General features: G+C 37.5%; 38 protein-coding genes and 1 pseudogene (1 of these 39 running past the window's edge). 24 read left to right on the top strand and 15 right to left on the bottom strand.

All coding sequences use genetic code 11. The annotated features are described in order from the left end of the window. Positions 1-104 carry the 3' portion of a DUF4920 domain-containing protein gene (locus CWB72_RS16715; RefSeq protein ID WP_138633739.1) on the top strand. It extends 367 nt beyond the left edge of the window, so only the last 104 of its 471 coding nucleotides appear in the window; its start codon lies beyond the left edge, outside the window; its stop codon occupies positions 102-104. Further along, complete coding sequence (locus CWB72_RS16710) at positions 94-666, top strand: PepSY-associated TM helix domain-containing protein (protein ID WP_289508454.1); 573 nt, start codon at positions 94-96, stop codon at positions 664-666. Before CWB72_RS16715 ends, CWB72_RS16710 begins: the two co-directional genes overlap by 11 nt. Before the next feature lie 45 nt (positions 667-711). Here the strand turns inward: CWB72_RS16710 and CWB72_RS16705 are convergent, their stop codons facing one another. The 4 genes from CWB72_RS16705 to CWB72_RS16690 form a co-directional block, all read right to left on the bottom strand. After that, on the bottom strand, positions 712-1188 hold the full coding sequence (locus tag CWB72_RS16705; protein ID WP_138633736.1) for a hypothetical protein: 477 nt from the start codon (positions 1186-1188) through the stop codon (positions 712-714). A gap of 219 nt (positions 1189-1407) precedes the next feature. Then, entirely contained in the window at positions 1408-2166 is a 759-nt protein-coding gene (locus CWB72_RS16700; protein WP_138633733.1) for a hypothetical protein, read from the bottom strand. Between the two features lie 118 nt (positions 2167-2284). Beyond that, entirely contained in the window at positions 2285-2620 is a 336-nt protein-coding gene (locus CWB72_RS16695; protein ID WP_138633730.1) for a gamma-glutamylcyclotransferase family protein, read from the bottom strand. Positions 2621-2704: 84 nt separating this feature from the next. Then, complete coding sequence (locus CWB72_RS16690) at positions 2705-4846, bottom strand: DUF6351 family protein (protein ID WP_138633727.1); 2142 nt, start codon at positions 4844-4846, stop codon at positions 2705-2707. Positions 4847-5001: 155 nt separating this feature from the next. Here CWB72_RS16690 and CWB72_RS16685 point away from each other — a divergent pair, with 155 nt between their 5' ends. The 6 genes from CWB72_RS16685 (at position 5002) to CWB72_RS16660 (ending at position 12173) form a co-directional block, all read left to right on the top strand. Further along, positions 5002-5385 carry a hypothetical protein gene (locus CWB72_RS16685; RefSeq protein WP_138633724.1) on the top strand — a complete coding sequence of 128 codons (384 nt, stop codon included), beginning with the start codon at positions 5002-5004 and terminating at the stop codon, positions 5383-5385. A 31-nt stretch (positions 5386-5416) separates the two neighbouring features. Then, on the top strand, positions 5417-5800 hold the full coding sequence (locus tag CWB72_RS16680) for a hypothetical protein (RefSeq protein WP_138633721.1): 384 nt from the start codon (positions 5417-5419) through the stop codon (positions 5798-5800). Between the two features lie 90 nt (positions 5801-5890). Continuing rightward, positions 5891-6376 (top strand): DUF411 domain-containing protein, encoded by a 486-nt coding sequence (locus CWB72_RS16675; protein WP_138633718.1) that lies wholly within the window; start codon positions 5891-5893, stop codon positions 6374-6376. Next, positions 6376-8139 (top strand): efflux RND transporter periplasmic adaptor subunit, encoded by a 1764-nt coding sequence (locus tag CWB72_RS16670; RefSeq protein WP_138633715.1) that lies wholly within the window; start codon positions 6376-6378, stop codon positions 8137-8139. Before CWB72_RS16675 ends, CWB72_RS16670 begins: the two co-directional genes overlap by 1 nt. A gap of 15 nt (positions 8140-8154) precedes the next feature. Further along, positions 8155-11295, top strand: coding sequence for an efflux RND transporter permease subunit (locus tag CWB72_RS16665; protein WP_138633713.1), 3141 nt, complete (start codon positions 8155-8157; stop codon positions 11293-11295). 254 nt (positions 11296-11549) lie between these two features. After that, positions 11550-12173, top strand: a complete 624-nt coding sequence (locus CWB72_RS16660; protein ID WP_130255335.1) for a LysE family translocator — start codon at positions 11550-11552, stop codon at positions 12171-12173. Positions 12174-12228: 55 nt separating this feature from the next. Here the strand turns inward: CWB72_RS16660 and CWB72_RS16655 are convergent, their stop codons facing one another. From CWB72_RS16655 to CWB72_RS16635, 5 genes and pseudogenes are all read right to left on the bottom strand, one after another. Next, positions 12229-13761, bottom strand: coding sequence for a response regulator (locus CWB72_RS16655; RefSeq protein ID WP_138633710.1), 1533 nt, complete (start codon positions 13759-13761; stop codon positions 12229-12231). Beyond that, the gene (locus CWB72_RS16650) at positions 13748-15454 is read right to left on the bottom strand and encodes an ATP-binding protein (protein ID WP_171037347.1); all 1707 of its coding nucleotides are present in this window, start codon (positions 15452-15454) and stop codon (positions 13748-13750) included. The genes CWB72_RS16655 and CWB72_RS16650 overlap by 14 nt, the downstream gene beginning before the upstream one ends. A gap of 529 nt (positions 15455-15983) precedes the next feature. After that, positions 15984-16892: pseudogene (locus CWB72_RS16645) on the bottom strand (IS30 family transposase). A 398-nt stretch (positions 16893-17290) separates the two neighbouring features. Then, positions 17291-19273, bottom strand: a complete 1983-nt coding sequence (locus tag CWB72_RS16640; RefSeq protein WP_138633704.1) for a sensor histidine kinase — start codon at positions 19271-19273, stop codon at positions 17291-17293. A 110-nt stretch (positions 19274-19383) separates the two neighbouring features. Next, positions 19384-20277, bottom strand: a complete 894-nt coding sequence (locus tag CWB72_RS16635) for a LysR substrate-binding domain-containing protein (RefSeq protein ID WP_138566306.1) — start codon at positions 20275-20277, stop codon at positions 19384-19386. Between the two features lie 157 nt (positions 20278-20434). Here CWB72_RS16635 and CWB72_RS16630 point away from each other — a divergent pair, with 157 nt between their 5' ends. The 6 genes from CWB72_RS16630 (at position 20435) to CWB72_RS16605 (ending at position 28759) form a co-directional block, all read left to right on the top strand. Further along, the gene (locus CWB72_RS16630; protein WP_138633700.1) at positions 20435-20917 is read left to right on the top strand and encodes a DoxX family protein; all 483 of its coding nucleotides are present in this window, start codon (positions 20435-20437) and stop codon (positions 20915-20917) included. A gap of 112 nt (positions 20918-21029) precedes the next feature. After that, entirely contained in the window at positions 21030-21977 is a 948-nt protein-coding gene (locus tag CWB72_RS16625; RefSeq protein ID WP_138633698.1) for a glutathione S-transferase family protein, read from the top strand. A gap of 99 nt (positions 21978-22076) precedes the next feature. Next, positions 22077-24569, top strand: coding sequence for a cation:proton antiporter domain-containing protein (locus CWB72_RS16620; protein ID WP_138633695.1), 2493 nt, complete (start codon positions 22077-22079; stop codon positions 24567-24569). Between the two features lie 193 nt (positions 24570-24762). Further along, on the top strand, positions 24763-26649 hold the full coding sequence (locus tag CWB72_RS16615; protein WP_138633692.1) for a M6 family metalloprotease domain-containing protein: 1887 nt from the start codon (positions 24763-24765) through the stop codon (positions 26647-26649). 290 nt (positions 26650-26939) lie between these two features. Beyond that, complete coding sequence (locus CWB72_RS16610) at positions 26940-27557, top strand: class I SAM-dependent methyltransferase (RefSeq protein ID WP_138633689.1); 618 nt, start codon at positions 26940-26942, stop codon at positions 27555-27557. An 80-nt stretch (positions 27558-27637) separates the two neighbouring features. Beyond that, the gene (locus CWB72_RS16605; protein WP_138633687.1) at positions 27638-28759 is read left to right on the top strand and encodes a cysteine desulfurase family protein; all 1122 of its coding nucleotides are present in this window, start codon (positions 27638-27640) and stop codon (positions 28757-28759) included. A 10-nt stretch (positions 28760-28769) separates the two neighbouring features. Here CWB72_RS16605 and CWB72_RS16600 read toward each other — a convergent pair whose 3' ends face one another. From CWB72_RS16600 to CWB72_RS16590, 3 genes are read right to left on the bottom strand one after another with little or no spacing between them, the layout of a single operon-like run. After that, entirely contained in the window at positions 28770-29666 is an 897-nt protein-coding gene (locus tag CWB72_RS16600; protein WP_138633684.1) for a phosphoadenosine phosphosulfate reductase family protein, read from the bottom strand. Continuing rightward, positions 29659-33066, bottom strand: coding sequence for a hypothetical protein (locus CWB72_RS16595; RefSeq protein ID WP_138633681.1), 3408 nt, complete (start codon positions 33064-33066; stop codon positions 29659-29661). The genes CWB72_RS16600 and CWB72_RS16595 overlap by 8 nt, the downstream gene beginning before the upstream one ends. Position 33067: 1 nt before the next feature. Continuing rightward, the gene (locus CWB72_RS16590; RefSeq protein ID WP_138633678.1) at positions 33068-34012 is read right to left on the bottom strand and encodes a DUF4007 family protein; all 945 of its coding nucleotides are present in this window, start codon (positions 34010-34012) and stop codon (positions 33068-33070) included. Positions 34013-34285: 273 nt separating this feature from the next. Here CWB72_RS16590 and CWB72_RS16585 point away from each other — a divergent pair, with 273 nt between their 5' ends. From CWB72_RS16585 to CWB72_RS16575, 3 genes are read left to right on the top strand one after another with little or no spacing between them, the layout of a single operon-like run. Further along, positions 34286-36097, top strand: a complete 1812-nt coding sequence (locus CWB72_RS16585; protein ID WP_138633675.1) for a hypothetical protein — start codon at positions 34286-34288, stop codon at positions 36095-36097. After that, positions 36090-37622 carry a hypothetical protein gene (locus tag CWB72_RS16580; RefSeq protein ID WP_138633672.1) on the top strand — a complete coding sequence of 511 codons (1533 nt, stop codon included), beginning with the start codon at positions 36090-36092 and terminating at the stop codon, positions 37620-37622. Before CWB72_RS16585 ends, CWB72_RS16580 begins: the two co-directional genes overlap by 8 nt. After that, entirely contained in the window at positions 37619-42985 is a 5367-nt protein-coding gene (locus CWB72_RS16575) for an FtsK/SpoIIIE domain-containing protein (protein WP_138633669.1), read from the top strand. Before CWB72_RS16580 ends, CWB72_RS16575 begins: the two co-directional genes overlap by 4 nt. Here CWB72_RS16575 and CWB72_RS16570 read toward each other — a convergent pair. Beyond that, complete coding sequence (locus tag CWB72_RS16570; protein ID WP_138633666.1) at positions 42948-44984, bottom strand: DNA phosphorothioation-associated putative methyltransferase; 2037 nt, start codon at positions 44982-44984, stop codon at positions 42948-42950. The two genes, CWB72_RS16575 and CWB72_RS16570, sit on opposite strands and share 38 nt — an antisense overlap. Positions 44985-45113: 129 nt before the next feature. Continuing rightward, positions 45114-45458 (bottom strand): DUF6997 domain-containing protein, encoded by a 345-nt coding sequence (locus CWB72_RS20925; RefSeq protein ID WP_252371579.1) that lies wholly within the window; start codon positions 45456-45458, stop codon positions 45114-45116. A gap of 782 nt (positions 45459-46240) precedes the next feature. Between CWB72_RS20925 and CWB72_RS16560 the strand changes: the two genes are divergently transcribed. Next, positions 46241-48364, top strand: a complete 2124-nt coding sequence (locus CWB72_RS16560) for a winged helix-turn-helix domain-containing protein (RefSeq protein ID WP_138633663.1) — start codon at positions 46241-46243, stop codon at positions 48362-48364. 50 nt (positions 48365-48414) lie between these two features. On the opposite strand, the gene CWB72_RS16555 is transcribed toward CWB72_RS16560, so the two are convergent. Beyond that, positions 48415-50610, bottom strand: a complete 2196-nt coding sequence (locus CWB72_RS16555) for a carbohydrate binding family 9 domain-containing protein (RefSeq protein WP_171037346.1) — start codon at positions 50608-50610, stop codon at positions 48415-48417. Positions 50611-50899: 289 nt separating this feature from the next. Here CWB72_RS16555 and CWB72_RS16550 point away from each other — a divergent pair, with 289 nt between their 5' ends. The 6 genes from CWB72_RS16550 (at position 50900) to CWB72_RS20645 (ending at position 57521) form a co-directional block, all read left to right on the top strand. After that, positions 50900-52150, top strand: coding sequence for a hypothetical protein (locus CWB72_RS16550; protein ID WP_138633657.1), 1251 nt, complete (start codon positions 50900-50902; stop codon positions 52148-52150). 312 nt (positions 52151-52462) lie between these two features. After that, positions 52463-52753: an iron transporter gene (locus CWB72_RS16545; protein WP_138633654.1), complete on the top strand. Its 291-nt coding sequence runs from the start codon at positions 52463-52465 to the stop codon at positions 52751-52753. Next, on the top strand, positions 52750-54330 hold the full coding sequence (locus CWB72_RS16540) for a PepSY-associated TM helix domain-containing protein (protein WP_138633651.1): 1581 nt from the start codon (positions 52750-52752) through the stop codon (positions 54328-54330). Before CWB72_RS16545 ends, CWB72_RS16540 begins: the two co-directional genes overlap by 4 nt. Before the next feature lie 2 nt (positions 54331-54332). Then, positions 54333-54716 (top strand): DUF3325 family protein, encoded by a 384-nt coding sequence (locus CWB72_RS16535; protein WP_171037345.1) that lies wholly within the window; start codon positions 54333-54335, stop codon positions 54714-54716. Positions 54717-55005: 289 nt separating this feature from the next. Continuing rightward, on the top strand, positions 55006-57177 hold the full coding sequence (locus tag CWB72_RS16530; protein WP_171037344.1) for a winged helix-turn-helix domain-containing protein: 2172 nt from the start codon (positions 55006-55008) through the stop codon (positions 57175-57177). A 176-nt stretch (positions 57178-57353) separates the two neighbouring features. Continuing rightward, positions 57354-57521, top strand: coding sequence for a hypothetical protein (locus CWB72_RS20645; protein ID WP_171037343.1), 168 nt, complete (start codon positions 57354-57356; stop codon positions 57519-57521). Positions 57522-57671: the final 150 nt, after the last annotated feature.

Raw genomic sequence — 57671 nt, 5'->3', positions numbered from 1 at the left:
AGCAAGCCATTGCTAAGAATGAAGTGTTTGACCCTGCCTCTGTCACTGAGCCGTTAGTTATATATCAATTAGTACCTACTGGGGTTTCGATCCTTGATCAATAAGTTGAGAAACATTAATTGGTATCGTTTCAATAGAAGCCTACATCGAGATGTAGGCTATTTTTGTATCGGTATGGTTTTAGTTTTTGCTGTATCTGGTATTGCGGTGAATCATAAAGATGACTGGAATCCAAACTATCAAGTAACACATAAATTGATCCAAGCTCCCGTTACTAAGTGGCATGAAACGAGTGATGAGATTTTACTTTCGCAAATATTTAACTATATCGATGAAGGGTTAGAGGTAAAAGCAACGTATTGGGCCTCACCGACTGAGTTTAAAGTGTTTTTGAAAAGTGATGGTAACATCACCCTTAACCTTGATAATCACCAACTTATTTTTGAACATATTGAAGCTCGCCCGGTTTTTCAAGCTATAAATAGATTGCATTTAAATGAAACTCATAAAGCATGGATAGTTTTTTCGGATTTATTTGCTGGCTTGCTTATTTTTCTAGCAATAAGCGCATTGTTTATGGTCAAAGGAAAATATAGTCCGTGGGGGAGAAGAGCGATATTAGTCACTCTAGGTTTTATAATTCCTATGGGCTTTATTTATTGGTGAAAAAAGCCCCACTAAAATAGCGGGGCTGAAAAATAGCCTAGTAATCTAAAAACCTGAGAGCATCACTGACATAAGTTTTGCCCCCTGCTTTTTAGCACTAATGAGCCAAGGGGAAATAGGGTTCATTTTACTGCTTTTGACTGCTTGGCTTTTAATTAATGCATTAAACTCAGCTGAGTTTTTTATCGAGCCATGCAAGCCAAGTAAATTAAGCTGCATTAAATATTTGTCTGTATCACCTTCACCTAGCAGTTTTAAAGTGGCATTTTTGCTTTCTAAATCTGCTTTAGTTAAAGTTGTTTCTGCGCTAAAACTTTCCGACCTTGCATCTGTTTTAGTTGCAGATAATGAAATCACGTCACCGATCTGTGCATCGTACGGTAATACACAATTAAAGGTTATGCCGTCTTGTGCATAATTTAACTTTAATGTGTCGTATTGACAGGTATGTTGCACATTGTTGTTGTCTAAATCGTTCATTGTACGGGGCGTGAATCCGAGCAATAACGGTGAGTGGTTCATAACTTTAAATAGGTTGCTGTATAAGATGGTGGATATTATGGGGGATTTTTATTACAGGAATATGACTAACTGGTCGCTTGAAGTGTATTTACTCTAACCTTATGATTTTAAGAAGCTTTAAAATTTATAAAGCTTCTTAAGAGAATTGTATTTGTTCTAATTTAAAGCAGTGAGGTTAATTTATTTAACGGTCTTATAACTTAAAATAAAATAATTTCGCTATCTCAAGGTTACTATGATGTCTTTTAAACGACGTTGTTGAGATGCTCTACTCTTGCTGCCGGTTGCGTAATTGCTGTCTACATTTCCTAACCTGAATCGTTCAATAAGTAAATCAACAGTACAATCTTGGCGGGTATTTAAATTCTCATCTTTAAACATATCTAGGGCGTCTAAATCGATAGTTAGCTTTCCATCATCAGTAATATTGTCAAATGATTCATTATTAAACTGAGTCGCGCCGTCTTTTAATTTGCATGCTGAGCTGAGTTTGACATCTAATTTATCGCCGCTGTTAAAGTTAGACCACTCAATAACAAGCTGCTCTTCTTTAGAAAAAGATTGGTTAGTTTGCGGTGCAAGAATTTCAAAAGGTGCTGGCAAGGTGAGGGTGTTTGTCAGTGTAATATTGTCTTCTGAACGAACGAACTTCACAGTATATTCGGTATTCTCATTAAATTGTTCAAATACAGCTCGATAATCAACATCAAATACCTCAGTATGTTTTTCTAAGGTTTTGGTATCGTTCGCAACTGTGGCCTCAAGTGTATCTGAACTTGATAAACTAATATTATTGCCAAACTCTCCTGATAAATTCAGTTCAGCGATAACTCGACTGTCTTCTCCACCTGATGTTACGTAAATATTTGACCAAATCGCTTGGGTTTTTACATTATCGGATTCAGTTGTTTCAGAAGAACAACCACTTAGTGCTGAAAGTGCAAATGGTAATATGAAATAGCATAAACGGCGCATCATCTTTTCCCTTATAGCGTCATTACTGAAGAAACTTTGTTGAGAATTTAAATATTCTAAGTGTTTTATAATAGTGTCATTTTTTCAGCACGAATAGTTTAAAAATGTAAGAGTATGTAGATTATTCTGCCGCAGCATAAATCCAGCATTTTTTACCTGATGCAAGAGTCGCTTCAACACGTCGGTAGTCATCTACCTCATAGTTATCTGCATGCTTTAACTCTTCGCTTGTAAGCAAAAATGCGCTGCCCTCGACTTGATCATTTACATCCCCTGTTGAGATAAGTATTGGGTGGTATTCTTTACCGCTGCTTTTAATAACTGCTTCATCAGTGATTTTAACTTGCCCAAGGGTATAGCCTAATAAAGTCTCTTTTTGCCCTTTTAACAGCCTACCGAAGGTGTCTAATTGGACTTTATCTTGCTGTAAGGTGCCATAAGAAAATAACAAATGCATAGGTCTTAAACTTATAAAAATAAAAGGTAGTTCTGATTTTACAGAACTACCTCTTTATTGGAATACAGCGTATTAATATTAAACTTAAATATCACTCGGTCTCCCCATATCACCCTGTTCGTAATCACAAACGCCATGAGGAAAAACAGACTTCAATTGCTCGTTCAATTGAGCAATTCGATGAGAACCATACATGCCTTTTTCGATTGCTGTTTCAACATCAATTAAATAGCACTTAAAAATATCGCCAGCCCAAGGACCGCCTGATTCAATCCGGCTGGTACTGAACATCGGAAAACGTGACTGGCAAGCGCCGTCTGACTTTTGATTCCACTTTCCGTCAAACACGTCTTCGCCTTTTGCATAGGTACTGCCATCGGCCTCGAAGCAGGTATCGCCTAACTCTAGTGGCTTTGCATCAAAAACACTGAGGTCAGGGTTTTGTTTTAGATTTAAAAGCCACTTATCTATCATGGTAAACGCGGCTTGTGTTGGGTCGTGATCTTTATGGGCGACCCAAATAATGTGATTTTTATGATTGCCATTGGCTTTATCTATTCGTAATCGGCTATAAAAAGAGGCTGACATATGATGCATGTCTAACTCATTCTCAAGGTAATGTCTGGCATCAATGATTGGCAGGTCAACTTTGCCAATAAATACTTGGCCTGAACGATAAGCTGCCTCAATGGCTTCAAGACTAGCAGTATGGCGCTGGGCAGGGCCGTGGTTTGCTTCATAAATGTTTTCACTACCCCAAAGGGAGAGCCAAAGTGGTTTGTGAGGACCTAGCGGTGTAATGATATGCTCTACTTGCATGGTGGGCTGTGACTTCCAAGCCCCAATGTTGTAGTTAATATCAAAAAACTCCTCGATACTTATCTTATTCTCAAGAAGTGCATTTAACCCATATTGCACCCCCACGTTGTCCCAAGTTGAACGGCCAAAACCTTGCTTGTCTGTACCAAGCACATGCTTCATATCTTGCCAATAACTCCAATTATTTTGATCAACCACAGAGTCTGCGAATAAAGGTCTAAGAAAGCCCTGTTTAGGGTTGTTGATATATGCTGATAGCCCAAAGTAACCGTTTATACATTCGCTGTTACCGTCGGGGAAGCTAGGCACAAAACCGGCCATAAGTTGATTTAGAGGTTGCAAAAAACCTGCCAGTTGCGGAAAGTCATTTATGGCATTCATGCCTTCAATTAAGCGGCGTCTGTCCCAGTCTCGCCATGCCTTTCTATCATCGGCTCTAAAGGTGAAATAGTTGTTTAACAGGTCGCAATCCAGTGCATAGGTGGTTTGGCTGATCATATCCGGATAACTATAAAGGGGCAGCAAGCCGTCTAAAATGCCAGTGCTATTTTGAGCGATCAGATACTGCGCAAGGCCGCCACCTGAGCCGCCTACACCGACTGTATAAAGTGGCTCACCATATAAACTGGTGAATTGCTTTTTAACTCTCCTAGCAGTGTCTTCTGCTAGTAGCATGTTGTAGGTATAGCTAGTTTTATTGCCGCTAGAGCTGATAATGGCATAACCATCAAGTAATTGGTCTACTTGGCGCTGCATGACTTTATGGGTTTTTTGTCGTCCTTGTCGAAAGCCAATGCCTGAGCCGCCATTAAATTGATACACCAGTCGATTGTTCCATTGCGACTTTGCTAATCTGTCTCCCACTTCTTCAGGCTTGATAGGCATGACAATAGTATAAATAAAGCGATTAATTGTGCCTTGCTCAGCTCTAAATAGCGCTCCTTGATAGTTTTTGGCCTGTTCAATGGTGAGTTTTTCGGGCTGTTTATCGGCATTGATGGCAAAGTATTGTAAGTGCGATTTAACACCACAATCTTTGCTGAAACCTAAAAGTTCACCGCTTTCACTTGTCACTGGCACACCAAGACCCTCTTGATTATCGATCTCAGGCTGGCCAACCTTTGAATCAACTGACATACAAAAGAAAGGATATTGGTTCGGCCCTGAATATAAATTGGTTGCTGGTCCGATTCCGTCAAGCGGAATTGGAAAGGGGTAAGTCTCTTCAGGGCGTTGGTGTTCAGAAATATGGGGGTAAAAATCGATTAAATAGTTATCTTCTGCAGGTGCAATTGTTTTCACCTGTCTAGCAAGGAATGGATCTGGCGGGGTGAGTTGCTGCCATGCAATAAAGCCAATAATTGCGCTTAAGAGCCCACCAATAATTCCCAAAGTTAGTTTACTCATAACATCACCTTTGGATTATGGCGTTCAATATAAGTTTAGAAATAACTAAAGGAGTGCGTTGTTATTTGTTTGTTAATTAATCGGTTTTTATATTTAACGGCTTTTTGCTAGTATCTGAATTTAGAATTTTACTGTTACGAAAAGGAAGTGAGGGCATGAAGCTATTAATTAGTTCTTTCAAACAATTAATTGAAAAAATGAAACAATTTTCCTGGTACAGCTTGGCTATGATGATTGTTTTTGTATTTGCAGGGCCAGAAATATTCGTGGCAATGGAATTAACTTTGATGGTCGAAGTAATGGGCGCATCAACTTTCTGTATGTTCTATTTGAGCGCCATTAAAGCCTACTTCGAACCTTACTTAAAGAAGTTAAAACCTTATTTTGAACGCTTTGCTAGATTTGAAGGACAAAGTTTTTTTGTTTTGGAATATAAGCAAATGCCAAGTATGCTGGTGCATGCTGTGCCAGCAAATACTTTTCTGCTAGGCTTTCTTAGTATGATCACAGCTTTTGCCATACTGACAAAAATTGTTTAGCATTGGCACCAGTTAGTTCAATTGAGTTGTTATGTTTAAATTTATCGTTTCAATCATGCTGTTTTTAAGTTTAGTCGTTTCGCCATATGGGCAAATGACCGCTTTTGCTGCCCATGAATGCGATATGACTTTGATGACTCAAGACGGCATGATGCACCATTCAATGGAACAAGACAGAATGTCGAAAGTCGAAACAATGTCTTCAATGGCTTCGCCAACAAGTGATATTTCATCAATGGATTGCTGCGAGGTTGAATGTGTTTGCCCGATTAATGCCTGTCATGCTTTTACTTATGTACCTCAGTCAGTTCAGACGCTTGGCTTTTTCTCTAGTTTTGAAAAAATTCAAAATGCGCCGTTAACGCCACCAACTGCAACAATTTCAAATCTCTATCGCCCGCCGATTTTTGCCTAACCTAGGGTAACTGCGCCTAAAATTTGGCGTGTGTGTCCGATTAATCACCTATTTATTGTTTTGTTTTTATTGTGATTAGGAGCGCAGGCGATGCGAGTTTTTTCAAAGTTAATTTTTTCACTCACGTTATTTTTAAGTACTTTTTCAAACAACAGTTTTGCACAAGACAAGGCTATAGAGTTACTGGTTGCTAAAACCCCGACTTGTGGTTGTTGTACCTTATGGTTAGATCATCTCACCTCCCAAAATATTAAGGTCGAAGGCAAAAACTTTTCGCCCCCGCAAATGAGCGAAATAAAAAGCCAATACGGCATTGAAGCGCGATATCGCTCGTGTCATACCGCAGTGCATGCCGATGGGTTTGCCTTCGAAGGTCATGTACCTGCGAAATTCATTAAGCAGTTTTTGCAATCTCCCCCTGAAAACGCCATTGGGTTAAGTGTACCTGCTATGCCACTAGGCTCACCTGGGATGGAAATTGATGAAAGGTTTCAAGCCTATAAAGTGCTGTTGTTAAAAAAAGATGGCAGCTACGAAATATTCGCTGAAGTAAACAGTTACGAGGAGCAATTCTGATGTCGAAATTTATTACCAATGCAGTATTGCTCAGTTTAGGTATGGCAGTTGGCGGTGCGGGTATGTACTTTTATTCGCAATCAAATGCAGAACACAACAGTCATGCTGAACAGAGTGACGAAAAAAAACCGCTGTATTGGGTTGCGCCAATGGACTCGAACTACCGTCGAGATAAACCCGGTAAGTCTCCAATGGGCATGGATCTAATTCCTGTATACGACGAGTCTAATAGCGAAGATGAGCACGGTCCGGGTGCTATTAAAATCTCTCCAGAAGTGATAAACAACTTAGGAGTTCGAACTGCGCAAGTCACACTTAAAGACATGACGCCAACAATTAATACCGTGGGTTATATACAGTATGACGAAGACAACCTCGTACATATTCACCCGCGGGTATCTGGTTGGGTTGAGCAATTATTCGTGAAAACCACAGGGCAAAAAGTCAAAAAAGGCCAAGAGCTCTATACTTTATATTCCCCTGAACTTGTGAATGCACAACAAGAATTTTTAATCGCTTTGCGCGGCACAGAGTTTGGTTTGATTGACGCAGCCAAGGCTCGATTGAGAGCGCTTCATATTGACGATATTTTTATCGAGCAGCTACAGCGTGATAAAAAAGTGAGCCAAAATGTGACTTTTTATGCTCCGCAAAATGGTGTGGTTGCCAACTTAAAAATTCGCGAAGGTTATTATGTACAACCGGGTACAACCATGATGAGTATAGGCGATTTGAGCAATGTCTGGGTTGAAGCCGAAGTCTTTGAGCGTGATGCAGCGTCTGTAATGGTTGGCTTGCCTGTACACATGACCTTAGACTATCAACCAGCCCGAGCTTGGCATGGTGAAGTTGATTACATATATCCAACGCTAGATGAAAAAAATCGTACGCTACGTGTACGTCTTCGTTTTGAAAACAAAGATGGTGCGCTCAAGCCAAACATGTATGCGCAATTGCAAATAAGCGGTAAAACAAAACAAGATAGCATTCTTACGCCAATCGAGTCAGTTATAAGAACGGGCAAACAAAATCGCGTGGTCTTAGCGTTGGGTGATGGGCAATTTAAGTCTATTGCCGTGCAAATTGGCCAAGTCTATCAAGATCAAATTGAAGTATTAGAAGGTCTCAATGAAGGCGATACCGTCGTCACATCGGCGCAATTCTTGATTGACTCTGAATCGAGTAAATCCTCTGACTTTAAACGTATGGAATTTGCCGCAGAGCCAACTTCTGTATGGGCTGAAGGGGTGGTTACCGCAAAGTCAGATTCAGAGCAAAGTGTAACAATCGACCATGCGCCAGTTGAAGCATGGCAATGGCCACAAATGGTGATGGATTTTGGTGTGCTCAACCAAGCGGACTTTGATGCGCTAGAAGTAGGCCACAGTCTACATTTTGAGATCACCAAACAAGATGATGGTAGTTATCCGGTTTCAGCCATTCATATTATGGGCAAAGTTGAAGTTGCGGCATCAGATACACAAGCCACAGTAAATGGTGTCATTAATGCCATTGATTCTGACGCTCGCGTTATCAATATCAGTCGTGAAGCCATTGAAAAGTGGGGCAGAGGACCTGCTACCATGGACTTTGGGTTTATCGATGAACTGGATATTTCAATGCTCAAAGTGGGTGATAATATCGAATTTACTTTTGATACCGCCCAAGACTTTAAAGTCATCGCCATCAAAAAAATAGTCGATAAAAATGTCATGCAAGAGAGTGGTATGCAAATGCATGAACATGAACACACACATCATTAATAGCGAGGAGGCAATATGATCGCAGCAATTATTCGCTGGTCTATCAGCAACCGTTTCTTCGTGGTGTTGATGAGTTTAATTTTAGTTGGCGCAGGGTTGTTTTCGTTGAAGAACACCCCTGTTGATGCCATTCCCGATTTATCTGATGTACAGGTGATCGTAAAAACCAGTTACCCCGGTCAATCACCGCAAGTGGTGCAAGATCAGGTGACATTCCCACTGACTACCGCCATGTTATCGGTGCCAGGTGCACAAACGGTACGAGGTTACTCCTTCTTTGGCGACTCTTACGTTTATATCATTTTTGACGATAAGACTGATTTGTACTGGGCGCGCTCACGGGTGTTAGAGTACTTAAGTCAAGTTGCACCAAGCTTACCCAGTAGTGCAAAACCTCAATTAGGTCCTGATGCCACTGGCGTAGGTTGGGTGTATTTGTACGCATTGGTTGATAAAACTGGCAAACATGACATTAGCCAACTGCGCAGTATTCAAGATTGGTTCTTGAAATACGAATTGCAATCTGTAGCAGGTGTCTCTGAAGTCGCCGCAGTTGGCGGCATGGTGAAGCAGTACCAAGTACAAGTCGACCCAGATAAGCTGCGCGCCTATGGTATTCCATTGAATCATGTGCAAACAGCATTACAGCGTGGCAACCAAGAAACAGGTGCATCGGTGCTTGAAATGGCCGAAGCGGAATATATGGTTACCGCAACGGGTTATATCCAAAGTGTGCAAGATATCCTGCAAATTCCACTAGGTGTGAACGAAAAGGGCGTGGCACTCACCATTGCCGATGTGGCCGTGGTCAACCTCGGTCCGCAAATGCGCCGCGGTGTTGCAGAACTCAACGGTGAAGGCGAAGTTGTGGGTGGCGTTGTGGTTATGCGCTTTGGAGAAAACGCCAAAACCACCATTGAGGGCGTGAAAGCAAAGTTAGAATCGCTAAAAGCGGGCTTGCCTGAGGGCGTTGAAATTGTCACTGTGTATGATCGCTCTGCTTTAATCGACAGAGCAGTCGATAATCTATGGGGTAAACTCACCGAAGAACTGATAGTTGTTGCTCTGATTTGCGCAGCTTTCTTATTCCACTTACGTTCTTCAATAGTGGCAGTGATAAGCTTACCTATGGGTATTCTAGTCGCCTTTATCGTTATGTATTTTCAAGGGATTAATGCCAACATCATGTCGTTAGGCGGCATTGCGATTGCCATCGGTGCGATGACAGATGGTGCCATCGTGATGATTGAAAATATGCACAAGCACATGGAGAAGACTCCACTGACAGATGAAAATCGTTGGCAAGTGGTTGGCAAAGCCGCCAGTGAAGTAGGGCCTGCGCTATTCTTTAGCTTGCTGATTATTACCGTTAGCTTTTTACCTGTATTCATTCTTGAAGCCCAAGAAGGGCGTATGTTCGCGCCGCTTGTGTTTACCAAAACCTATGCCATGGCTGCGTCTGCTGGTTTAGCGATCACCTTAGTGCCTGTGTTAATGGGTTATTTTATTCGCGGTAAGGTATTACCTGAGCGTAAAAACCCGCTGAATAGATTACTGATTACGATCTATATGCCAGTTCTGAAAGGCGTTTTACGTTTTCCAAAAACCACAATCTTAGCGGCGATTGCAGTTACAGTAGTTGGCTTTTATCCACTAGATAAGATCGGCAGCGAGTTTATTCCACCTTTAGATGAAGGTGATTTAATGTATATGCCAACGACATATCCGGGCATTTCGATTGGTAAAGCCAGAGAGCTGTTGCAGCAAACTGACAAGCTTATTCGAACTATTCCTGAGGTTGAGAACGTATTTGGTAAAGTGGGCCGTGCTGAAACCGCCACCGATCCTGCGCCGCTTACAATGATCGAAACCTTTATTCAGTTAAAACCCAAATCACAGTGGCGTGATGGCGTGACCACTGAGAGTTTGAAAAAAGAGCTGGATGCATTGGTGAAATTACCCGGTGTGACTAATGCCTGGGTTATGCCAATTAAAACGCGTATCGATATGCTTGCAACGGGTATTAAAACGCCTGTAGGCATAAAAATCGCTGGACCAGATCTCGATGTTATTCAAAATATTGGTCAACAACTCGAAACACTTTTACCTAAGCTTGAAGGTACAGCGTCTGTTTATTCAGAACGCGTTGCTGGTGGTCGTTATATCAAGGTTGATATCAATCGAATTAAAGCGGCCCGTTATGGTTTGAATATCGCCGATGTACAGCACGTAGTTGCAACGGCCATTGGCGGGATGAATGTAACCCAAACCGTTGAAGGGCAAGAGCGCTACCCAGTGAATTTACGATATCCGCAAGACTATCGAAACTCACCAGAGCAGTTAGCTCGAATGCCGATGGTCACACCTACAGGCCAGCGTATTGCGTTGGGTGATGTGGCGCATGTTTATGTCGAAAATGGTCCGCCGGGTATCAAGAGTGAAAACGCACGTTTAAATGGTTGGACTTATATTGATATTGAAGATATTGATGTCGGCAATTATGTTGAAAATGCCAAAGCATTACTTACCAAAGAGCTTGAGCTACCTGCTGGCTATTCAATTAATTGGGCCGGGCAGTATGAGTACATGGAGCGTGCCAAAGAGAAGTTGAGCTATGTTGTGCCGTTAACGCTGGCGATTATTGTTATTTTACTTTATCTCAACTTCAGGCGTTTGAGTGAAGTCGTTGTGATCATCGCAACTTTGCCAATGGCGATGATCGGCGGATTATGGCTCATGTATCTGGAAGGTTTTAATTTTTCGGTTGCTGTTGGCGTTGGTTTTATCGCACTGGCCGGCGTTGCAGTGGAAATTGGCGTGATCATGTTGGTGTATTTGAATCAAGCACTGCAAGATTTAAAAGACCAACATCAAAGCAAAGGCACAACCATTGAAAAAGCAGATTATCTAGAAGCCATTTTGCATGGTGCAGGCTTACGTGTTCGGCCTGTGATGATGACAGTCGCAACCATTATTATTGGTCTGTTACCGATTTTATATGGTGATGGTACGGGCTCAGAAGTGATGAGTCGTATTGCAGCGCCTATGGTCGGCGGTATGTCGAGCGCTGTGCTGCTTACTTTGATTGTTTTACCTGCAGTTTATTGCTTAATGAAAGCGGGTGAGGTCAAAAAGTTTAATGAAAAACTAAAATAGTTAGGTACTTCTATGGAGACATTTGAGACTCTCTGGCTCTAAACCAGAGAGTTTGAAATGATATACAACGATACGCTTTTTAACCATTCTACTGGCTATCGTAACTAAAAACGTGAAGTTTGACTTATAAGAACATGATATAAAATGATTTTACAGAGTGTAAACTATACACAATTGAGTGATTTTCATATTTTCTTGCTAGTGAATATTTGTGTCGTTACACTGTTTCGAAATTATTAATTGAGATATAGGTAGTGGAATTAACAACATGGTTTAGCCTTGCGATAATTTGTATTATTGGCGCTATGTCACCTGGCCCTAGTTTAGCGGTCGTTCTTCGTCACTCTTTGTACAATAGCGCTGGTCATGGCATCATTGCCAGTGTTGCCCACGGGGTTGGTGTGGGGTTATACGCCGCTCTTTCATTAGCTGGCTTAGCAAGTTTAATCACACACTTTCCTATTGTATTTCAAACCTTAGTGTATGCAGGTGCTGCCTACCTAGCTTATATGGGCTGTAAAATTCTAACCAGTCAATCCTCTGGATTCGATGTCTCAAGAGCAAATACAACAAGCTACAAACAAGCTGCGCAAGACGGATTTGCAATTGCATTTTTGAATCCTAAGCTTGCGATCTTTTTCATTGCGCTTTTTTCGCAGTTCATTGAACCAGGCTCTATGACATTGTTTGTTGCAATATTAATGTGTGGCACAGTATTGAGCATAGACACACTTTGGTATTTTTTTGTTTCAGTGGTCAGTGCAAAAGCAAGTGAAAAGTTTGATTTAACAAAGAGACAAGCGGTCATTGATAAGTTACTGGGTGTAGCCTTCTTGTTATTGGCAACAAGAGTTTTGTACCAACAATTTATGGATTAAAAAAACCGAGCATTCATTTTATGAATGTTCGGCTTTATTGTTTAACAGTTAGTGCTTAATCAGGATATGCATCCATGATCTTTATTACTTCATCCATATTTTGTACAAATGCGTCAACCAAATTAGGGTCGAAATGTTGGCCTTTTTCTTCTTCAAGTAATCGTAAAACTTCTTGAGAGTCCCAAGCTTCTTTATAACAACGCGAATGAGACAAAGCATCAAACACATCAACTAACGCTACTATACGTCCATAAATATGAATTTCATCGCCTTTCAAACCATTTGGGTAACCTTCGCCATTGAACTTTTCATGATGTTCTCCAGCTACAATAGCTGCTGCTTTTAGAGTAGAGCGTTTTGAACGAGCGAAAATGTCATGACCAATGTTTACATGGGTTTTCATCACCTCAAATTCTTCTTCGGTCAGCTTACCAGGCTTTAACAATACTGAATCAGGTATGGCAACTTTACCTACATCATGCATAGGTGAAGCCATATATAACTCTTGTGCTTCTTCTTCCGATAAGCCAATCCATAAAGCTAATGAACGCGATAAATGAGCAACCCTACGAACATGGTTTGCAGCTTCTTTAGATCGACTCTCTACCACCTCTCCTAAGGTTTCAATAATTTCAGACTGTGTTTCGAAAACTTCTTTATCAAGCTCTAAATTATCAAAAGCAACTGAGATATTATTCGAAAAAAGCTCGAGTAACTTTTTATCTAATTCATCTACTTGATTAATACCCTCTAAGTAAATGAGGTTTTCTCCTGCATTAATTGTCTCGAAATAGCCGACAAAGCAATCATTCTCAATGACACTTTTACGGTTAATACAAGCATTCTCAATCATTGCTTGAATATTTTCAGGGGGTTCTACAAGGTTGCCTTCTTTAGGGCAATAATTACCAGTGCCTGCAAGAAATTGAAGTTCGCCGTCGATTTTTCTTACAGCAAAGTTGTTTTTATTTTCTGCTATTGATTTATCTGCATGAAGCAGTGCTGCTATTTGTACTAGTAAGCCACTTGCAAATTCTTGAATAGAGCGAATACGAAATAAACTGGCTGTTGAATTAATAACTCTTTCGAGACCTTCGCGATGATTTTCAAGTTTCTTTCGAGCAAGTTCTATATCTTGAATGTCTCTAAACCCACGTAATCCGGTATATACAACGGTAAAAAGTTTATCACTACTCAAGCTGGTTTTGTCTTTGTAATCATTTATATCATAGTTGGTGATTACCGCTCTTTCTGGTGCTTGGCCGGGTTGACCCGTTCTAAGGATTATTCTGATGAAGTGGTTATTTAATTCCTTGCGGATAAACTCAGCAACTTTTAAACCTGCATCATCGGTTTCCATGACCACATCAAGCAAAACTAATGCTATATCGTTATGTTCAGTGAGTACCTTTCGTGCTTCGTCTCCATTATAAGCACTAATAAATTCAAGGCCGCGCTCATCAAATTCAAACCTGTTCAAAGTTAGTTTAGTAACAGCATGAACATCAGGTTCATCGTCGACGATTAATACCTTCCATGCAGCTTTACGTGCTTCCTTAGGCTTAGAAGATTTTTTAAATAAGCCCATTTTCGTCACCTTCTAATTTTGATTGAATATCAATAGGCACATTAATGACAAATTTAGTGCCTTCATTTATTTGGCTCTCAACAGAAATGGTTCCGAACATTTTTTGTTGTACAATATTGAAAACCACATTCATGCCTAATCCAGAGCCTCCATTGGCGCGATTAGTGGTGTAAAAAGGTTCAAAAATTTTGTCTATTGACTCCGTGGACATTCCCTTTCCGTCATCAATAAACTCAAAAATTAACCTGCTATCTTTAGTATAGAAGTTTAATTCTACTTTTCCTTCCGATTGGACATCATATGCATGTATAAGTGTATTTTGTATGAAATTGGTGAAAATCTGTGCCCAAGAGCCGGGGTAATTATTAATGATGAGAGGATCAGACTGAGTATTAACCACAAATACTACCTTGCTTTGTTTTAACTTGTTTTTAAGGCTCATCATTGTTTCATTGAGGTATTGAATAATATCAAATTGCCTTATCTGCTCAGCTGACTGATCGACAGCAACGAGTTTGAAGCTCCTTATTAAATCTGCAGCACGCTGAAGACTGTTTTGTATGGTGGTTGATAACTCTTGCGATTCATTAATAAAGCGAGTGAAGTCACTTTCTTCTAACTCTCCTTCTTCAAATAACCTAGCGATTTCTTGAACAGTTGTTTGAAAGTGAGAAATACCGGTTAGACTTAACCCAACAGGTGTATTGATTTCATGCGCAACGCCTGCGACAAGTCGCCCTAAAGCGGCCATTTTTTCAGATTCAATTAACTGAGACTGTGCGATTTGCAACTCATTTAGAGATTTCTCTAGTTCTTTTTCAGATTCAATCAACTTAGACTGAGCATTTTGTAAATTACCTAGAGAGCACTCTAATTCTTTCTCTGATTTTTGCCTGACATCTATCTCATTTTCAAGTTTAGAGTGTTGTTCATTAAGTTGAGCAATCGTTTTATTAAGTTCATCGGTTTTTTCTTCAATGGTATATTCAAGACTCTTATTTGCTGCATCTAAACTACTGATGGTCTCAGATGTTTTACTAATCATTGCGTTCAGTGCTTTTTGAAGAGTACCTAGCTCATCTTCATAGTTTCTAGCAACAGTTATTGTTGAACTGCCTAAATCACTTGGATTAATTTTACTAATTTGCGTCGTTAATTTTTTAAGAGGGGTGCTTAATAGTAATTTAAAAGCAACTGAGATAAGTATAAAGACAGCAGCTATATTAATTGCTGCATTAACTAACAGTAAAAATAGGCTCTGTTGGACATTATTGATTATGAAATCTTTGTTCGAATAAAAGGTGATGGTACCAATTTCGGTTGTCGTATTTTTTGATGTGTTAAGAAGCGGAAACGAATGTGAAATAAAATTATCTTCTTGACCGGTATCATTTGATATTGTGCCAACACTTACAATATTATCGGTTTGACCTGATGTAATGACGACCCCTGATATATGTGGGAGTCCTAAAATACTTTTGGCAGAAATTTTGAGTTGATCATAATCTTCATTTAAAAGATCAAAAGCGAGTTTATGCTTGAAGTTGTTTTCAGAAGCCTCAACTACTCTGTAAACCTCATTTTGTGCATGAAGATATTCAATATAAACATGAACAGCGGTTACTAGAATCGCCAGTATGAAGTAAACCGTTAATACTATAGCGAGTAACTTAATTGATAAAGATCTAACCAATTTTAACTCCCAATAATCACATAAAAGCATATTTGTATTTATTAAATTTAGTCTTGATCAGGAAGGTGGGCAAGTTTTGTTCAAGTTAATAAGTAAAAAGTGATTTTGTATTCTTTGATCTAATGTACCATTCAACCAGAAAGTGCAATTACAGATATTTTTGGTAATTAATCTTACGTTTTCATATATTAATTAGCTGAAAAAATAGGTCATAGTGTAATACTATCTTTTACAGACTGCTCGAAGAGGCGCGCCATGCATAATGAGTGTCGGTGCAGTTAGCCTAAATTTAGCACTACATGAAACCACTCCATTGGTTCAATAAAATAAATGTTTGTATTCGGTTGTTAATGTTTAAGTAAATTATTGAGCATCTACTTAACCTAAATATTGCTATCAATCCTTAACGTCATAATAACTAGATTTTATTTCATTACCAAAGTGCCTAGAATGATTAGTGCAGTTCAGTGTTATAAATGTTTAGATTAATGTAGGCCCGAATTCAACTTCGAAGTGCGACACACCAACATCAAGCGGCCATGGCTAATTCTTTAAAAATAACTGCCGGCTGCTTGAACCCTAAACACTTCCTTGGACGGTTATTTATCCTTGATTGAGCAAACTGAATATACTCATCCGTTACCTGCCTTAAGTCTGACCCTTTCTTCACGTATTGCCTTAACAGACCATTCGCGTTTTCGTTTGCACCTCGCTCCCAAAAACTGTATGGGTGGGCAAAATATATGTCAGCATTAAGTGCTGCTCCAATCTGCTCATGACCAGCGAATTCTCTACCATTATCTGCTGTGATTGTGTGTACACAGTCTTTAAATGGCAAAAGCATCTCTATTGTCGCCTTAGTCACTGCATCAGCCGATTTAGACGACACTTTCTTCGCTAAATAGAAGCGGCTTTTTCGCTCTAAAATAGTCACAATCGCACCTGTACCAGGTTTACCTAATACAGTATCGATTTCCCAATCCCCGAATCGCTCTTGGCTATCAACAATTGATGGGCGTTCATCAATGGATACCGCATTTTTTATTGTTGGCACCTTCTTTTTTTGGCCTTTGCGATATCGTTTGTGTCCTTGCCTCAAGTGACGATAGTGTTGAACGCCTTGACGTTTATCTCGAGCAACATAACGATAAATCCATTCATGACTAACGCAAGCTCCTACACTTGTAAGGACATTGGATATTTGCTCAGGGCTTCAGTCGATACTAAGCAGCACGCGAACAAACGTAATACGCTCACTAGGTATTCGATATTTGCGAGCGGCTTTGCGCCTGCGAACCGAAAAAGCATGAGCATTATGAGGGCAATAACCCCCATGGGTTTGATTTCTTTTTAACTCACGATACACCGTTGCACGATGGCATTTCACTTTTTTGGCAATTTCAGAGATCGAAATACCCAGTTCCAAAAGGGTAGAAATTTGCTATCTTCTCCCCTCGGTCAACTGCTGATAACTCATAGTAGTACTGCTTGTTTCTTTGGCGAGAAGAGCGTACCACTTTCGGCAGTTGGCTTCCTCTTCTACACCTTTCTATGAGTGTCGCACTTATTATCTGAAATCAGGTATAACTATGATATTAGATAAAAATAATGAATTGATTAGAAGTTGAAGGCGCGAATAAAGCAACATATTGTTAGTTTTCTTCTATATTTTTAATCTAAATGGCCACTGTCCTCGTTATCGTAAAGTAATCAATTTAAACTTTTTGGCATATGGGTTATCTTCAAAATCAATAGAGTTGAACTGGTGGTTAAAACTGTTCGTGACAGCTTAACTAGATTAAAACGTTTAATGAGCTTTTATCTCCGCTATAACCATTACAGATAGTCATCTAAGTCTATGTCAATCTCTTCGCAGTCTGAACGATATTTGGGTAACGCAATATCGAGTCGAGTATATCTATTCTCTTCGCTAATAATTTTTATCGTACCATTTAGCGACTGGGTAATGATTAAATACACGATGTGCATTCCCAAACCAACTTTGCCTCTGATTCTTCCCGTTGTGTAAAACGGCTCGAATACTTGGTTAATTTCGTCTCTGCATATACCTACTCCATTGTCTGAGATCGACAAATGAAGCTTGTCGTTGTCGCTATTTATTTTGATAATAACCTTTTTATCTTCTTGTTTTGTAAGGCCATGCTCTATCGCGTTCTCAATAATATTGCTAAGCGCTTGAGTTAGTAAATTAACGTCGGTATCTATCTCACACTCATTACCATGAACTTCAAACTCCACTTCTTGGTTTAACTCAGAGATAGGTAAGTAGGCAAATTCTATCAACGATTTTATTTCTACCCCTTTTTGCGGACTAACATTGAGAGAACTATTAACTTGTTTAAATGTCTCGATCAGATTAACAACTTTATCTAAGTTCTTATCAATTAAGGTTTCGGCCTCTTTACAAGACAGAATAAACTCTTTTAAGTCATCTTCTTCTAACGCCTCTTGTTCAAATAGTAGGTCTAGCTTTTCAAGAGAAGCTTTCGATAAACTATAACTCGAAATAACAATACCTAGTGGGGTATTAATTTCATGGGCAATACCAGAGATCATTCTATTCAGCGAGCCGACTTTCTCAGCTTCGATGAGTTTGTTCTGATTCTCAGAAATAATTTTAGCCATTTCGTTAAAAGTTCTAGCTAAATCACCAAATTCATCCTTTGAAAGATCTGCAATACGGGTGTCTAAGTTCCCTTTAGCCAACTCCATAGCCTTAATGGAATAGTTATTTAAGGTTTCTCTGAGTTGTAAGTAAGTCCCATAAACAAAATAGATAACAATAAGGTAAAGTAATAAGCTAACAATTACTAAAGCGGCTAATTTGAGCTTTTGTTTGAGACTTCGATTTTTTAATCGAGTTTCAACATATTCTAGAATTTGTGCATCAAATTGACGCATTTTATCTATTTCTTTTGAGTAAAAATCTAAATATTTACGCCAAGTGGGAAGGTCATCTGGCTCATCTAAAATCTGCTCATAAGTATAATTTAAAAGACTTTTAGAGCTATTTAATATTTCATTTAAGGCATTTATTACATCGCTGTCTTCATCTAAGTAAAAAGAAATGTGGCTAGACGCATAATTTTTTAAGGCAATATTATCTTCAGCTTGAGCTGCTAATTTTTCTAATGTGTGATAAGTATAACTGTCTACAGTTGGCATGCTGAGAGCGTATGCACCTGCGGCGCGTAAAAATCCGATATTGTTATAAATTTCAGGCGTTTCATTAACAAAATTATTGATTAGATAAAAATTAATGGGGTCGTCGTCGTGAATAAGTGCACTTTCAAAAGAAATGATTTTTGCCAAAAGTTGCAGTTCAATTACAACCTTATCAAAATGTAAAAACTGAGATTCAATACCACCTCGCATTATTGCCTTGCTCTCGTTTAGCTGCTGCCACTGATTTTTAACATTTTCAATTTGTGATTTAACGTTTGTAGTGATTGATAATTGTTTAGATAAATTACTAGATAATAACTCTACTTCTTTTGTAATTTTTTGTTTTTCTTCTGAAATAAACTTACTTAATTGAGCATCTAAGTTTACTTCTTGTAGTACAGCATGATCTCGATAATCTTGTATTTGATAGATAGTGGTAATAAGAGATTCGAGTGATTTGACACCAAATATCTCATTTTGAGTTTTTTGGATACTTTTAGTTGTATCAATTAACAATACAAGTAAAAGAAAAAGTAAAGGCAGAGACAACATTCCAATAATGGCTATAAACTTACGAGCAAATGACATCTGCTTACTGACGTTAATTGCAATCTCAAAAAAGCGTTTATTCAAAATAAAGAAATTTCAAGTCATTGATTATTTATAAAGCATAGGCGAGTTCTTGTTAGTTACAAACAGGTTTTTGCAGATTTGTAATTTACTTATCATATTTACTGGGCAAGTTAATTGAATTCATTTTCTATACATGCTGTCAGTGCTTTCAATGCCTTACCTTTGTTTATTACCTTCCAAGCAATATTGAGCTGCTGTGGTTCGACCTGTTTTATTAGCTTAAGTTGCTTTAAAGAGCCTGCTTCTATCTGTGCTCTAATCTGCTCAGATGGTAAAAAACCAACACCCATACCGACTTCGATGGCACAAATCTTTTGTTGTAAATTACTAACATATATATGCTTTGAGCCTTCGATGATATTCGATGATTTTGCAATGGCATTGCGGCTTGAGTCGTGTACAACCACTGTTTTGTACTTAAGAATATCAGACTCTGCTAACTTTCGTTTTAGTGTATGCAGAGGGTGATTTGGCGCAGCCACGAAGCAGCTGTGATACTGGGTTAGAGCTTTTGCTCTTATTCCTTGTTGTGATGGTATGGGATCTGATGCTCCGATCACCAAATCCACTTCGTCTTCTATTAAGGCTTCCCACGTACCGTTTAACACTTCTTCTTTAAAGTCGAGTTCGATGTTTTCGTGCTCAGCTAAAAATGCATGGCAGGCTTTGAAAATTTTACGCTCGTCCACAATGGTATCAATAGCGATACGTATTTTGGGCTCCCAGCCGTGGGCGATGGTTTGCGTCTGCTCTGTCAATTTGCCAACGGCAAGTAAAACTTTACGGCCTTCTTCAAGAAGATGCAGGCCTGCGGGAGTTAATACTGAGCGTCTACCTTGGCGCACAAATAAAGTCACCCCTAGTTGTTCTTCGAGCTTTTGCACAATATACGAAATCGCTGATGGAACTTTATTAAGTTGCTCAGCGGCACTGGCAAAACTACCACGTTGGTCAATGGCGTCGAGTACTAGTAAAGCTTCTAATGTAAGCGGAGAGTGCTGCATATCACTTAAAAATATATTCAAATTTATTGTTCAAATATTTTGAACTAACTTGTCAAATTCTGCCAGTTATTTGTTTACTAATGCTTACCTATAATGGACTCACTTCTTCAGAGAAACACTGAAAAACACAATTAACTAAATTTGAGAGAGCAGCAAAATGAACACATCAACTTTATTAAACGTATTAAAAACTGACGACCAACTATCAGCTTTACCACTTCGTGTAGTCGCAGGTATTTTATTTATTGCCCACGGCGCACAAAAGTTATTTGCATGGTTTGGTGGCTATGGTCTTGAAGGCACTGGGCAGTGGATGGAGTCAATTGGTTTAGCACCAGGTTATCTAATGGCACTCATGGCCGGAAGCGCAGAGTTCTTCGGCGGGATCTTTTTATTAATCGGCTTACTCACAAGACCAACTGCTGTTGCACTTGCTTTCACTATGCTGGTGGCCATTTTTGCAGTGCATTTCCAAAACGGTTTATTTATGTCGAACAATGGGTATGAATTTGCGTTGTCACTGTTTGCTATCAGCGTTGCATTAGTATTCCAAGGTGGTGGCAAGTTTTCGCTAGACCGTACTTTAACGTCTAAGTTAATTAGCCAAAGTAACGCACAGCTTCAAACTGCCAGTAACTAAAATCGAAATATAAGTTCGAAAGTTTTTAAAGCGAAGAAATTAAAGTAAAGAAGTCACAGCTCATACGTGACTTCTTTACAGCAAAATATTTATAGCATTGAGAGGACTTATTATGGGTTTATTACAAAACGGCAAATGGGTTGATAAGTGGTATGACACCAAAGAGAGCAAAGGTGCATTTAAACGCCAAGACAGTAAATTTAGAAACACGATTAGCACAGACAGTGATAACCCTTATCAACCTGAAGCTGGCCGTTATCACCTTTATGTTTCTTTAGCGTGTCCTTGGGCGCACCGCACATTGATTTTTAGAGTGCTAAAAGGGCTTGAGTCTTTAATTGATGTCACAGTTGTTCAAGCTCAAATGCTAGAAAATGGCTGGGAGTTTGATGATGAAAAAGACCCGCTTTATGGCTTTAAATATGCTTATGAGCTGTATTTAAAATCAGATCCAAGTTATGAAGGCCGCGTGACGGTTCCAATTCTTTGGGATAAAAAGACCCAGACCATAGTCAACAACGAATCCGCTGAGATCATTCGTATTTTTAATACAGCGTTTAATGAACTAACTGGCAACACAGACGACTACAGCCCAGAAGCTTTGCTACCTGAAATTGACCAGATGAACGCACGTATTTACGACACCATCAATAACGGTGTTTATAAAGCGGGTTTTGCAACGACACAAGAAGCGTATAACACAGCGTATGATGCATTGTTTGAAAGTTTAGATTGGCTAGAAGACCATCTAAGCAAAAATCGTTATTTAGTTGGCGAGCAAATTACCGAAGCCGATTGGCGTTTATTCACGACGCTAATACGTTTTGATGCCGTGTATTTTGGTCATTTCAAATGTAATCGTACTCAGCTTAAGGACTTTGAAAACATCAGTAATTATGTTCGTGAGTTGTATCAGGTGCCGGGCGTGAGTAACACCGTTGATATTAAATACACCAAAGAGCATTACTATGCGAGTCACAAGACCATTAATCCAACTGGTGTGATCCCAAATGGTCCTGAGTTAGACTATAACGCGCCGCACAATAGGAATGAACAGTAAAAATTAACCCTTATAACTAAGCTTTACTAGTTCTATATATTAGGCTATTTGCTGATATTTAACTATGCTCAACTAAACGTCATTGCTAGGACATTATGTATGAGCTTTGCTGTTGGTCTTCAGGTTTTATTGTTCGTTATTCTTGCTCTGATCACAGGAGCAATTGTTCGCCATGGACTGAAAGGCACGCAAATACCATATACGGTCGCATTGTTGATGTTGGGCATTGGGTTTGGTTTATTGCATCGAGCAGATTTATTTACTGATAATTTAAGCGTCATTGGCAGTAGTTTAAGTTTAATTTCAGAAATTGATGCCCATTTATTTTTATTCTTATTCTTACCAACACTGATTTTTGAAAGTGCCTTTGCTATGGAAGTGCATTTGTTTAGGCGTATGTTTACTCAAATTGCAACTCTTGCTGTACCTGGTTTAATGTTAGCAATTTGGCTAACTGCAGAATTAATCAATGTCTTAGTGCCTTCCCATTGGGGATGGACATGGGCGATTTGCCTTATGTTTGGGGCTTTAATTAGCGCCACTGATCCCGTAGCGGTTGTCGCTTTACTAAAAGAAGTGAGCTCAAGAAAGCGACTTGAAACATTAATTGAAGGTGAGTCATTATTAAATGATGGTACAGCAATTGTTTTCTTTTCGTTGTTTTATGCTTGGGTTATTGCAAGTGCGAGCTCTGGCTCCGTTGCAACCTTAGCCCCCCCCTGGGAAGTTGTATTACAATTTTTAATCGTGGTTTTGGTGGGTCTAGTGATTGGCCTGATTGTGGGTTGGCTTTGTGTCTTATGGATAGACAGAGTGTTTAATGATCCCATGATTGAGATATCAATAACAATCGCGGCGGCATACTCTGTCTTTTTTATTGCTGAAACTTTTCATGTATCTGGTGTAGTTGCAGTAGTGACTCTTGCGATTATTTTTGCAAGTGTTGGACGAACACGGATCAGCCCTGAAGTGGCTGACTTTCTTCACCACTTTTGGGAAATGATGGCTTATATGGCCAATACAATCATTTTCCTTTTAGTAGGTATTTTAGTCGCTATTCGAGTCCCATTGAATGACCTAGACGCTTGGCAGGCTCTATTTCTTCTCTATTTAGGCATTTTAATCATTCGCGCATTTTCTATCACAGTATTTATGCCTGTGCTTAAGAGAATTGGTATCGGTATCAATTTTCAAAAATCAGCGGTGCTTTGTTGGGGGGGATTAAGAGGTGCGGTGTCTTTGGCATTAGCGCTCACAGTTGCTGCGAGTGATGTTTTGCCAAAAGAGCTCGGAGACAGAGTACTATTTCTCACTGCTGGTATTGTAGTTTTAACCATAGTTATTAATGGTGGAACAATGGGCGCACTGTTAAAACTTTTAGGTTTGAATAGTCTTCCTCCAGCAAAACAAGCGACGGTTGATAAAGCAAAAAATAAAGTGAATTCAGCATTGCATGACTTATTACCAGACATGATGAGTAATGAGTTCTTAAAAGGTGCAGACTGGACGAGTGTCAAGCAATCGGCACAAATTAAAGCTCTTAACGAAGTTGAAGAGTCAAATGAAGTTTCTCAAGAAGAATTAAACACGGCTTATAAACGCCGTTTGCTTGAAACAGAAAGAAAGCATTATTGGACTCAGTTTGAACAAGGTGTGCTAGGTAAACAAGCGACAAACCGCTTGGTTGAAGCCGTCGAAAGAGCACTCGATGGAGAGCCTAAAATAGGGGATAGAGAAAAACTTTTTAGTGTTTGGCAATTACCTGCGTGGCTTGAACCATTTAGGGCCTATAGTTGGTCGAATAAGTTGTTGTTAAAACTATATTTTAGTAAGTTAGCTTTGGGTTACGATATTGCAAGAGGGTTTATTCAAGCGCAAGAAACGTTAGAAAGTCACATTGATACTTTAGCTCATTCACCAGAAGCCGCAGCAGAAGTTCGCTCTGCGGTGCAGGCTAATAAACAACTCACTATTGAGCGAATTCAAGATCTTTATACAAGTTTTCCTGAAATTATCCAGGCCTTACAATCACAATCAGCAACACGTTTATTACTTAATCGAGAAAGAGCAATTATCAAAGAGCAATTAAAGCAAGCTGTGCTAGATAAACCTGAAGCGCAAAGATTGCTTGATGATGTTGAGCATAGAATGGCTGCATTACAAAAAATATCGATATTTAATAAATCTAGAGAGCAGAAATTAAAGGCAGAAATTTCATGGCTAAAAGACTTAAAAAGCCAAACAAGAGAAAAAATTTCAGCTTTAACTGAGATCAGTGTTTACGAGGCAGGACAGGTGATTTGTGCCGAAAATCAGCAAATTAATAAAATTGGCGTTGTCAGCCGAGGCAGCATTACAGAAAAATTTAAACAAACTGAAAATGGCCACACAAACAAAGTTCATATTAGTAAAGGGCCTGGAGAAACCATTGGTGTGCTTGCATTATTAGCGAATCAAAATGCCATAGAATATGTGAGTGAAACACCCGTGGAGATTATGTGGCTGCCTAGTGAAAAGTTAAAAGCGTTGATGGCAGAAGATCCGAAGCTAACACGGGAAATGTGTAAACTCTTAGCAAGTTATTCAAGTTAACATTTTGTTAATTATAATAATCAAAATTAAATAACACGCGAAATGATTTCGCTGCTGACGTGTTTAACTTAGTAGCACCGACTTTATGTCGGGTAATCTTCTCAATTCCTTTCACAAAAATTTGCCAAATGTAAATTTTTGGTTAATAGTTTATTTGTCCGTTTTGGGGACAAATAAACTGAAAGGAATAATCATGAACTTAAAACACACCGCACTAGCAACCTTGCTATGCAGCTCTGCCGCATTTGCAGCGATTCCATATAAGAACGAGCGATACCAGTTCACTCAACCTAGTGGTGAAGTGATAACGCTAACACTTAATGGTAATAGTTATTATGCTGAGCAAAGAACAGCAGATGGTCGCCTCGTTGTTTTTGACAATGCACTTAAAGGCATGGCGTATGCCAAATTAAATGACGAGGGCAGCAAACTAATCTCAACTGGCATCTTAGTCAGCAGTAAGAGTCAACAGGGTATTCAAAATGTGCAGTTGCGAGTTAAGCAAGCAGGGCTAAGTACCGAAGCGAAACAACGCTTAGTTGAAGCACAACAGCAGCGCATGTTAGGCGAGCATGATACACATACTCACTCAGTGCAATCACGCATGCAAACCACACAGATAGATGCGCAAATATCAGGGCAGGTGAAAGGCCTTACTATTATCATCGACTTTCCTGATGAACGTGGCACTATCAGTAAAGCCCAAATAGAGCGTTTTCTAAATGATGCCAATTACACCGAGTTTGGCAACGCACAATCTGTACGAGGCTACTTCACAAAAGTGTCGGGTGGCAAGCTTGATTACACCAATACAGTTACCCAGTACTACACGGCAAAAAAGAACAAAGCCTACTATGCCGACTCAAGCTTGAGCTCAACCGTTCGCTCTCAAGAACTGATAAAAGAAGCACTAGATTGGCTTGAATACCAGCAGGGTTTTGACTTCTCAACACTGACTACCAACAGCAGTAAGCAAATTCGCGGCTTAAACATTTTCTATGCAGGTAATTCAGACAGCAGTTGGTCAAAAGGCTTATGGCCACACATGGCACGTCTCAGTCCAAGGTTCTGTGCCGACGGTGTGTGTACCGACCGCTACCAAATCACCGACATGCGCAGTAGTTTATCAATTGGTACCTTTGTGCATGAATCTGGTCACTTAATCACGAATTGGCCAGATCTATACGATTACGATGGCAGCTCAGAAGGCTCAGTCGCCAGCTTTGGTGTAATGGGATATGGCGCAATAGGGCAAACTAATCGTTTTAAACCAACCCCACCTGTAGCGCACTTTAGAGCAATCGCAGGCTGGGACACTGTCACCGAGTTAAACCCTGCAATCAATGCAAATGCACCAAAAGGCACACTGAGTCACATTTCAGGTTCTAATGCATCGTATAAATGGACTAACCCGAGCAACCAAAACGAAGCATTTTATATAGAGGCCATTCATCAGAGTGGACAAAACTCAGAGCAACCAGATCAAGGGTTAGCAATTTGGCATGTCGATAGCTCGGGTAATAATTCAAATGAGTGGAAGCCCTATATTCAAATGGAGCACGCAGATGGTAATCGCGATCCCGAATACAAACGCAATCGTGGTGATGGCTCTGATTTGTTTGATTATGCAGGAGAGTTTTCAAACACCTTGCCTAATGCACTAACCTCACGAGGCACTAATTCACTTTGGTGGAATGGCAGTGACTCGGGCTTAAACATTTCAAACATTAGTGCTGCAGCGCAAACCATCAGTTTTAAAGTAAACGAGCAAATAATAGAGCCGCCAGCAGGGACTGTTTACACAGGCTATTTAGCTGATAAACAACAAGCTGTTGAGCCAAACGGTAGTTGGTTTTATTTCGATGGGGGCAACATAAGCTTAAAATTAACCGGCCCAACCTCTGCAGACTTTGATCTAAAAATTGAGCGTTGGCAAGGTGGTCGTTGGCAACAAGTAGGCTTGTCTGAGTCGCCGACTTCAACAGAGTCTATCAATTATCAAGCATCGTCTGGCTATTATCGATATATTGTCTATTCATATTCTGGTGCCGGTGACTATCGTTTAGAAGAGATAAGGTAACCTTAACAAGTATTGGTGCTACTGACTTCGGTAGCACCGACTCAAGGTCGGGTAAAAAATAACTCGACAACATCCACTATATTTGGGGTTATCTGCTTATATTAAAAGCAATTTAAAATAATCAGACCAAACATGAATAACTTATTGATTCTTATCACTACTCATCTACAAAAATTTAAGCTAAATTAGCAATCAACTAAGTTACAAAGAAACTTGGCGAGCAGCTATATTAAAACTGCACAGGCGTGAAACCCAACGTCACTTCTCTCACATTGGTAAAGAATAAACACATGACACAACAAACGCTAGACTACTACGCTCAGAACGCCAGCGCATTCGCCAACAGCACGCTTCATATAGATATGAGCGATTTTTACAATGCCTTCTTACCACACTTACCATCAGCCGAAGGTTGCCCGAATGGGTTAAAACCGCATATTTTAGACGCCGGCTGTGGCTCAGGCCGAGATGCACTTTATTTCAAAAATTTAGGATATAAAGTAACGGCTATTGACGCTTGTGCAGAATTAGCCGAAATTGCTAGTTTTCACCTAGAGCAACCTGTTTACGTTAAAACCTTTCGCCAAATTAACGACCAAAACCAATATGACGGAATTTGGTGTTGTGCAAGCTTACTTCATGTTGTTCACCGTGAACTGCCAGACCGTTTCACCAAATTAGCCAATGCCTTAAAATCAAACGGTGTACTTTACGTTAGTTTTAAATACGGTGAGGGTGAGCGAGATATAAATGATAGGCACTACACAAACTTAACCGAAGAAAGCCTAAAAGCATTGATAGACGCAGAGCCACAGTTAACGCTTGAAAAAACATGGCAAAGTGAAGATCAAAGGCCAGAGAGAAAAGGCGAGATTTGGTTGAATGGGTTGATTAGAAAGGTGTATTAGTTAAATCTCAAATTGTTATTTTCAACCTTTAAAATAACAATTTGTGATAAAGTTAATCCTTTCTAAAAAAGGGAATAACTATGATTTATCTTGATACTGCAGCCTCTTATCCATTACTACCTGAAGTCAAAGAAACTCTCATTAAAGAATTTGAAAATCATTATGCAAATTCCGCTGCAAGCCACTACTTAGGCGAAGAAGTTAATAAAAGCATTAATCGAGTCCGCGAAATGTTGGCTGACGAAATTGGTGCTTTCCCTAGTGAAATAGTATTTACAAGTGGGGCAACAGAATCTAATAACCTTGCTATTAAAGGTGCTTTATTATCAAAAGACCCCAAATTAAAATCTAAAAAGCATATAGTTACTTCTGCGATAGAGCACAAATGTAATTTAGCTATTTGTAATTACATGGAAAGTTTAGGTTTTGAAGTGACATACTTAATGCCTAATAAAAATGGTTTAATTACGGCTGAATCTGTTAAAGGTGCTTTGAGAGTTGATACAGCGCTTGTTTCTATAATGCATGCTAATAATGAATTAGGCACTTTAAACCCTATTAAAGAAATAGGGCAAGTTTGCTTTGAAAATGACGTTTTATTTCATTGTGATGCAGCACAAAGTCTATGCAAAACAGAGATTGATGTAGATAATTTTAATGTCGATTTTATGTCTTTTTCGGCACATAAAATTGCTGGCCCTAAAGGCATTGGTGCTTTGTATATTAGGGACTTAAGAGAACGAGAAATTGAACCTGTTATTCATGGCGCAGGGCAAGAGCAAGGAGTACGTGGTGGAACAGTTGCTTCACCATTAATTGCAGCATTCGGAACGGCAATAGAGTTATTTCCTTTAAGATATAAAGAGTTTAGCAAAACAAAGGCATTAGAATTCTTTAAAGAATCTTTACAAGCTACGGGCATCACTTATTCTGAGAATGGTCATGGAGAAAAACTAAGCCACTGTTGCTCTTTTACTTTTCATGATGTAAAAGTCACTAAGTTAATCAGAGAAAATGATGAAAAGATTGCTTTTGCTCAGGGCTCAGCATGCAGCTCTAAGGAAATTCAAGCATCGCACGTCTTAACAGCGTTGGGCTTTTCGAGAGAAGAAGCCGAAAAGACTTTTAGGATCAGTTTTCCTCTAGATATTAGCCATGAACAAATTTCGTTTGTAGTTAACGCTATAAAAAAAGCGACATAAGTCGCTTTTTTTATTTATAACAAGTTACACAAGCCCCACCACCTTCGGCTTCATCGTAAATATTGTCTAATTCACCGAATTCACAATACCCTTCGATATCACCTAATAGTGCATTTCTGCGTTTTTTCTTTTGAAAGCGTGCGACTTTTTTTTCATGATTTTCAATTATTCGCTTTTGAACTTCTGGATCTTCTAAAGTCTCTAGAGGCGTACCTTGGCCCATCCAGTAAAAACGTTCTCCAACGGTTGTATTTGTATCATCACCTTTTTCAAAAGCTTTGGCTTCTTCAAATAAATCGGGGTGCTTCTGCATCAATTTCACCCACTCGATTTTACGTTGGTAAAAGCAGAAGGTACAACCTGAGCGAGAACGCCATTTGTAATATTCAGGCAGCTCTAAACCATTTCGCTGCAATATATTTTCAATGTCACTGCGCACAATGCCATGTTCACGAAACGGAAAAACAGATTCAATAGGCTTTTCTATTGTCATGTATCCAGTACGTTCAGGTTCATCAGCGCGAATACCAACAAAGTTTTTAATTTTATATCCGTCTTTGATGAAGCTGTCTAGCCATTGCTCAAAAGGTTTTAACTTCATTTGGACCGTACACCAGCGATCACGTTGTGATGGTAAATAGTTACCATGTTCTTTTAGCAAATGTGCAAAGTCTTTTTCACCACGTCCTTCAATATTATTGAGTGAACGCGCGTTTAGGCGGTGAATATAGCCTAATTTCTCTTCTAATTTATCTATAAAATCATTTGTTTCAGGTAGTTCATATCCTGTATCAGTAAAAAAATACTCAACTTCTAGTTCTGGGTAAATTTCCTTAACAAACAGAGCAAGTGCGCTACTGTCCTTACCACCTGAAAGACCAAGAACATATTTAACTTTTTCAGTCATTAACAGACTCCTCAGTAACAACATCCATTAAGTCTGCAAGTAGCTTAGTCAAAGCTGCAAGCTGTTTTTCTTTTGGAATATCAGACAAGTTAGACTGAATATTACTTACTGCTTTAAGCACTTGAGAATCATCAGTTAAGTCATGTCTTATGAAGCTACCAAATTCTCTGTGTTTTCCGTTTTCATCCAATGTCATTAAGGCTAATGGCTTCGATGTACCTTTATTTTGGATGTTGCCAAAAGATTCTATTCGTCTAAATTGAATGCATAAATTTTGTAGTTCATCAAATCCATTACGTAAGTGCTTATCAGTCCAATTGCGCTCTGGAGTACCTGTAGTTAGATTGATAATAAACTCGAATTTAGTCTTAGCTATTGGTTTATCTTTATTTTCAATATAGGCAGCAATTCGCTTTGCAAACTCTTTTACATTTGGACGTTTTGCAACTTTGTCGACAAAAATACAGCGCTCTTTTAGTTGGTCATTAAAATCTTCACCAAGCATTGAAGTAATAACTTGTTTGAAACCATTAAATAAAATGTCGTGTTGTGCAGTAAGCTCTTCAATTGCGCGTTTTAAGCTAGTTGCTAATTGTTTTTCTACAGTAGGATCGTCTTTACTAAAACCAAAAACAGTAGGTAAATCATCTAAAATTAACTTAAAGGGATCGTTTGCGCCGATTACTTTATTTCTAAAATTTCGAGCTTCCTTAGATAAACCTTGTTGATGCTCTTCCCCAAAATTGTCACCACTTGTTTTTTTAACCCATGAAGGTAATTTATGAACTATACCAACAATATGTTTAGCAATATTTAGTATTGTACCATTTGGTTGTGTTTCGCCTAGAGTTGCTTTTGCTAAGTTATCTAATAAGTGAGTTTGGATTTCAGATATTTCAAAATACCTTACAGCAGCCTCATGCGGGTACTTGTATATTTTGTTTACAAGTTCTTCATCTAACTCAGGTATAAAAACGAATTGCTTAGTTGAATCAAAATCATAAAAAGCTACTTGGCCTTCTAACGATTTCAGTAGTGCAAGGCCATAAATACAACATAAGCCTGAAGTTAAACCGTAAGGAGGCTTCATCCACATATCATAGAGTGCGGCGAGAGTGACATGCTGGTTTTTTGAATATTCCTTAATAAATGTCACACCATCTTGCCAAAGCGTATGCATATTAGGGTTATTTTGTATTGCTTGCTTATCCCAATTACTTGGGAAAAGATAACCTTCACTTGTTTCTAAATGCCATCCTTTACTTTTTAAGCATGACAAATAAAGCCCTTTTTCTGGAGGAAAGCTATTTTCATCAAATCCAAGGTCTTTCTCATCACCATATTCAAACATGGCGTTCATTAGCTTTCTTATGGCGCTGTTTGCACTACCAGAAGGTTTTGATCGATTTACCAATTCATTAATAACACTAGGCGCTTTAGCAAAAATCATATTAGCAATCTGAGATGCTAAAACTGTTAACGAAGCACTAGCCAGCTTTGCGCCTTTGTATTTCCAACTCGCATCTTTAAATAAACGATGTAACTCTTCGGCAACTTTATATTTAGCTTGGGTTATTCTTGTTTCTAACTCATTTTTTGCGATGAGGTCATGACTTATTTTACTTTCCTCTTTAGCGATTAGGTTAAGTGCAATTAATTCAATTGCTTCAAGCTTTAATGAATCGAAACTATCTACACTTCCAACAGCGATATAAGAATCCTCAGTTAGAGCTGCTTTTAACTCTTTAGCAACACTTATATTTGTGGGCAATACAAAGTGTAAAAATGTTTCACCTGTAATAGGTGTGTTTGAAAGGGCAGCAATTAAGTTCTTATCAACTTTATTAACAAGTTTAGTAGATGCCCAACGCATAGTACCTGTTTCATGATAATGCGCCGTTGCTAATGTATTTTGGGGTAAATCACAGACTTGTGTCCAATCAACTCCCTCGCTAATAGCTTCAATACGTTCATTGATTAGTGTATTGATATCAATATCACTACCTTGAAAAACGAATAAAGCATCATGCTTTTGACGGTAAATAATTACAGTCCAATTTTCTAGGTCGCTAATTGCATCATCTACAGCTTGTTTTGAATAGCCACGAGTTACAAAGTAATTCGAGATAAAAGCACGCTTAGCATGTAAATGATGATGGAAGCCAAAAATTGTCAATAATGCAATTATTTTAGTGATAGAAACGTGAAGTTCATCCCCTTTTTGGCTAGCCCTATGAATGGCATCACAACCTTCTAGCCAGGCCTTACTATCATGGGATGTAACAATTAAATGATGTAAATTATGATGCAAGTAATCCCAATATGCTTCAGGTTGATACAGTGCAAGTGTCTCATTTAATTGGTTATAATTTGATTCTAAAAATTCACGAAATGCAAGCCTCTCATGAGAAGCTAAAAAGCCGAACAAGCTTCGTTCATTCTGAGAAAAACGTCTTCGAGAAACAGGACCTAGCAACAAGCTAACGACAGGATCAAGCGGAAGTGTATTCAAAAGAGCTTTTGAATTTCTTGCTTGACTAACAAAAGACTCGCTGACTACTTCGATAAGATGCTTGTGTTGATCTGTCAATGCACTTGAAACTTTTGCATTTTTAGAAATTGAATCACCAACAAGAATAAGAGATTCATCAATGGATGGATTAAAACTCAGATCGCGGTAACGGCCTTGTACTTTTGCCCATTCTTGCTGTGTTTTACTGTCTTTATTTTTTGCGTAATCAGAAAATGCTTGATGTAAAAAACCAATGATCACGACTGGATTTTTAGAGTTTTGTACAATATCAGCTAATGACTGGAATAGGTGTAGATCTTTGTTCGACCTTGATTGATAGTCGAGTGCTTTACCCATTTCATCGAGTAAAATAATAACGCCATCTGTATCAGCTTTAGGTGTCGCAATTAGCTTCTTAATTTCTTTTAAACAAGCTTCATCATCATATGAGCTAATGACTTCTTCATCAAAATCAACGTCATAAGCTTTCAATAAGCTCACTAAAATACTGTTACTGGGAGCTTCTAAACCACACACATGTTTAATGGTTTGCCAACCATTTTTGATATTAAAACGTGCATTAAAGTCTGTAATAATTGTCTGCGAATTACCTAATTTAGCCTGAGCGTATTCTCTTTCATTTGTATGTTGACTCAACAAACAACTTAGAAAGAGCGCAATGGTTGATTTACCGGAACCGTAAGGGCCTGTAATTGTATAGGCACGCTGGGTACTGCTTCGAAATTCACGGCTAATAGTGTCAATTACGTTAACTGCAGTACCATGAACGATAAAATCATCTATAAAGGGTGTTAAATCTGACGTATCAACATCAATACGTGTTGAGCTTTTATAACGTTGGTTAATATTAATTAATAAGTCAGACATTTTATTGGCCATAATAGATATCTAAGTATTTGTCAGATTGGTTTTCAGGTGATTGGTTAATATTAACTTGACGTAAGCCTAGAGAATCGACCCAAGATATCTCTCCTTTGCTAAAGCGTTGTAATTCATCAAGTTTTTGACCTAATCCTGACTCTGAAAGGCGGAATATACGACCAGGTGAGCAGGGCTTAGTTAACAGAGAATCAAAGTCAATTGTAGTGACATTAGAATCTTCAGTTTCTAGCTTATAAAACTCAAGCAGTGCATAAGCAAATATTTCAATAGGTAGCTCCGGTCGCTCCGCAAGTGCGCTTACGTAAAACCCAGCGCCATTGTCTTGTAATAAATTGAGTTCTGATAATGGGCTTGTAAAATGGTCCTCGTCGACCTTTTGACTTGACTTTGATTTAGCTAATTTTGCTTTTTTACAATAAGTATTTAGAAAACAGTCAATGTCTTTTTTAATTGTAGAAATGTTACCTACTTCAGATTGAACCAGTTGAGTCGCAGAGCTATAGCAGTCATCTACAAACTTTGACTTCTCGAAATGCTGAACATTCGCGTAATTAAAAAAGTAACGATATGCGGTTAGGTGCTTATCATTAAAGTTAAGCCAAAAATGTAAAAGCCAAATTGATCCAACCTTTTCAAGGTAGGGGTCAGCCCCAGGGCTGATACCGTCACCAAATAAGCGTTTACCTTGCGGGGTAATATGATGGACGTAAGAGTTTTGCTCGCGTGAAGCATTAATTACACAGCTTGATTCTGCCCAATACTGAATTGCTTTGACCATGTTTTTACCAACACCTAAACGTACGATTGATTCACGTATGCTTTCTTCGTCAGTGCTAGTAAACTTACCTTTTAAATTCAAATGATTAACGGCTTTGAATAACCATCCATAGCGCAGGGGAAAGGTATCATGCCCTGTAAACTTAGCTTTCATGCTTAAAACTACTCCTGGAGAATTTGTCCAACGAGGCAATGTTATATGGAATTAAACCTAAGAGAAAGTGCTTTTTGTATATTTATACAGTAATTAGTCTAATTCACTTTTTTTTTGTATGCAATTGTGTAATTATCTGAAGTATCAGTCACATAGCAATACACTGTGTTACTGATAATAGTATTATAACTTTATATAAAACTAAGATTAAATACATAATTTAACTCTTAAATAGCAACCCTAAAATCTTAATTTAGTTTTGTAGGAAATAAAATGGCTTGGAAAGTTAATAAATGGATAAAGTACCTTGAAGGGTATTGCCAAGGAAAAAATCAAATTCAGGATGAATATGTAAGGAAGGTTGCACAAAACTTAGGAATTGAAGAGCCTTTAAATATTAAGTTTGAATGGCAACAACAGATAGCTCATGAATTTGATTCCAAAGAAACTCACGGAGTAATTATCCTTACAGGTACTGCGGGTGATGGTAAGACAAAGCTGTGTAGGGATATAGTCAAACAGATTGATGGCTCTGCATTTGATGAGGAAAACTGGAACGCAAGCAGTTTTTTTTGCTCCGCAGACCGAACAATCGTCAAAGATTTTTCTGAACTTTCATCGAAAGAAACCAATATAGTAATTAATGAACTAACAACTGTGCTTACACAAGGTCGTGCAGAAAAGCCAATCTTAATTGCTGTGAATGATGGAATATTAGTTGAGGAGTTAAGTAACTTCATATCATTATCGAGTGATACTGAATTAGTTATTAAAGCTACTCAATTAAAGGACATTATTGAAGACAAAATTAATTTAGGTTTTAGTTTATGCGAGCAACAAGAATTAATTAAATTAGTAAATTTATCGAAGTTAAACGCAAAAGAAAATTTTTCACTCATTTTAAACGAAATCTTAAATCATGTAGGTTGGGATGACTGTGAAGGCTGTGAAGGAAAAATCAACGGACAGTGCCCCATTTACCAAAAATATGATCTATTGAAGAATAATGAAAATATAAGGGAAAATTTAAGTAACATCATACTATTGCTTCAACTCAATAATGAACATTTCACAATTAGAGAATTATTGAATTTAGCAACAAATACTATTTTAGCTTCTACACCCAAAGCCAAGCCTTTAAAGTTAAGTAATAGAGATACTTCTTACCAAACTTTCTCATGTAGTAGAGTAAAAAAAATAGACGACTTGTCATTAATTTACACCGAATCGTCAATAGAAGTCGGATTTTGGGGAATGAATTTAGGCCCTCACCGAATGAATAATGCAAGACCTTACTCAGAGATTAATAAATTAAACTTCGGCGAGCTGTCCACTAATTATTGGGATAACTTATTAAAAAATAAGGCACTGCGGTCAGTAGAAATTCCATTAGATAGCTTCAATAGTCTCATCACGTCAAAGAAATCTAGTGAAGTTGACCTCAATCCAGATCTATGGGGCGCAGTAGTGAAACGATCAAGAATTCAACTCTACTGCTACCAAGAGGGAGATCAACGCTCATATGATCTCCAAAAATATTCTAGCTTTTCTTTTTATAAGAATAAGGTATATGAATCGCTACAAAGCAATGATTCATGCAACGATTTTGAGCTTGTTTCTACCATCATTTTGGCTCTAAATCGAGTATTTCATGGTAGGTTTATTTCAGAAAATTCAGGAAGTGACAGGTTATATATTCCTGAAAAAGATCAAGGCTCGATTACGCCTATTTCTATTTTTCATGGCGAAGAACTTAGAGATAGAGAAGTATACGTAACAAAAATAAAAGGTGACTTTGACGTTACAGGGTCGAGAATTGAACCTGTCGTTGAATTTTACATCAGTAGAGACAAATCATTGAAATTAGCTTTGACCGTAGAACTATTCGATTTTCTATATCGGGTTTCTAAAGGTTCACCACCTAACACAACAAATCCTAGATTATATAAAAAATTACTAATTTTTCGTTCCAAGCTTGCTTCTCAGGTAAATTTTAGCAATGGATTATCAAATCAACGAATAGACACTTATACAATTAAAGGCGGAGAATTCAAAACTTCTGCCCTACAGGTGAATCATGGATAGCTTACACACATACTCTTCAGAACTTAATAAACAATATGGAATTAAAAACATCCCAATAATTGAAAATATATGGGGGCACAGATTTAGAACTGACCAAACTCCCAGTATATTGTTATTTGAATTAATGTGTGTCATTGAAAGCCAACTACAAGCTAAAAACGTCGGTCTAATAAATTCAATATTCAATCCTGAAAACGATAAGCTGTATTTTAAACATCGACAGTTTTTTAAATTACGAATTCTCATATATCAAAATGAAATTTTGGAAACACTTATTAATTCCAAATTAACAGATGAGGAGAAGTGGGAGCGTCAATTTGATCACTTAAAAGCACTGGAAGGTGATTTATTTCAATTTAAAGATGACGATATTGAACATATTAGGAATAACTTCTCTACATTTGAGAGTTTTTACAATGCTGTGAATATCCTAAGCTCCTTAACGTTTGACCCCTTATCTAAAAAACGATGGACTTCGAAGTTTATATATCCTATTTCATCAGAGTATATTTGGTGTGATTTTGATAATAAAAGACAATCTGAAGACAGAAGGTTTTTCTGTAGAGGTGGTGAAATAGTTTATTTGATGCTTTGCAGGGCTGACCATCGTGTTAGAGAAGAGTTAGAAGAAAAATTTGAAAGTTGGCTTTCTCCACAAAATAACTCTTTTGCAAAATTGGCTAACTTATTGGTTAGGCCAGAAGTGAGAAAGGATTTAAAGTTAAGAGAAGAGGTTAGAAAAGATCTCGGCTATCTGCCATATCACCAACTCCCTATTTTTAGCGAATTTGCCCAAGATCTATCAAATATTTTGTCTTTGGAACTAGAAAGGCTTGATAAAGTTAAAGTGATGATAGACATAATAGGCTATCACATAGGAAATTACATTTTATCAATAGGTGAGTCTTACCATAACACTTCAAATCCAACCGAGTTGAAGAGACCTAACTACCTCGTTGAAATACTTTCTAAGGTAACAAACAGTATTAGAAAAACCTCGATTCAAAGTATCTCAACCCAACGGAATAAACTTAAAAGAAGTTTAGCTACGAGAGTTGGTGACATCGTAAGTCTATATGAAGATGTTATTGAAGCTGAAACTGAACTTGAAGACAACAGCGACAAAGAAAGAAAAATCTCAAAGCAAATTGAAAATGCAGAATCTTATCTCGCCACTCACATTTCAAATTACCCCAATGTTTGCTTCAGGGAAATTGGTTTTCTTTCGAAAAAAAACACAAGAAGTTACAGATACGTATTGACCGAAGACTTTTTACATTCACTAGTTTTGACCATACTTGGAAACGAGAAAAGGATGGAATATTCGAACTTTAAGAATGATTTAAAGGAACGATATTCAATATTTGTTGATGTAACACCTGATAACTATCAAGAGGTTATACAACGAGATTTAAATAGAAACTCAAAGAACCTCGCAAGCTTGTTATACCAAATGGGAATGCTCAGGCATCTATCTGACGCTTGCAGCTATGTAATTAACCCATACAAGGAGGATTCGGTATGAGATCATTGGCAGAGTATTTTTATTCGATTATTAAACAAGAATATGACGATTGGTTTGAATCAAGTCATGGAAAAAGTATTCCTGGAAGGTTTGCGTTAAAAGAGTTTGACCCAGAGTTATTAAGCGAAATATTAGAAAAACTAAAGGAGAATAATGAGTTTCCTTTTTCACAAGTTGGTTCAGAGTTCGGTTTTATCATTGCTGTAGAAAACCATGAAAAATATAAATCTCTAACAATTGATAAAAATACTTTCGCCGACTTAGCTCATGAAAGAAATAGAGATGGTAATTTCTTTTGTTTATTCATTATTGCTGAAGTTAAGCCTACATTTGATCAGGTTAGAAGCATAGACCAAAGCACTGTTTTTGAAGCAAATGAAATCGTCAAATGGATTGAAATAGCTAAAATTCAGCAGGAAAATCACCACCACTTTTTAGAGGAGCATGTAGAACAACTCGCAAAATTCATTTTCGAATTAACAAACTCAACTTGGAGCAATAGACCATTTATAGAAGTTAACAAGATCAATGCTTTTATTGATGAAGTTATAGCAGAAACAATAAGAAGCGGATTATTCTACGTTGCTCTTGGTAAAAGTTGTGTAAAGCTTGGCGGCATAAACCGATTAGATGAATTCGATCTTTTACAAAAATCGGGCAGTTCATACAGACGAGTTTTCAGGTCTACAGTGACAAAAACGCTTTTCAAGGACATTGATTTCTGGAGAGCATATAACAAAGACAAGGAAGTTGAGTTAAATGATATTAAGCATAATCTTGATCTAATCAAAGAGTCTGGCGGTGACTACGACGAGTTTTGCTCAATAGTGCAAAGTTATTTTGAAGCTCACTATATGGAAAATACTAGTGTTGCGGAAATGCATAGAGCAGATCTGCAACTTAATTTCGACTCATCGTATCCTTATGGTTCAGTATTGCAGGCCAAAAATACAAAGCCAAAATTCCTTTTGGGGCAGGAAACTATTATTTACTTTAATGACTCTGATATAGAGCTTAAAGATGATGAAATAGAGTTGCTCGAAGCCGCTGATAGAACTAATGAGAAGCCCGATATTAATGAATTAAGAAAGTTTTATTTCCAATATTCAAAGATAATCTCAGAGAACACTAAATTAGATAAGGCGTGGATAAAAGAAGTTACCGACTCTAAAACAACAGAATGTAACAATTTAATTACTGGGATATTAGAAGTTCTTTCAAAATCTCTATTACTTAATAATATTGGCGATGACATCGTTTATTTGGAGTTAGCCAAAGAAAGAGGTAGGAGATCATTAGAAAGAAAAAATTGGTACGCCCTAGAATACTTCAACAACGAATATAAAGATTTAGAAGAGTTCTGGTCAAAATTCGGAGCAAATTTTAAACTAGATTTTGGTACGAGTTTTAATAGTGACTTTGCTGATACAGTTAAAAAGAAGAAGTTCAGCGATAGCAAGTCCGCAAATGAGCTGTCTTTTAGGATTGTTAGAAAGGCACTAGATAAGGAAACTAATGTTGAAACTCCCATTAGTAGTTGGGAGTTAAAATGGATATTTAATCCTCATGGCTTCGAGTCTTCTAAATATCCTGATTTTACCAAGGTATTGAGCCGGAAAGGATTTTTCCATAGTCATTCACTATCCTTAGACCCTCTATTTATAAAAAGAGCTGAAAATACGCCATCAATAAAAAATATTCATATGTTCTTAGCTACAAGCTCCAACATGAAGAAAGGCGCAGTAGTTAAAAAAGGAAACCATGAGTCAAAAGATTTTTTTAAGCTATTAGAGCAGTTACATGATCATAATCATCTTAAGGATTCTGAATTAGACGTTATTAATGCATTTTATCAGGAGTTTGAAAACACATGGCGTGAGTCTCTAGAACAGCTTAAAGGAAAACCATTGTGTGGAGAGGTTGATAGCTTATTAAAAAATATTGAGCAACTAATCAATGCTATTTATTCGTTGAAGATAAATAGAGAGTGGTCAAACAAACTTGTTTATGAACTTTTATCAGCGCACACGTTGAGTGTTAAAGAAAATTCAGATTATTGCATTTACCTTCCTTGGTCTCCTTACAGCCTTCTCATTCAATCGAATAGAAATAAAATGCTACTAAATTTAGCAACTCAATATAGAGAAGATCGATTAGGTATAGCTAATAAAAGTGAAGGTGTCCTTGCTAAGTTATTTAGAGAGTTGCTAGATAATCATGGAAAAAGTGTGTTTCTGAAAAAGTTAAAAGACAACGAATTTGTTGATTTAGTTTCTACTAAATCGCATTCAGGTTATTTTGAATTCGGCAAGCTGAACACATCGAAAAACGCAATTACTGAAGCAGAAATTCGCTCTGTTATTAATGCAACATCAACAAAGTTTCTTGAAACTTATCCAAATGAAAGGCATCACCTGCAAATACTTTGTTTAGGACTTTCTTCATACGAACAAATCTTAGCTGTCTATGACGAATTGCAAAAACTTTCTGAGAATCATGAAGAGCACCTTTCTATTTCATTAGCGTTTAGTTGTGATAGTAGAGTTTCTCTAGATTCAGTTTATCAGTCGATATGTGAGAGCTTTCAATCAAGTAAAGTAGATTCAAATATAAACATAAGAATTATAAGCAATATTAGAGAGGTGGAAGACGGAGAAATTGATTTAATTTATAACTTCGATCCGTTGTTTGCACACAATCAAATTGCATCGGTGTCTCCAAATTTTGTTGAGCGAGAATTCGAAGGTATAAATTGGGAATACACTTCATCAAGGAAGGTGCCATCAGATCCAATTGCAAGAAAGACTCAATTTTCAATGAACAACCATATTCATGATAAAGTTGGCAGAGTATTCCATTCTACTTTCATGAAAGTTAATAATTTGCCTGAAAACACCTCCTTTTGTAGAGAGGTTAGTCAGCATGGCTTAAAAGATGAAATAACAAACGGATTAAGCAAATGTAACTGGCTAGTTATTTACGACTTTTTATTGAGTAAAGAGACTCTAGTTGCGTGCAGTGAAAACGAAGATAATTATAATAATAAGCGAGTTCTACGCTACATCCAAGGTGAAGGAAGCAAGCGATCTTTAGCAATTATAACGGATAAAGAAACACACTATATTACCAAGAATTTAACTTCTGATATTCGTTCTTGGCATTTAATTCATACCGATAAAGTTAATAACTTAGTAGAAGAAATCTTTACACGATCAAACTCATTTAGCAGCGACACATTGCTTCGGTCAGTTGGAAATGGAAATTTTTCTCATGATTTAGTCGGAACAGCCGGAGCTGCAACACTTTTAGAGAATTTATTTAAGAATGAAAGTAAAGTTTCTCCAATATTCTGGGTTCACCTTGACGATTATTTAAGTTGGTTTAAATCTTCAATAGAAGACGACACATTTAAATCGATAGGTAGAACTGTAAATTATATTTCCGATTTATTAGGTATTTATATATCCAAAGGCGATAACAGCGAAGTATCAATAAACCTTATAGTTAGTGAGTCAAAATTGACTAACGGCTCGAAAGATCAGTTAACGAAATCTTGTAAACAAGTTAAATCAACTGTTGATTTGATATCTTCGATGCTTAACTCCTACAACGATCTAGATTTTGAATATTGGCTTAATAAGTTTTACGAATTCATAGTAGGCCACTTTAAATTCTCTCCAGGTGAATTTGATTTTGAAAGTTTAATTTCCCTTGATAAAAAAATGGTCAATATTAATGTTCGTGGTTTATCTGTTGTCTTTCACTACAACAATGAACAAGCTCAAACAAATGCTAACTCAGTTTATGAATGTAATTACTTATACCAATTACAGTTAAGTTCAAATGATACTTGTAAAGTTTTTGAGTCTCTATTAGCACCTGAAGAAGATTTGAATTTATTTAGAGAACATGACTTTAGTTATAAGAAACTGAATCAAAATCATGGTAATCAAAGTCATCAGGGAGCTGACATAACCAACACTTCAACGCAATCAAAGCATGAATCTAGTGAGGAAGAGTCTTCACTATTACCTGAGTCAAGTGTAGAAATTATCAACACATTTGATGAGACCACATCAGAACCTTTAAACACGGATGAAATATTTGTAGACGATGAACCAATTCCTGTTGACCTTGGTGAATTGGCTGAATCTAATCTTAAACTAGATAAAAACGAAGGTTCCTCGGTTAAAAGTGCAATGAACTTGATGAGATCTGGAATTGATCTTTTACAAAGTAATTCGGTGAATTCTGATAGTTTGCCAATTGATATGAAGATCGTTGAAGCTAATATTCGAAAGATATTCGGTCATGCGAATTTACCATCAAATTTTTCAGACAGACTAGTAACACCTAACTCTATCGTTATAAAGCTTCATGGTGACGTAAACCTTAACCCAACAAAAATTCTTAAATTGAAAGCTAATTTCTTATCTGTTGTCGGTCTTAAATTGAGGCAAGTTTATCCTGACCCTGGTGTAATGGTACTGGTTTTTGATAGAGATAAACGTGAAACCGTCTACTTTGGAGACCTACTGAACAGAACGCTGGCAAGTAGAAGCAACACGATCTTAAGCAATTTCAATAATAAAGTTTTATTAGGGCAAAATGAATTTAGTGACGATAGCATTTTCTTCAAACTCGATGGTGCTAGCCCTCATGCATTGATCGGAGGACAAACTAAGTCTGGTAAATCTATTTTAATGAATAATATGATCATTGATTTACTAATGACCAATTCCCCTGAAAATTTAAAATTACGACTCTTTGATCCCAAACAAGTAGAATTTTCAGCGTATACCAGAGCGCCCCATTTGGCTCATCCTGTAGTGTTAGATAAGGAAGAAGCTGTAGTTCGTTTACAAGAACTAGAAAATCTAATGAACGAAAGGTACAGGCACCTAATGACATTGGGAGTTAAAGATTTTGAGGCACATAATAGAAAGTACCCAAATGAAAAAATGTCGAGAGAAGTTGTTTTCTTTGATGAGCTTGCAGATTGGATTTTAGACAATGACTTCAAAGCGGAAGCCAAAGATATAATTGTCCGGCTGTCTTCCAAAGGACGCGCTGCGGGTATTCACTTAGTATTGGCAACTCAACGTCCTAGTGCAGATGTCGTATTCCCATTACTTAGAGCAAATTTAGATACGAAAATCGCACTGAAGGTGGACAGAGATCAAAACTCAGAAATTATTCTTGGGGAATCAGGAGCCGAGAACCTATTAGGTTATGGACATGGAATTGTTAAGTCTGAGGGAGAAACTCACTCAATTCAAGTTGGATTTACCGAACCTCATGTTTTTGATGAACTAGTTGAGTTTGTCATTTCTTATTGGAATGATAGAACCGATAACCTTTAAGCGATAGTGCTTTCGGGTTAAGTAAACTTTCAATTTGAATTTTATTTAACTGTTTCATTTCTGTTAATTCTAACTCTTTCAAAAGGCGTTTATTAAACGCCTTTTGTTTTTTGTAATCATCAAATGTTTCATCAATGTACTTAATTTTATCGAGAAGTAGAGTGCGTTTTTCTTCAATGATGTAATCGAAAAAATCGACGTCTTGCTCTGCCATTTTTATTTTTACGCGTTCTTTAAGTTGTGGCAGTGGGGTTGTGTCAAAGCCTTCAAAGCCGAGTAATGTTACTTTTCCTGATTTGATGTGTATTTTAACCAGTTGAATATCATCAAGGTAGCCAAACATTTGCAGTGCCGCCCCAATGTATACACGCAGCACAAGTGGCAACTGCGGGATAAAATCTTTATGTAGCGTAAGGGCGTGAGGTAATCCTTTTTCATAATCAAGTTTACTGGCTGGCAATGTATTATTTGCGTCTAAGCAAAGTTGATTTATTAGCTCAACGTTAGCAATTTCATATAACAGTTCTGTAGCCTGATTTTGTACAACTTTATAATTATCAAAAAACGCTTTTATATCACGTTTTAAATCTTCCGGCTGTTGTGTGTATGGTTTACGTTTTTCAAATTGGGCGAGTGCAAAGTAAAGCAATATGTCTTCTTTTCGCATTTGCTCTGCAAGCGCTAACTCTTCTTCGTTATACCATTTCAAGACAAGCTGTAATGCCTTTTTATTTGAGCCAACCACTTCTTTTATTTTATCTGATTGTTCAAACTCATCATTGGCCGGGCAGCGCCCTAAGCTTAAACAGCATATCCAAAATGATTCGAATAGTTTTTCATTTTGGGCAAATAGAATACGTGCTTGGTTTTCGTTAACGGGATCAGGTGCAGTAATGTGCTGCCATTTATACGCGCGTTTATGGCGGTTTTGTAAAAAATGTTGTTCGAGTTCCTTGCTTTTAAATATGTAAAATATTCCGGGAGCAATAGCGGTAGCTGCTTCATCTAATGCACTTTCAATGAATGCTTTCAGCTCAGATTGAGTAAAGTATTTCTGAAACGTATTTCGGCTAGTAATAACGCCATCTTTATATGGTTGAAATTGACTAACAATACTTTCGTTACCGAGCATAGCTGATACAACTAATACAGATTCTGTGAGTAACCACGCATCTTGCAAAACATGAATGCGTTCTGCCCGGTCTTCAATAACGTTAATAACAAATCCAACATTTACTATATTTGAAGTAACCTTATCGGCTTCTGGATTGTATACTGGGTCCCAGCCTAAAGCGTCTATGCCATGTGCCTCTAGCTCTCTTAAATCGTCTCCTCGGCCGCATCCGTAATCGAAAACGGTATAATCACCATTTAAAAAGCCGTGTTTAACGAGTGTTTTCATTGGAGCTGAAAGGTCATGTCTAACTAGCGCTGTTTTGTGTCGGTCAATTTTGTTTTCTTTAACTTGTGGATGTGTGGTTTCCTCTAATTTTATTAGGTTGCCATCAACTAAATCGTAACCTTTTTTATTAATTTCTTTACGCCAGCCGTTTTTAAACCCTATCATCCTTGGATTTTCATAAAACCTAAGTTGCTCAGCCTGCTCTGTTACTTGCTGGTAATCGTTGTAATTTGGATGGTTTGCACAGAGCATAGTTTCTTTACGATGTAATATTGGCGGGTTTTCGTGATTTTCGTAGTTGGTAACCCTATGAGCTAATTTACTGAGATCAACAGTAACACTTTGTTTTAACGCTGGGTAAGGATCTGAAAAGAACTCTGGGTAGCTAAGAAGCGAGAGTTTAAAGTCACTTTTGAATAGCTTTACTATATCCCACTCATTAGCATCGACTTTTAAAGCATTGGCAACAATCGGAATAAACTTGGCTATTTCAGATGGCGCTTCAACCAACGCTGTTTTGTGAAGATATATTGCATCTGGAAGACGCTTACCAATTTTTGTTTCTTTTACTAGTGCTTTAAACTGCTCTGCATTCATATTTTAATAGTTTGCTAAGTGATGGGCTTGTGTTTTACAAGGCTTAAGCGTATTTAAACTATATAGCGCATCTTGTTGATTTACAAATGGGCTACATTCAGCGAAGAAAAAATCGATGCCGTTGTTTGTTCAAATACTTCTTAAATATACAGGCACAATTGGCATACTAGCAGGCAGTTTTTCTAACAAACTAAGGCATGGGTAAAGTAATTTATGCTTTGCAAGAGAATCAAATTTCTCACTATGCTTTGCTTCGATAACAAATAGATTTTCCTTTCCATTCCGTTTACCTACAAAGACAGCATCAATTTCGACTTGTCCGTTAATATGCTCAAGAATGGTGTCTTCGTCACATATAGGCTTAAATCTGAAAGTAAACGTACTTTGACCCGTAGCCGGTACTATTATTGAAGCCTCATCATCTAAAGAAAGGGCTTCTTTTAATAGTCCTGATGCGCAAGCTAAATTCACCACTGACGTTTCAGTTACTTTAGGTAATAGTTGAAATGCAAACAGGCTACGAATAGAAACAGCTGGAAGAAAAAGTTCAGGTCTTAGTGCGGCAAATAATTCTTGGTCATCAAAGAAGAAGTCTCTAACGTTCTGTGTTTTTTACCAATGAAAAATAAGTCTGTTTGTCACTAGCCCGACTGCCGAGCCGAAGAACCATTGTATTGCTTTTCCTTAGGTTCGCTTTCAGACTTTTCATCGAATCAACAGAAATAGAAGCTGCTGTATTTGCTTGAGTATTTAACTTTTTAATATAGGCTTGAAAGCCTTGTGGCTCGGAAACTTGGTTTTGATTAAGGGTAGTTAGTAAGTCATCAAATATCATAGTTGCAATTATTCCTTTATCTCAATCCAGTAGAAAAAAGCACGACCACATTTTTCAAACTTTAATTCACCATGCTCACGTTTATGCATGAGTTGACAGTCAGTTAATTTTAAGACTTTTTTGGTTTCTTTACTTGAAAGCCAAGCGTATTTGTTGGTCATATAAAAATTGTTAGGGTAGTTATGTTCTTACTTTACACGTTTTACAGAACTTAAAGCTATGTTTGCAATAACTATTTTTTAAAGCCTGAGAATCAGGTAATTTTGGTTGGGACAATGAAGTTCATAGGAAGATAGAAAGATTGATAAAACTATTGATTAGGTTTAAGTAATTACAGCTTAGAATTTGTTTGTCCCAAACCTATTAACAAAGCCGCTTTAATCCACTAAAGTGGCTTTGCCTGTTTAATAGGGAATGTTTTATGTCGTCTATTCAGTTTGGTTGTTTTGAGTTTAACCAAACCACTCAAATTTTAAGTCGTGATGCTCAGCCTGTTGAGCTCGACCCTCGTCAGCTCGCTTTGCTTGAATTTTTTATTGCGAACCCAGAACGCATTGTTACGCGAGATGAACTACAAACAGCGATATGGAAACAAGTTATCGTCAGTGATAACGCGATTAATAAGCTGGTTGCTAATTTACGAAAGTCATTAGATGATAACCCAAAATCACCCATCTACATTCAAACTGTGCCCAAGCAAGGCTATAGGTTTGTAGCGAAAATACATGCGGTTTCGCCTGTTTTAAAAGTTAACCAAAATAGCACAGAAGTGACGGTAAACTGGGCTGCATGGGCGTGGCCTAAATATGCGGTTTCATTGTGTTTGTTTTCTTTTGTGGTGTTTATGAGTTATGTGGCGTATTCAGATAACAAGCCTGAGCCTCAATATGGGCAAACGCAAACATTAACTCGCATGACGGGGGTTAAGCAGTCACCCGTTGTGATGCCCGATCAACAAGCTGTTTTATTCATAAACTTCAATAAAGGTGTAGGGCAGTTATTTCAAGGTGCAATGGGAGCTAACGCTGAAAGTGCACAATCTATCAGCACGGAGTTTTCTTCTATTACTTATTTATTGGGTTTTGATAAAAGCGGTCAGTTGATTGTTCGAGCGACTGAAAATGGTCGTTGTAGCTGGTTCAAAGGCCTTGTTGAAGGTCAGGTTTTTATTATTACTGAGCGCAGCGAATTAGCTTGCCCACAGCGTATTTTGCGTGATAACGAATATGACTCAGAGACTGACACGCTTTATTTTATAAATCATGGCAGTGAAGGGCATGTTGAGAACAGTGTGTCGTATGCTCATTTTGATGATACAGAGTTTAAAGTCGCAACGATTAACTTGGCGAATAAATGGTCTGCATCGCGTTTTGAAATAAAAGAGGGTGATGTGGCTTTACTGGCTCATACAGCGATAGGCCATAGTGGTGTGTTTACTTTTGATCTCACTTCAATTGAATTTGAAAATAAACAAAACCCAGCACCGTTAACCCCTATTTTTACTTTACCGTTTCGTTCTAACAACATTGCTTGGTCGCACGATAAGCAAGGGGTAGTTTATACCAGTGCGCCGCCAGCAACCCAGTTGCTTTACCAATCATTAGAAGCCGATGTAAAACCTAAGCTGGTGGCAAGCTTCAGTGATTATATATGTTGCAATATAAGTCGTATTGGTTTGAATGATGATTATATTTTTACCACGGAAGCGGCAGACTTCGATATCGAATGGTTGTCTTTAGGTAAAGGGCAAGCCAAAAGTAGTGAGGTAAATAATTCGAGTAGCTATGACTTTATTCCCGCTTTTGCTAATACGTCTGACGATATTTACTTTTTCTCAAAACGAACAGGTAAAACGCAGGTTTACAAACAATCAGGCACTCCAAATGCCGAGCAAGTTAGTGATTTTAATGCGTACTTTAGATTTTATGGGCTTGCACTGTCACCAGGTGATAAGTGGATCACGAGTTTTGAAAGCAAGGTAATTTGGTTGTTAGCAACAGATAAAAGCCAAGCTGATCGGGTAATTCCTATTAAAGGGCATATCTTGGCTGTAGATTGGTTGAGTAATCAATTGTTTGCTGTGTCGGTTAGAGAGCAAGGGCAAATACATATTGAAATTTATAATACTCAATTACATAAAGTTCATACGCTTATAAGTGGTAACGGTGCAAACATTAGTAGGCTGATGTCTAAAAAAGATGGCAGCAGAGATGTGGTTGCAATTGTTGATGAACAAATATTATATAGCGTTAATTTATCAGACATATTTGATTTTAATGATGCTGGTGCACTTGTAAAAAGCGCAACAGAATTACTGAAGTTAGAGCGTCCTATCTCTTACTTTGCTGCGTTGATTGATGAGCAGACATTGTATTACCCAAGTAGTAAACGAGGGCAATGGTACTCGTTAAAGTTAATGTCAGATGCAGAGCCCGAATTACTACCAGTCGAAATTGATCGGGATCTTACAGTAAAAAATGGCAAGCTGTTGCACAGTAAACTGGTGCATTTAAGTAGTGAAGTACACCGAACGGTTGCCCAATAAAATAAAAAGGCTTCATGATTTGAAGCCTTTTTTAGTTTTTAAATTGTGTCTTACCAGCGGTGAATATAGTTGATCTTTAAACTGGTTTCTTCAAATGTTTCGGTGCGCTCAGACCAACCTTCGCTAATATCGTAGCCTTTGGCTAGGCTAATTTGATAAATGGCATCGGGTGCGCTTTGATATTTTATTCGGCTAAATAGAGAAAATTTATCTGAGCGCGTATTGTGTTGCAATAAGGTGTTCCAAGACCAATCGGCATTGAGTGCGACATTTAGACGAATATGGCTACGGTGAACAGCATATTTGTTATGTTGTTGTTCGTAGTAGTAGCTTCCTCGACCCATATTTAAAAATATATGTTTGTTAGGTTGGTAGTATAAGTTGGCGTAATAATCGACTAAGTCAGCACTAAAATGCTCGCCGTAGTTTACTGTTAAGGTGGCGTAAATGGGTCTTTGTGTGCCTGAGCTTGCAACAAGTTGCCAGCTATCGAATTTGTGTTCGCCTGCTTTGTAGGTAATAGAATCAGAAAATGCCCAGTCTGTTGTTAAGTTTTCTGTTTTACGGTTATAAGCAAGCCTTATACTATCGCTATTTTTATTTTGAATGCTTAAAGGTTGGAATGTTAAGCGTTCGCTCAATAAATTTCCGTTTAAGTCATGGGTGGAAAAACGGCCTGCAACAAACATAAAGAAGTTCAAGTTATCTGCTAAAACCCCTTCGTTCGGTCTGACTCTATAGTGGGTAACATGTTCGCTATATTCGATGCCTTTTCGACTAACAAAGCCCATAGATGGATTGTAATCTTCACCTATGTGTTGGTAGCGTGTGCGCCAATAAAAAGTGTCATTAGGTAATTCTAATTGAAGGCCATAAGAGGCTGAGTCACTTCCTGTTGCGTGTTCATTATCTACGTCGTTGTACCAGGTATTAAAACGAATACTCTGGTCTTCAAGAAGAACGTCGTTGTAGCTGTAATCTATACCTATAGTTGAATCATCATCACCGGTTGGTGCGCCTTGTGTATACACACCGCCAAGCGAATGATTTTTATCGATAAGTTGTTTTAAACGGGCAACACTCAGTTGAGTGCTTTTATTATTTTGGCTTTGTGTGGCGCTGTCTTGGTTGACACTTAATACCCCAAGTTGGGTTTGGTCAATTTGACCTGTTAACTTGGTACCCCAGTTTATATCCAGTACTTCACTTTCTGGACTTAGGCCTATACGACGCGAATAAAACGGCATGCCGTTGGTTGCAAACGGTGCAAATTGACCAAATTGGAATAGCTGAGCGTCTTGTAAAAAGAAATCTCGTTGTTCGTTAAAATAGCTATTAAAACGCGTCATATTAACGTCTTGAGCGTCGATTTCTGTGCCACTGAAATCGGTATTCAAAGTTAATAAGCCAGTGAGGTTGGGGGTAAACTTGTAGCCAACATCTATACTTGGCTCAAAGTTTGATTCGTCATTTATTTTGTTAGCACTTAAGCCGGTACGAACTTCAATACCTTTACCTTGTTTTAAGCCACTAATATTTTTGATTTCACCAACTTGATTTGCGTTCCACGGGCTATCTTGGGTGTTATTTAAGTTCCAGTAATATTGTTGATATGGCTTTGAGCTTTTATACCTTAACTGTAATCCCCAGCTAGACTTGTTTTCATCGAATGAAATGGATTGCATGGGAATGGCGATTTCAATATCCCAACCTTTATCTGTTTTTTTGGTTTTGGCGTACCAGATGGTGTTCCACTCTTCGATATAGTTTGAACCATCGACTAGGCCGTCTATTTTTACGCCAGATGGCGTAACATGAAACAAATAGGCATCAGATTTATCGAAGTTGGTATCTAAAACAAGACCAAAGTAATCTTCACGCCAAGCGAAACTACCTTGGGTTAAAAGTCTGTCAGTGATGGTGTCTGCAGGCTGCGTGATGTGAGCTGCGACATAGAAGTAGTCTTCGTCATAAGCAACTAATGCTTTGATAGGATGGTCTGGTGCTTGTCCAACTTCTGGTCGATATTCCACAAATTCGTCTATTACGAGTGCGTTTTGCCATTCAGCTTGTGTGATCTCACCATCAATATTTGGTGAGCTAGATATCTTAGGAGGTGTAACACTGCGATTTTGATAGTTTGCAATGTCTGCTGCATTTACCCAAGGTGAACTTACTAAACCTAAAATAGCAAAATGTTTAGTAAAAGCTGATAACTTAAATTTAGGTTGTTTTTTCTTGCTCATGGTTTGACTACTAAGTTGATTAAACACAGAAGCCATGTTGCTCGTTGATAAGTAAAAAGAAGTGATAAAGCAGCGAAAAAAGGTGACAAAAACGTGATTTAAGCAGTTTTTACAACAGGTTAACCGTGAGTATTAATTCAGTAAGCATTAAATTGCTAATAGATATTTTTTAAAACGGCATAAACCAAAAGATTAAATTCATAGGTGAGTGTTGTGTGCAAAATTTTGCAATTAGTCTTGCTTTACTTATATAGTCAAAACTTAGATGTTCTGAGAGATTAGTTTTTTTATGAAAGATAACAGCAGATTAGGTATTCGTTTATTAGCAATTGCGCTTGCTGTTATCATTGCTTTGGTATTCTTTGTCCACTTCTTTTTGAACTCATTCACCTCAAAAGATGAGTTTGCCCCCCTGATTGATGCAGCTAATGAACAGATCTCTCATATAAGTACAATCGAACAACCAGCACTTGTTGAGCCATCAACTACTCATATCGACTTGTCTGAAGAGCAAGCCCATAACACCAACAAGCAGAAAACGTTTGTTGAGCAAGATAAGTCCTATACGGCTCACACACCTCATCCTTGGGAGTTGGTTGAAGTATCTCCTGTTCAGGCACAACTTTGTAGAGATATGGAGTTAATACCGTTAACTTACAAAGAGGTTTTTGACAGCGATAAGCAAGAGACTAAACGTGTTTATTCAGACTACTATGAGTTAAACCTAAGTATTTTGCATAACGATAGAGAGTATTCGATTGCTTCGGTTTATAACGAGGGCACAGAGAAGTGGCTTAAGGCTCAAATGAAAGACTACTTAGATCGGGTCTATGATACTTACTCTGAGTGGTTAGGCCCCGAAAAGTTATTTAAAGCACAAATAAATATTAAGTTAGCGTTAAACCAAACACAGTATTTTAATGCTTTAGCTGAGCACGATGCCGAAGAGTCTGCAAAAGTACAAGGTGTGTACTTACCTTGGCTTCATACTGCATTTGTAAAAATTCCCCATAACGAGAGAAATCAGATAATTGGCATGAGGTTATTGCAGGTTTTGGTTCATGAGTCTGTGCATGCTATTAACTTTGTACAATTTGGTTATATGCATAGATGGGCACAAGAGGGCTTAGCCCAATACTTTACGCATTTTGTTGAAACTAAAACGCCAGAATTATTTTTAAGTTACGAACAGTGGGAAAGACGAAGTGAATCACTCGCTGAGCCTTTGAGTTTTCAAGATGTCATTGAACCAAGTGGACATTGGCTTGAAAATCGTAGTGCATTGTATGCCTCGAGTTTTGCTTATGTGCAGTATTTTAGTACTTTAGAAAAATCAGAAAATAAACTGATCACTTTGCTAAATACTGAGCTGAAGCAGCGATGCTCCGTATTGAAAAAAGGCTGGAGCAAAACACACCTTGACCCTAATGACCTGCTTTATACAAATATTCAAAACTGGTTTGAGCATACGGTTATTTATCATTCACAAAGAGCTGATGAATTAGAAAAAGAAATCCAAAATAGTAGAGCAACACATTAAATGTATTGGATAAAAAAAGCCTCACTCGACAAGTGAGGCTTTATAACTAAGTAGCTTATTGCTCAAAATAAAGTTGCGATACAACGGCAACTTAGTGGTGAACGACAAAATGTTTACCCACTTTCACTCTTCCATAAATAAAAGCCTGTTAACTTTACATCAAACAGTATATTTCTCAATTACAGAGCCTTACAGCAATTACATTTGTAACATTGGTAATAATAGTAAGTTTATTAGGAATAATATATTGATATAAAAACTGAGAATTATTATCATTTTATCTTTATCGTTTTTCTCAGGTTTGTCATGCGGTTGGCTTTAAATTCTTACCAGCTAGAAGTACTTTTTCGAAGTTTGCTTGCAATAATTGGTGGCTTTGTCTTTTCGTTATTATTGTCTCTTCTTATTTCTTTTATTTTACCTACTGAAAAAATGCATGCAGTGGCTTGGTCGACTATGTTGTTTTTTGTTGTCTTACCTGCCGTTGTGATGTGGTCATTTGGTATTGCTAACTATAAATCAGGCGCATTGCATCTAGTTTTGTCTGTTTTTATTTTAAGCGGGTTGTCTTGGCTTTTTGCACCTGTAGGAGTTTTTTCGTGAAAAGTGCTTTTAGACAATCAATGGCGTGGCTACATACTTGGGTTGGGTTACTTCTGAGCTGGGTGTTATTTTTTATATTTTTAACAGGGACTTTAGGATATTTTGATTCTGAACTTGATCATTGGATGACACCGGAAACGCCTGTTTTTAATGCAACAGCTGAACAGTCTTTACCGATTGTAAATCAGTTTATTAAAAGTAAAACACCTGAAATTAAAAATTATTCTGTGAGTTTTCCAGTAGATAGATCACAACCTTACCTTTCCATTTCCTATCGCGATGAAGAGAACAAGAGAAAGAGAGTTAAATTAAACCCATATACAGGTGAAGAGTTAACACCTCGCGCAACAGCTGGCGGCCAAACATTATATAGAATGCACTATCGTTTGCGTTATTTACCAAGCCGTGTGGCTTATTACATAGTAGGTGCTGCAACTATGTTTATGTTTTTAGCGCTTATTACGGGTGTTGTTGTTCACAAGAAAATTTTTAAAGAGTTTTTTACCTTTAGAAAAGGTAAAAAGCCGACCGCTTGGTTAGATGGTCATAACTTGATGAGTGTGATGTCTTTACCTTTTCACTTTATGATCACCTTTACTGGTTTCTTATTATTACTTTATACCTTAATGCCACTCATAATGAATGCACATTATGGGTTAGGTAAAGAGGGAAGGAGCGCTTTCTTCAATGAATACTTTAGCAGAACTTCTGTTGAAGCTTCAGGAGTTTATGAAGCACATTTAGACTTAGAAACCTTGTTAGAAAAATCAAAAGTAACAATGCAGAATAAACCTATTGCTTGGTTCTCACTGTCAAATGCAGATGACTCAAATGCGATTTTTGAAGTTGGCAGTATTCATAAAACTTTAAGCGATAGCCGAGATAAGTGGCTGTTAGATGCAAATACAGGTGAGTTGATTGAAGCGCAAATAGGGCAATCGTCATCAAAGTCATTCTATTATGTTTTACGCTCTTTACATGAAGGTTTGTTTGCATCTACACCTTTACGCTGGCTTTATTTCTTAACGGGTCTGTTTGGTACTGCGATGATCGCTTCAGGTATGGTGCTTTGGACAGTAAAAAGAAGAAGTAAGGCACTAAAAACTGGAGGCGGAACTTTTGGTTATAGGTTTACTGAAGGGTTAAATCTTTCATGTTTATTGGGCTTGCCAGCAGGTGTTGCAGTTTACCTTTTAGCGAATCGACTTATTCCTGAAGAAATGAGTGATAGAGCAATGTGGGAAGTGAATGCGTTATTTATCACTTGGGGCCTGTTCACACTATACGGTGTGGGAAAAGCTATTTTGAAAAAGGCTGACTTTGCTTGGGTGTCATTGACTTACATTACCGCTACTTTTTATGCTTTGGTGCCAGTAGTAAATACACTTACAACTGATCATAATATTATTTTTAGTCTTAAACAACAAAACTGGGTGTTTGTAGGCGTTGACCTTCTGTGTGTGTTTACATCCTTTATACTTTTCTTTTTAGCAAACTATCTGAGAAAAATGTTCAAAACTGAGTCAGTTAAAAGTGGTAACTCAAATGAGAAGTTCTTACAGGAGGAGCAAGCCTAATGATGGAGTTACTTTTAACTTTTATGGTGTTGCACGCTTTATTACTCATATTATTATCTATGCCAAAATACAACAAAGCGATTAAAGAATTTCCGAAGAGAGATAAAAAGCTAGAAAAGACTTTCAAGCTGTCTGGCTTTACTCTTTTATTTCTTAGTTTCTTAATTATGTTATTTGTTAATGGCTTAGGGGTTGGTATTGCTTGGTTTTGTGCTTTGGTTACTTTGATTGGTACGCTATTGAGCTTTTTAAATTTTTTCAATGCTGCTAAAACTGCACAAATAGTGACATTTATTCCTCAAAAACTGTTTGGACGAATAACCGCAAAGTCTGGCTTGCTCTATTTGGGTTTATACCCTTCTATTTTTCTGCTTTTTTCTTTTTAAACATATTTAAGCATGTAATAGAAACTTTCTTTACATGCTTAAATCATTTTAATTTTTATAAACACCACAACTCTAAAAAAGCTCACAAAGACATTTAAAATGTTAGCTGATTTAACATAATTTTAAATTGTATGTTAAGTTATCATTTTGTAGACATTAATGATTCGCTTTCAAGGTTCATTGTTTGCATATTTTTGCTTTAGTGTGTTTCAAAGTATTAATAACTAATTGATTAGCATGGTTTTAAATTTATAATACTAGTGCTAAATAAAAGAGGGTGGTTGTTATTTTGTTTGATGCCAATGTTATCCAGGTAAAGTTTGCAAATTGGACTCTTTGCACACGAAGCTGTAGCTTAATTAGTGATTTCCTCACTCAAGAACTAACCCCTCTCAGTTATAAAATACTTTGCTATTTTATTCTTAATCCAAACCGAATTATTTCTAGAGATGAGTTTGTAAGTAGTGTTTGGGCTAACCATTATGTTGATGATAACGCGATCAACAAGGCAATTTCTGATCTTAGACGCTTATTAAAGGCAACAGAAGAAGCGCCTAATCTGATCAAAACACACTATAAAAAAGGTTACAGCTTCACCAGTGAAGTTGAATTTATTCGAGAGCAACATAGCTTTTCACAAAAGGACACTCAGGAACAAGTAATAAGCAGCGCATCAAACAAGATAGAACTTAATTCAATTCAAGATGAAACTGAAAAGCAAAGCATAGAAGGGTCTTCCGGCCTAGAATTACTAAAAAATAAAGCAAAAAAATATAAAGTCATAAAGCCTAAGCTTGTAGCGTCGGTTTTATCTATTTCCATTCTATTGATTGGCTTAGTTTATTGGTGGCAACAACAACCTCAAACCCTTCATTTACAGTCAAAAAAACTATCAATTTCAGATAGTAGCGTATATGCATTTTTAAGTTTGTCACCGGCTAATGATAAGTTGGCTGTAAGTAAGTTAGACACAAAAAGTGGTGTCGATGAGATTTTTTTAATAGATCTCTTTACACACAAAAATACAAAAATAATATCGGAAGATTTTGACAGTTATCATATAGGCTGGGCATCAAATAGTAATAGTATTTACTACCAAGTTATAAATAATGAACAAGAATTTTGCGAAGTATGGAGAGCCGATTTTCTTGTGAATAATGAGGTTTCTCACAAAGAAAAGATTTTAGATTGTAAGTCGCAATATATATTAAGCTTAGCTGCAGATGAAGAGAGTAATAGAGTAATTTATACAAAGTTTGGTTATCGTAATGTACCAAGTTTAGCTGCGCTTGTGGCGAGAGATTTATCAACAGGCGATGAGTTTCAAGTCACCTCTCCAAATCTTGATTCTTTTGGTGATAGGTACGTCACTCTTTCCCCTGATAATGAAAAAATTGCATTTGTTAGGGTTCAAACTGGATTAAGGCAAATTTTCATAGCCAATTTAGATGGTAGCATGCAAAAAATGCTTTATGAAACTACTGATGTTATTAGGCATGTTTCTTGGAATAAAGAATCTAGTGGACTTGTTTGGTATGTGCCAACCTCAAAAAATCTAATGAGCTTTGATTTAAACTCGGAAGAAATTATTTCAAAGTCAGTGAATACAGACTCTTACGTTTCATCAATGCTTCCTGGATTTAATGCACTATATGGTGCTACAAGAACATCAGATAATGATATTTATTTATACGATTCTAAAGAAAAGGTACTGAATGAACTTGTTGAAAGTAGAGCGAGTGAGTTTATGCCAATAGCCGTTAAAGATGGATTTTACTTCTTCCAAGAAGGCGAACCAGCTCAATTGTATTCTTACTTTGGTGAAAAAATATCTAAAGATGACATTTCAATTGATTTATCAACATTGAGTTCCGGTGAATACAATAAAAGCAATGATCTTTTAGCTTTAAGTTTTAATAAAGAACTACGCTTGTTTGACCTTAGAAATAAAGATTTAAAAGATAGCTTTGTACTTAAGCATCAAATAGTAAACTTATCATGGTTTAATGATGAAAATTTACTTTTAGTTTTAAAGGCGAAACAAGGCGAGCAACATATTTGGTTATTTAATGTTAAAACCAAGGAATTACAAAAAATTATACATAAAAACGCTAAAGGTGTTGCCACAGATACGGGTGGTAAAATATTTTATCAAGATTTCTACAATAATTTTTATCTGTTTGACCCTCAAGAAGGGTTAGAAAAGAAAATGCTTTCCTTATCAGATTACCCATATGTTATTTGGGAATTGCATGACGGCTACCTCTATTACTCTACAGGTACAAACCTTTTTAAATATTCGATAGATACAAATCAGGAGACATATTTACTGGCTGATTTTGATATCAATGAAAAACTTATTACAGATTTTTCTATTTTTGAATCTTCAGACGGTGTGAAATTTATCCTTCAAATACATAGCTTTAAAAGCAATGAGGTGGTGTTGTTTGAATTTATTTAATTCTTACTTATTTGTGAGTTTGTTTTTTTAGACTTTTGTAAGTAATCCCTCATTCTCTTCTTTATTTATCTAGCTACTATGAAACCAGATTTAGCAGCTAGAGTGTTTCTTTGTTGTCCCAGCTTACTAAATCTTTATTTCGTAATATATTGCTTTTTTTACAATGAGGATTAGCAATGTTTTTAAATTTAAAAAAGAAGAAATTGAAACAATTATCTACCTCTGTCCTTGCGAAGTCTTTCACAGGTAAGATCAATGGTGGTAATGAAAATCCAACTGACACTCCATCCAGAACTAGTCATTCAAGATGCGTTGTTGAAGGTGCTGAACCAGTTTCAGGTTAATATCTTAATACTTTAGCCAAGGAATGGTTGAAGTAATCAAGGAATGGTTGAAGTATTCAAGGAATGGTTAGTGTAATCAAGGACTGGTTAGTGTAATCAAGGACTGGTTAGTGTAATCAAGGAATGGTTAATGTAATCAAGGACTGGTTA

Source organism: Pseudoalteromonas phenolica (genome assembly GCF_005886345.1).
Classification (GTDB): domain Bacteria; phylum Pseudomonadota; class Gammaproteobacteria; order Enterobacterales; family Alteromonadaceae; genus Pseudoalteromonas; species Pseudoalteromonas phenolica_A.
This window is presented reverse-complemented; position numbering and strand designations above follow the sequence as displayed.

What these genes read in the sequence shown, in the direction of transcription:
- CWB72_RS16705 (WP_138633736.1), bottom strand. Translation starts at nt 1,188, where the DNA reads ATGAACCACTCACCGTTATTGCTCGGATTCACGCCCCGTACAATGAAC.
- CWB72_RS16700 (WP_138633733.1), bottom strand. Translation starts at nt 2,166, where the DNA reads ATGATGCGCCGTTTATGCTATTTCATATTACCATTTGCACTTTCAGCA.
- CWB72_RS16695 (WP_138633730.1), bottom strand. Translation starts at nt 2,620, where the DNA reads ATGCATTTGTTATTTTCTTATGGCACCTTACAGCAAGATAAAGTCCAA.
- CWB72_RS16690 (WP_138633727.1), bottom strand. Translation starts at nt 4,846, where the DNA reads ATGAGTAAACTAACTTTGGGAATTATTGGTGGGCTCTTAAGCGCAATT.
- CWB72_RS16685 (WP_138633724.1), top strand. Translation starts at nt 5,002, where the DNA reads ATGAAGCTATTAATTAGTTCTTTCAAACAATTAATTGAAAAAATGAAA.
- CWB72_RS16680 (WP_138633721.1), top strand. Translation starts at nt 5,417, where the DNA reads ATGTTTAAATTTATCGTTTCAATCATGCTGTTTTTAAGTTTAGTCGTT.
- CWB72_RS16675 (WP_138633718.1), top strand. Translation starts at nt 5,891, where the DNA reads ATGCGAGTTTTTTCAAAGTTAATTTTTTCACTCACGTTATTTTTAAGT.
- CWB72_RS16670 (WP_138633715.1), top strand. Translation starts at nt 6,376, where the DNA reads ATGTCGAAATTTATTACCAATGCAGTATTGCTCAGTTTAGGTATGGCA.
- CWB72_RS16665 (WP_138633713.1), top strand. Translation starts at nt 8,155, where the DNA reads ATGATCGCAGCAATTATTCGCTGGTCTATCAGCAACCGTTTCTTCGTG.
- CWB72_RS16655 (WP_138633710.1), bottom strand. Translation starts at nt 13,761, where the DNA reads ATGGGCTTATTTAAAAAATCTTCTAAGCCTAAGGAAGCACGTAAAGCT.
- CWB72_RS16635 (WP_138566306.1), bottom strand. Translation starts at nt 20,277, where the DNA reads ATGCAGCACTCTCCGCTTACATTAGAAGCTTTACTAGTACTCGACGCC.
- CWB72_RS16630 (WP_138633700.1), top strand. Translation starts at nt 20,435, where the DNA reads ATGAACACATCAACTTTATTAAACGTATTAAAAACTGACGACCAACTA.
- CWB72_RS16625 (WP_138633698.1), top strand. Translation starts at nt 21,030, where the DNA reads ATGGGTTTATTACAAAACGGCAAATGGGTTGATAAGTGGTATGACACC.
- CWB72_RS16620 (WP_138633695.1), top strand. Translation starts at nt 22,077, where the DNA reads ATGAGCTTTGCTGTTGGTCTTCAGGTTTTATTGTTCGTTATTCTTGCT.
- CWB72_RS16615 (WP_138633692.1), top strand. Translation starts at nt 24,763, where the DNA reads ATGAACTTAAAACACACCGCACTAGCAACCTTGCTATGCAGCTCTGCC.
- CWB72_RS16610 (WP_138633689.1), top strand. Translation starts at nt 26,940, where the DNA reads ATGACACAACAAACGCTAGACTACTACGCTCAGAACGCCAGCGCATTC.
- CWB72_RS16605 (WP_138633687.1), top strand. Translation starts at nt 27,638, where the DNA reads ATGATTTATCTTGATACTGCAGCCTCTTATCCATTACTACCTGAAGTC.
- CWB72_RS16600 (WP_138633684.1), bottom strand. Translation starts at nt 29,666, where the DNA reads ATGACTGAAAAAGTTAAATATGTTCTTGGTCTTTCAGGTGGTAAGGAC.
- CWB72_RS16595 (WP_138633681.1), bottom strand. Translation starts at nt 33,066, where the DNA reads ATGTCTGACTTATTAATTAATATTAACCAACGTTATAAAAGCTCAACA.
- CWB72_RS16590 (WP_138633678.1), bottom strand. Translation starts at nt 34,012, where the DNA reads ATGAAAGCTAAGTTTACAGGGCATGATACCTTTCCCCTGCGCTATGGA.
- CWB72_RS16585 (WP_138633675.1), top strand. Translation starts at nt 34,286, where the DNA reads ATGGCTTGGAAAGTTAATAAATGGATAAAGTACCTTGAAGGGTATTGC.
- CWB72_RS16580 (WP_138633672.1), top strand. Translation starts at nt 36,090, where the DNA reads ATGGATAGCTTACACACATACTCTTCAGAACTTAATAAACAATATGGA.
- CWB72_RS16575 (WP_138633669.1), top strand. Translation starts at nt 37,619, where the DNA reads ATGAGATCATTGGCAGAGTATTTTTATTCGATTATTAAACAAGAATAT.
- CWB72_RS16570 (WP_138633666.1), bottom strand. Translation starts at nt 44,984, where the DNA reads ATGAATGCAGAGCAGTTTAAAGCACTAGTAAAAGAAACAAAAATTGGT.
- CWB72_RS16560 (WP_138633663.1), top strand. Translation starts at nt 46,241, where the DNA reads ATGTCGTCTATTCAGTTTGGTTGTTTTGAGTTTAACCAAACCACTCAA.
- CWB72_RS16555 (WP_171037346.1), bottom strand. Translation starts at nt 50,610, where the DNA reads ATGAGCAAGAAAAAACAACCTAAATTTAAGTTATCAGCTTTTACTAAA.
- CWB72_RS16550 (WP_138633657.1), top strand. Translation starts at nt 50,900, where the DNA reads ATGAAAGATAACAGCAGATTAGGTATTCGTTTATTAGCAATTGCGCTT.
- CWB72_RS16535 (WP_171037345.1), top strand. Translation starts at nt 54,333, where the DNA reads ATGGAGTTACTTTTAACTTTTATGGTGTTGCACGCTTTATTACTCATA.
- CWB72_RS20645 (WP_171037343.1), top strand. Translation starts at nt 57,354, where the DNA reads ATGTTTTTAAATTTAAAAAAGAAGAAATTGAAACAATTATCTACCTCT.